Below are 57671 nucleotides of genomic sequence, written 5' to 3'. Positions count from 1 at the left end.
AAAGGGATATAAAGCATATGCTTTATATCGACAAGTTGTGTGCAAGCAAAAGAAACAACCTACACAAGAGATAATATGAATTTTTAATATTTAAAACGGATAGATTATGAAATTAACCAAATTGATTCTTGCATCTGGATTGATTGCAAGTTTAGTATTTACAAGCTGTACAAATATTCTTAACAAACCTTTAAACAAAGAAGATTTTGAGAAAGTAAAAGAATTAGTCAATAATGATGAGACATTAAAGGAAATGGAAAAGAAGTATGTAATAGACAACTTGTCTACGTACCTCGGATTCGCAGAACTAGGCAAAGCTTTAGCTGGTGATGGAGCGGAAGTAAAAACGTATGGGGAGTACATTGAAGAATTAAAAGTAGATTTTGATTCAACAGAAACACAGATTTTAATAAATATTGAAAATAACAAGAAGTTAAAAGAGTTTATTACTTTGACAGACGCAAAAGCAGTACCAATTGACAAGTACAAAGGTTATTTGACTATGAATCTGAAGTTTAAAAATGAATTTGAGAAGCCAATACTTTATACTGTTATTAATTACAAATATGTGAATAAATATGATTCTAAGTTCTTTGATGAAAAAGTAAAACTAACTGATGAAGTTGCAAAGGACTTTAAAGAAGAGGTTGAAGTAACAACAACGGAGAAATATAATGATGTCGCTAGTTTTTTATATTCAAAAGTGCCAGTTGGAGCACCTGCAAAATTGAGGAAAGAACTAGGGAAAGAAGTTGCTGACAAAAAAGTACATCGTGATTTCTTAATGGAAGGACTAAAAATTGAGACATTAGGGATTGTTTTCGAAGACAAATCAGAATTGACTTTGCAAAACGAAGATTGGGAATACTTGACTAAATAATGCCAGCACACAATGTGTTTAGTGCATAAGGGTTTCAGAGGTTTTTGAGCGTTATCTCCCGCATCATGTTTAGGTGGGGACTTGATAGGTTTGAAGCCCGAAATCCCTTACGAAATTATACACGCAACGTTATAGGGCATTTAAAAAAAGACTGCGATGATAGATTTCGACTGGAAAGATGAAATATTACAATGGACTGATAAAAAACGGAATATTAAACCGTTTCAATCAGACTTGATTGATTTTTTTGAACAATCTTTTAAAAATACTTCTCATCCGGATAAATCTCTTTTCGGGACTAACACCTCAAGCGTTTCACTACTGACAGGGGGAATTTTCTTTGCAGCGTACACAACCGAAGGATTGATTTGGCTGCTTTTAGATAAAAAAATCACAGACATTCCAAATGCAGCAAGCAGAATTGTAAAATCAACCAAAAAATTTTCTGAACCACTTTACTGGTTGGAAACTGAAGACCTTACCAATTTAAAGCTTCTAACATCTAAGCCCGAAATTTGGGAAAGCTTTAAAAATGCGACTGACAGAATATTTGGAAGTAAAATGGTGACAGCGCATAGAGACCATATTGCTAAGAATAAGTTGTTGTTATCAGAATTTTGGGAAATTGACAAACCGAATTCTCCAACATACACTCCAGCAGATATAGTTTGGTTTAAGAATGTTACAAATAAAGTTAATGGAGAAGCTTATTTGGATTTAACGGCTAATCCTTTTGTAATTCATTTTCCGACTAAACACAAAACTAATGTATTAACACCAGCAATAGACGAGTTAATACTTATCTATCAAAAGGTACATGGAATACCTTCTTTTACTCATATTGTTACACCAATTGATAATACTTTAATTGAAGAGAATTCAAGACAAGACTATCGTTATGGTAGGCTTGTTAAAATAATTGCTAAAACTGGTAAAGACAATGCAATACCTGTTTCGGATACTTTATGGAAACGAATTAATTTTTCTGGCATAACTCAAGGTAATGCTTGTAAACTTGAAAACATAAAAGGAATTGGCAATATTGATGAACTACAATTTGACATTTGGAAGCGATTTAAAACATTCTTTACTCCTGAAGAACAAAAGTCGGAAAAAATTACATCAGCATTAATTAATGAACTTGAAGATACATCTTCGGACCTTTCTGTTTCTGAAGGAGAAGTAAGACTTATTTCACACTTGGTAAAAGAGAGAAATCGTAAAATTATTGCAGAGAAAAAACGACAAGCAATAAAAGTTGGCGATTTGAAATGTGTAATTTGTGGATTTTCATTTAAACAGCGATTTGGCAAAGAATTTATTGAATGTCATCATAAAACACCAATAAGCCAGACAGGAGTTAGAGAAACAACATTGGATGACCTTGCTTTAGTTTGTGCAAACTGCCATAGAATGTTGCACATAAAATTTGATGGAGATTTTTTGACAATTGAGCAGATGAAAGATAAATTTAATGAATAAAAAACGCCCTACAATAAATAAATAAAGGGCATGGGCTGGCAGTGTAAATTCGGAAGTTTTACTCTTTTAATAAGTTCGCCGAAGCTAAGGCTCCGGCTTGGTAGGGTTTCGGAGGTTCGGTTTTTCAAATCAGCTCACGAACCCTTGTTCAAACCGTTAGGCACAATCTTAAAAAAGACCGGACAACAGTGAAAATCTGCTACAAGAAGAATTGAAAAGAAGCCCACGCACAAATAGCACATTTGTTTTTTCGCCGACACACAACCCATTGTTAAAAAAACAAAAGAGCTATTTCTTGCCAACGCGCACGGACTGAGTATCTTTGTGAGTAGACAAATAAATTGAAAGAGAAATGTATGAAAATGAAGGATTCTAAAATATTATTAAAGTAAAAAAGAAATCACAAGACCAACTGACCAATAGATTATTTCTCCTGCATTCTTAATTATTGAGGTTATATGAATAAATTACAATTTGATGAATTCCTGAGGGCTATTAATATCAGTAAAAATGACACCTATTCTTTACTGTTAGGTGCAGGCTGTTCAATTACATCTGATATTCCATCAGCAGAAGACTGTATTTGGGAATGGAAGAAATCCATTTATAAATCAAACAACTCAACAGCATCAGATTGGATAGAAAATCATAGAAATCCTAAAGTAAAAGATACAATACAGCATTGGATAGATAACCAAGGAGGTTACCCTGAAAGGGAAAATGCTGAAGAATACTCTTTTTACGCCAAAAAATGTTACCCAATTGAAGAACATAGAAGACAATATTTTCAAAAAATAAGTTCAAATAAAAAGCCTTCTATTGGCTATAAATCAATCCCAATACTCGCAAAGCAAGGAATCCTTGATTCGGTTTGGACAACAAATTTAGATGAACTAGTTGTAACAGCTTGTTCAGGCAGTGGGGTTCAATCTATTGAAATTACTCTGGATTCTGTTCAACGACTTACAAGCAGAAGTCAAAACAGAAACGAACTTCCCGTAATTAAACTCCACGGAGATTTTAAATATGGAGAATTAAAAAATACGGTTGAGGAACTTCAAAATCAAGATGAAACTTTCCGCAAAGTTCTAATTGATTATTTACGAGACAAACATTTAATTGTTGTTGGGTATAGTGGTAGAGATGCTTCTCTGATGGATGCTTTGAAAGAAGCTTATTCCAAACCTGGCGGAGGTATGTTGTATTGGTGTGGTTATGGAAGTACTGCAAGTAAAGAAGTTCAAGAGCTTATTGAACTTGCCGAAAAAAGCAATCGCAATGCCTTTCATATTTCAACAGAGGGTTTTGATACTGTTCTGCGAAAAACTGCACAATTGGTAGTCGAGGATAATAGAGAGTTGAAGCAAGAATTGATTAATCTTCACCAATTAGAAGAAAAACAAGATGTTTTTACTCCATTTGATTTGAAGCCCGACAGAACAAATAAGATAGTAAAAAGCAACTTGTATAAAATTAGTTTTCCTGACGAAGTGTTTGTATTTGAAGCTACACTTGACGAAAAACCTTGGGAGTTTGTTAAAAGTAGAACTTTAACGAGGAGTGATATAGTTGCCGTTCCATATCGAAAACAAATATGGTGTTTTGGAAACCTAACCGTAATAAAAGATGTTTTTTCTGATGTGATAGAAAGTGAAGTTCAACGAAAACCACTGGCAAACATCAAGATATATAATTCAGCTACAAGTAGCTTGCTTCTAACCGCTGTGTGCAAGGTTTTAGCTTCAACCTACAATATTAAAACCAACTATAAAAACAGATTATGGTCTGAATCGGACTTTCAAACCATTGCAGGGCAAAAGGTATTTAATGCGATTAAGTTGTCTTTTGATAGAATTTCAGGTGTATTTTACCTTACGCTTAATCCTGATTTTGAATTGGAAAAAGAAGATGTAGATAGGACATTAGCTCAAAATGTGGGAATTGCATTCTTTCACAAAATTTGGAATAAACAGTTCAATATTTATGTGGAAAAATGGCGGAAGGCGCTTTTTCAAAAAATTAATGAATTCGAATTCCCTATAGACTCAGGTTCTGGATTTAGGTTTAAAATAACAAAAGCTCCGCTTTTTACCGAGGTTTGTAATTTAAATTATCGGTACCCACAAAGTCATACAGTACCAAAACATTTCTTTAACCTAAAAGGCATTCAATTTAAGGAGGTTCCATTATTGTTTTCAACTTCCAATGGTTCAAGAAATGTAACCGATGAACACCCAATGCGAGGCTTGGTAAATAATAAACCTTTTGAAACGAACATCAATTCTTTACTTAGTGATAGAGTTGATATAGCTTTGGTTTCACCAAAAGCAGAAGCAACTAACCTTTATACATTCATTCAAAAGCAAAATCAAAAGATTGCAAAATTCAAACAAAATGATGATTACATTATTGATTTTGAAGGATTCTATACTACTTATGGAGTTAGTTTAAACTTTCCTACTCCTGATAGTGAAGGATGGGAATATGTTGCTGAACCACAAAATACTGGAATTGTAGAAAATGCAAACTACATTAAGCAAGAGATTTGTAACTGCATTGTCAAAATAAATTCGACAGGAAGACAAAAAATTGTTGTGATTTATATAACACAACGTTGGGAAGAATTCACTTCATACAATGAACAAGGCGAAATATTTGATTTACACGATTACATAAAAGCTTTTTGTGCTGAAAAAGGGATAATGTCTCAATTAATACGAGAAAAAACGGTAAAAGACCAACAACAAAGTTGCCAAATTAACTGGTGGTTATCGCTTTCTTTCTACGTAAAATCATTAAGAACTCCTTGGATATTAGCGAATACAGATAAAAATACAGCTTTTGCTGGATTAGGGTATAGTATTGATTCTAATGATAATAGCAATGGTCATATAGTATTAGGTTGCAGCCACATTTACAGCTCTACGGGAGAAGGCCTAAAATACAAATTGTCTAAAATAAGCAACAACAAAATACAATGGAGGCATAAAAAACCCCATTTGTGTTATGACGATGCTTATGAGTTTGGTCGCAATATTCTCAACCTGTTTTATGAATCGATGAATGAACTCCCCAAAAGAGTTGTTATTCACAAGAGAACATTCTTCACCGGAGAAGAAAAGCAAGGAATCTTGGATAGTCTTTCGGATAATGGCATTATTGAATCAATTGATTTAATTGAAATTAACTTTGAGGATAATATAAAGTACACTGCCAGTAAGATAAAAAACAACAAGCCTGAAATTGATGGGTTCTCTGTTTCTCGAGGCACTTGCATTCAACTTAACTCAAAAGAAGCTCTACTTTGGGCACACGGGGTAATACCATCAGTAAGAAACCCTAATTACAATTTTTATCCAGGAGGTAGATACATTCCAAAACCGCTTAGAGTAATTAAACATTACGGTAATGGAAGTTTGGAGCAAATTGCAAATGAGATTTTAGGGCTTACAAAAATGAATTGGAATTCCCTGAATATGTACTCTCAATTACCAGCAACGATTTCATCGTCAAATGATATTGCGAGAATTGGCAAATTGATTGATTCAAACACTTACTCTGAGTATGATTATCGTTATTTTATTTAGAATCGTAAAAACAAGATATTATGGCCAACATAAAACTCAATAAAGACTACATCAACTGGCTAAACGAAGTAAAGTCAAAGGTTCGTACTGCACAGGTTAAAACGGCACTGGCTGCGAACCGTGAACTTATTTTGTTTTATTATGAATTGGGACGTGATATTTACGAAAAGCAGAAAAAAGCCAAATGGGGAAGCAAGTTATTAGAACAACTTTCTAACGATTTAAAAGCTGAATTTCCTGACATCCAAGGCTTATCAAAAACAAACCTTAAATATTGCAGCAATTTTTATCAGTTTTATTCAATTAGTCAACAGCCTGTTGACCAATTACAAAATACAGAATTACAGACGGATGAAGTTGCTAAAAAATTAAGTCAACAGCTTGTTGACAAAATTCCGTGGGGACACAATATCCAAATTTTTACTAGAGCTAAAAATATAGAGGAGGCAAAATTCTATATTCAACAAACTATTGAGAACGGCTGGAGTAGAGATGTTCTGGCTCTGCAACTGAAATCGAGTTTATATAGTAGACAAGGAAATGCAATTACCAATTTCAAACAAACACTTCCTGCTCCACAGTCCGATTTGGCTCAACAAACCATAAAAGACCCTTATTCTTTCGATTTTCTTACAATGACAAAGTCCTATAACGAAAGAGATGTGGAACAAAAACTGGTTGAACATATTTCTAAATTCTTATTGGAACTTGGTAAAGGTTTTGCTTTTATAGGCAGGCAGTATCATCTTGAAATTGATGAATCGGATTATTACATTGATTTGCTTTTTTACCACACCAAACTAAAATGCTACGTGGTAATTGAACTAAAAAATACCAAATTCATACCCGAATATGCGGGCAAGCTGAACTTCTATCTTTCAGCGGTAGATAGTTTGGTAAAAGCAGATGACGACAAACCCACTATTGGCATATTGCTTTGCAGAGATAAAAAGAAAATAGAAACTGAATTTGCTTTGCGTGATATTTCAAAACCAATGGGCGTAAGCGAATTCACTTTAACTGAAGCATTACCAGACAACTTGAAAGGTGATTTGCCAACAGTGGAAGAATTAGAGTCAGAACTCGAAAAAAGAGAATTAGACGAGTAAGTGATTACGAAATAACAACCCACGCGAAAGCCATACACATTTGCAATTCACACGAGCCAGCCCTCAGACCAAAAATTGCAAAAGAGTATGTCTTGCCGACGCTGAGTTCAAACGAAAACTGTAGCAAATTTGAAAAGATAAATTACAAATGAAGAAAAAAGCCAGTGCCTAACATTATAGGAATTAAAGCCCAGTTGAGCACAAAAAAACGGTAGAAGGATACAAGTCCCCGCTACCGTTTTTTTTATGCTTATTTTCAAATGCCAGCGCTCAATTGGGTTTTAATCCTTGTTGGGCTAAGCCCTTTATACCAGCCTGCCAACCTAAGGGCGTTTAATGTTTTGCATTCGGTTCATGAAGTACAGTTTGCACCGGGTTGTGGCATTTTTTAATCTTGTTGTACTGGTTTGTTTTTGGATATTCCGGAGTAAGCTGACCCCCTTACCAAACCTTGGTTAAATTTATGTTTTTAGCATGACATTCCGGCGGATGTTGACCCCTTAAAATGTTTTTTCAGGAAGAATGTTGCTCCGGCAAAAACATATTATTATTTTCAATAATCTTTGAAATCAACTATATTTAAAAAAAACTATAGCTTTTTAAACAAACTGACGTTAGCGGTAATTGTAAAACGGCACATCAATAAGAAATGGAAGAGCAAAAACCTATAGGAAAACCAGAAAAATTTTGGGATATAGTTTCCAGGCGTTTTGTTAATTCCACGCGGACAATGAATAGTGCTGCACTGCAAACTATTAAAAAAGATGTCAACAAGTTTTTCAAATCCACAGACATTGTGTTGGACTTTGGTTGTGGACCAGGTGACATAACCCTTGTAATAGCTCAAAACGCACAAAAGGTTTACGCTACCGATATTTCAACAGGAATGATTGACGCTGCTAAAAAAAAAGCAAGCGAACAAAACATCAGTAACATAAAGTTTACTAGAACTAACCTATTTGACGGAAAATTTCAATCAAATTCATTTGACAAAATAACAGCTTTCAATGTGCTACAATACATTGAAGACAAAAAACAACTGTATAGTAAAATCCACGAACTGCTAAAACCTCAAGGATTGTTTATTTCAGCAACTGCTTGTTTGCGTGAAAGAAAATCGGCACTTCGGTTTTTAATGGCAGGGCTGACAAAGTTGAAGATTGTGCCTAAAATATTTCTCTATAAAACATCGGAACTTGAAAACGAAATGAAAGGTGCGGGCTTTAAAATTATCGAGGCGACTAACATTGCAAAAGTTCCTGAACGGTTTATCATTGCACAAAAGGACTAAATTTGGCTTTTGTAATTTATTTAATAAAGAGTGTGATTTTAGAAAATATTACAGTTTGGAAATGAAGATAATAAACTCAAAAATAGAAAAAACTACCGCTAGTATAAAGCAATTGGCGTTCGTGAGTAATTGTGTGTTAGTTTGGGTAATCGAACACCGCCAAATCTTTGATTTGGCTTTAGATATGAAAAGATAAACACAAATATAAGCTTTGGCTCTGAGGTGTTTTGAAAGATTTTCTCGTTAAATCTCCGCACGCTTCATCCAGTGAACGTTAGCCACAAGCTGAAAAAACGAACTTAACAATGAAATTAGACAGAAAAAAACATTGGGAAACAGTTTATGAAACTAAAAATCCTGACCAGGTAAGTTGGACACAAGAAACACCAAAAACCTCACTTGAATTTATACATTCATTCGGACTAAAGAAAACTGCGAAAATAATAGATATTGGTGGTGGAGATAGTAAACTTGTCGATTCTCTGCTTGATGAAGGCTTTGAAAATATTAGTGTTCTAGACATTTCTTCCAAATCACTTGAAAAAGCAAAAAAACGGCTAGGAGAAAAAGCAAACAAAGTAAATTGGATTGTAAGTGATATCACAGAATTTGAACCCAATATGACTTTTGATGTTTGGCACGATAGAGCAACATTTCATTTTCTTACTACGTCTGAACAAATAAAAAAATATATTAAAACCGCAAGAAAATCTGTGAACGGATTCTTGACAATTGGAACCTTTTCAAAAAATGGACCTAAAAAATGTAGCGGACTTGAGATAAAACAATACAATGAAGAAGATTTAACAGCGGAATTGAAAGATGGTTTTGACAAAATTAAATGCGTAAGAGAAGACCATTTAACACCTTTTGACACAATGCAGAACTTCCTGTTTTGTAGTTTTAAAAGACAAAACATTATAGGAATTAAAGCCCAGTTGAGCAAAAAAAAGCGGTAGCGGGATACAATCCCCGCTACCGTTTTTTTTATGCTTATTTTCAAATGCCAGCGCTCAATTGGGTTTTAATCCTTGTTGGGCTAAGCCCTTTATACCAGCCTGCCAACCTAAGGGCGTTTAATGTTTTGCATTCGGTTCATGAAGTGCAGTTTGCAAGGGGTTGTGGCATTTTTTAATCTTGTTGTACTGGTTTGTTTTTGGATATTCCGGAGTAAGCTGACCCCCTTACCAAACCTTGGTTAAATTTATGTTTTTAGCATGGCATTCCGGCGGATGTTGACCCCTTAAAATGTTTTTTGAGGAAAACATATTGCACCAGGCAAAAACATATTATTATTTTCAATAATCTTTCAAATCAACTATATTTAACAAAAACTATAGCAGCTTAAATAGTTTTTCGTCAAACTGCCGTTAGCAACCATTTGGGATTAATCAATTCTTTACCGAAAAAATAAGAATCCAATGCACAATAATAACAAGAGCGAAACTCCAATTCTCCAAAGAATAATTGATATTGGGCCTAATAAGGAGTTTTCTGTTACTGAAATCAGGTATTTGCGGGTAACAAACATTGCCTCTATTCTGGGTGCTTTATTTATGGCAATTTGGATGATAATGGCCATTTTACTTACAAACGCACCAATTATTTACGGAAGCAATGGGTTGATGGGATTGATGTTTCTCCTTGTGTTAATTTTTAATGGAAAAGGTTGGCGCGTACTTGCTTCAACGTGGCTTAGTATATCATCATATATTGGCGTTCTATTATTTCTTTACTTACTAGGATACTCTTCAGGCGTTGCAGTCATTTTTTTCTTAATCATCATAATACCTTATATGACTTTCCCGCGTAAGGCAAGGAAAATAGCCCATGGTTTCGGTTTACTTGCTGGCTTGACTTTGATTGTTACAGTTTTGCTTCAATCAAAATTAAATGCGCAATATGATGTGATGGACCCATATGTATTACAAGTTGTTAATATAAGTGTAACAGGTTTCATTTGTCTCACTCTTATATGGAGTTTGTCAGTCTTGATTGATAGATCAGAGGAATCCTTATTGGTTGAGCAGAAAAAATCAGATGATCTTCTTCACAATATTCTACCAGCAAACATAATTAGAGACTTAAAAGAAAGCGGTAAGACCATTCCTAAAAGACATAAGAATGTCACTATCCTATTTACTGACTTCGTGGGCTTTACAGAGCTTGTATCATCCATATCGGCAATCACTTTGGTCAATGAACTGAATGACATTTTTGGTCGATTCGATCAAATAATGGAAGAAACGGAAGTTGAAAAGATTGAAACAATTGGTGATGCATATATGGCAGCATGTGGCCTTGAAAAAGAAATGACAAAACACGCTGCAAACTGTATTAGAGCAGCACAAATGATGCTATCCTACCTTGAGAAGAGAAATAAAAGCCATGAAATAATTTGGAAAATGAGGGTTGGGATACATTCAGGAACTGCAGTAGCAGGTGTTGTAGGCAAAAAGAAATTTGCATACGACCTTTTTGGAGACACGATAAATACAGCCAGCAGAATAGAATCCGCTGGTGAGGCAGGTAAAATCAATATATCTTCATCCACCTATGAACTGATTAAAAACGACTTTACATGTCTTTCTCGTGGAAAGATCTTTGCCAAGGGAAAAGGGGAATTGGAAATGTATTTTGTGAAATAAACCGTAGCTAACCATTAAGCATCGAATTTGGCTTTAGGCCAGATAGGTGCATAGTGTTGAATTGACTTCCATTTTTCATGAGCACGCTACTTATAGGGTGGAATTGATATGTGGGGTTTGTCCTTATTCCGGGAAATAAATTATATGAATAAAGTATTCCCCGGATAATAACTATACGTTGATTATATTGCCGCTGGATTAGTCTCTTTTAATCGAACTGAGGTAAATAACTAATTTATCTGCCAAATAGATAGATTAAATATTAGTTAATACCTATTTCTACACCTAAATTCAAATTAAAACGTTGGTATGTTCCTGAATTATCTTCGTCATAATTACGAAAATATCTGTTGTATCCTGGTGATAAGGTAATTCCAATAAAGTCACTTACTTTATATTTGAAAATAAGAGAAGATTGCCACCCTGCAGAACACTTTGGGTAGTGCGTACCTATTTCTTTAAAAGCTGTGCTCGTTGTTTCTCCATCGTTTTTTGTGGTATTAAAACTGTGGTAAGTATTATACTCAGTCACTATACCCGTAGAAATAAATGTTTGAAACTTTGAATTTAACCCTATCAGCAAGTAATCAGCCATAAGGTTTATATCCAAATAATTAAGATGTGTATCTGTATACTTCATCGAACTAGAACTTGATGTAGCTGCCGACAACCAATTTTGACGATAGGCCTGACGGTGAAAACCAAATTGAATTCTTGGCCTTAAACGATCAGTAACCATATAGGCTGCTTCTAGATTTATGTTATATCGAGGACCTTTATCTTCAAACGAATAGTCTGCTGTAGGTGTTTGCTGGTAGGCATTCTGATAATAATCAATCCCTGAACTAATCCCAAAAAATACTTTTCCATTATCAACATTCTTTTTTACATTCTCAGTTTCCTGTGCCGTACAAAATACAGGTAGCATAAATAAGGCACATGCCAAAGTAATTAACTTCATTTATTTATTATTTAGTTATGTGAATTGTTTTGAACTATTCGTAGAAAACAATGCGAATGTATACCTGAACATAAAACATACAAAGAAATTCCAACCAACAAGCATTTATTTTCGACATAAGAAGTGATATAATCGATAAGATGGTGGCTTTTTTGTGCAACTTTCTGCAGGTTGCAGTTGAATAGAATTTCTAAAAAAAGTGCAGTTGAGATCTTATTTGTCAATTATATTGTTAATTTAGCTGAACAAAATATAAAGACCAGAGTCGATGTAAAGACATGTGATGTTTTATTTCTGACTAGTTATGCAACATTAAAAAATCCCAAACCCAAAATGAATAAACTGTGGATTATACTATTCTTTTTAAGCACTTTCCCTTCATTTGGGCAAACTAAATAGTAAGTTTTCTAACGAGCTTTGCTTTGTTACAACAATTTAGACTTGAGTACTTTTACTAAGTTCCGGACCGGTGGCCGTATCCGTGGTTGTGTATGTGTTGTCTTTTGTAACCCTTTCAATTGCCAAAACCACGTATAATTCACTATAATGATTAAATTTATGCGTCTGAATATAAAAACATGTTAACTGAGGAGCCGGATACGGGAAATCTGTACGTCCGGATCTGTGGGGGATAGGTGGAGTAATCCGCTATTCTATCCCGATTAGCGGTTATTAAAGCGTACGGATACCTAGTATTACTATTAAAACTAGCAAAATGAAAACACTGAATTTTGACAAAGGATTTATTTTTTTAACGTTAATATTTTTGAGTGTCTCTTTGTATGCCCAGGAGAATGATTCAATATTATTAAAAGGTATTATTGTTGATACTGAAGGACAACCATTACCAGGAGCACAAATTTTAGAAAGTGGAACAACAAATGGTACGTCAACAAATATTGATGGTTATTTTGAATTGAAAGTACCTAAAGGAGCTAAAGTTAATGTCTCATTCGTAGGGATGACAAATATTGAGATTGAAAATGTCAATTTTAGCAATATAAAAGTAAATCTGTCACAGGGCTTAATAGAGTTTTGCTGTATTAATCATATAATGTCTCATTGCGCAATGACTATAAAGGAAATGCAGAAACTATCGAAGAAACACAAGTGTTCATTTAAATAGCAATTTACTATGATTAAAGTTGGATTGTGTGCCATAATTTTTTTAGCGGCTCTTTATATAGGTTCTGGAGGATATATAATTCTGCAAAATGAGCAATTGTATGAAAAAGCAAATACTCTTGAAAAAAAGGAAGTTACTTACCATGGAATAAAATTCTATAATAAAGAGACAATGAATGCTGCGAGAGAACAAGAATTAATAATAAGTGTATACCCATACGCTATGAAAATTCCCTCTTTTCTATGTTTCTTATTAACCGCAATCTCGTTTGGTATAATTGGTGCTTTGGGAAAAGTTATTAATGATACTATTCATAAAAAGACAAAATTTAAAGACACCCCTAATCTGTTATTAGTCCCAATACAAGGTGGAATTATAGGTATCATTATACTAGGAATATCTTATACAATACCAATTATTCTAACAAATGACAATGTAAGTCTAAAACCAATTACAATTGTTTTTCTGAGTTTATTTGGTGGAATTTTCTACCTAAATTTTTATGACTGGTTTGCACATATGATTAATAAAGTTCTATTTTCAAAAGATGATAATAATAAATAGGAATAGGAGCGGTCTGCAAGACCCAGCGATTATTCCAGGTTGAACTACAACCCGGCTTTAATACCTGCCAGGTATTTTAATAGGGTTTTTTGCGTTTTTTATGTCTCGGGAATGCGGTATACCACGTTTGTTTTTGCTTATAAACCATCTTTCGGTCGTTAATTTTAACGATAACGCGTGCTTTTAGTCTGAAAAGGTTACCTTATTGGGCACTACGATGCTAAACCTCATGAAAATGAAGTTTTTTAATGGGGTTCTTTTTGTTACAATAATTTAGACCTGAGTACTTTCACTAAATTTTGGACAGGTGAGCGATACCCGGCAGGTAGTATACAAAAGATATTTGAAAAAGCGAAGCGAAAATCTGGTATACAAAGAAGAGTGACAACACATAGCTTACGGCATTCGTTTGCTTCGCATTTAATAGAAAACGGGGTGGATATAAAGATTATTCAGGAACTAATGGGACATCACTGTATAAAAACGACAGAAATATATTTTCATGTTGTTATGAAAAAGCTTGAAAATATAAAAAGCCCTATCGATAATTTAGATATATAAAATGATTCTGTTTATATTTGGTTATGTAAAAAAGACTATTATGATTACAATATTCGCAAGCAGGTCGGTAAAATTTAGGTCATATGGTTTTAGTAGCTTTAAAGGATTAAGTAAACGTATTTAAACGATTAAGAAAACGTTTTTTACACGATTAAGAAAACGTATTTAAACGATTAAAATAACTGATCATATATGCGGTATAGAAACCATAATCGAAATAATAAAGTCATTACGGTCTCTATATCCAAGTTGGCTACCATTACCCACGGCGCATAAAAAACGCATAACCTAGAAATATGAACACATCAAAAATTATACTTGCTCCATATCGACAATTATTAGAATATGTATCAAACATTGAGCAATATGTTGGATTTCAGAATGCAAGGTGGTTTATGTGGAACAGTGACTCATTAAGTTGGGTATATGGACTCTCAGAATTTGAGATTAAGAATTTTGCACAACAATTTGAAAATTTACTTCAAGAAATAAAAGTAACAATTCGAAATACTGAAAACGAAAAACTTAAACAGAAATTAAATACTGAAATTGACCAAATTCCTAGTTTTGACTATTCTGAATATGTCTTAAATACAGACAATGCATCATGGATATTTATGAAAGCATTACGACCATTTAAGACATTAAGAATGACCTTTAAATTTAAAAGCATTCTAGAAGACATTAGGTTAACATCAGAAAGAATGATTAATTATACGGAAAATCAATCGTGGTTGGAGCTGGAAAAATAAGTAACGGTAGCCAACAAAAGCTATACGTAATGCGGAGTCAGTAATGTTTTGGGAGTTTGCAGGTTGTTTTTGGGCGCCAAATTTTCGTCCCGAAAATTTGTTAAGTTTAAGGTAAAATTTCAAAACGTAAATTTGGCTATGTGCAAGTTTGGAAAGGAAGTTTTTTTAAGCTCCGCACTACGCATAGCAAAAACGTTAGCATTTATTATATAAACCATATATATAGAGAGAATCATTCATATGAAAAACAATTTAAAATCAACCTTAAAGACTGTAATTTACATTGCCATAGTTATGGTATTTGTTCAATGTAATAGTGTAGAAAAGACGGATAAACAAACGAGTCATACCTCAATTATTCCGCCCTTACCTCGCTTGCAGATGGATATAGCAGCGGGTAGCCCTGATTTACAATGGTGGCGTGATGCAAAAACAACCCGTGAACAACGTTTGGAAGATTGGCGCGATGCACGATTTGGTTGTTTTATTCATTGGAACGCCTCTTCATTGCTTGGAAGTAGCTGGAAAGGGAAAAATTATGTTGGTTATGCAGAGCACATACAGCGAATGGCTAAAATACCTTGTGATGAATACCGGCGTGATGTTGTTGGTAATTTTAATCCCACCGGGTTTAATGCCGATGAGTGGGCAGCTACTATTCGAAAAGCTGGAATGCGATATGTAATTATCACGGCTAAACATCACGATGGCTTTGCTATGTTCGATTCGGATGTCAGCGATTTTACCATTCTAAAAGCTACTCCTTTTGGTCGCGACCCCATGGCAGAACTAAAGGCTGCCTGCGATAAAAATGGACTGAAATTTGGATTTTATTACTCGCATGCATTCGACTGGGGAGAACCAAACGGGCCGGGTAATGATTGGGATTATGAAAATCCGGGTGGTGACAAACATTTATTTGCATCAAGAAACACGAAATGGTTTGATGTGCATCCGGAGATTGCCCCTCGGATTCGTAAATATGTTGATGAAAAATCGATACCGCAAGTTCGGGAACTTATAGGTAAGTACGATCCTGATTTCATGTGGTTCGACACCCCACATAAGCTACCCCCCGAAGAAAATCTTCGTATAATGAAAGCTGCACGTGCCGCCAAACCAAACATAGTTATCAATAGTCGTGGTGTGCAGCCTTATACTGGTATGCCTGGTCATTTTGGCGACTATGAAAGCACCAGTGATCGCGCAGTTGATTTTCCGACAAATGATGGTGATTGGGAAACCATTCCTACAACCAATGAATCGTATGGTTATAGTGCAACGGATCGCAGCCATAAAACACCTGAATATCTTGTTCGCGTTTTGGTAAAAGCGGTAGCAAGAGGTGGAAATATGTTGCTCAATATTGGACCTAAAGGAGACGGTATAATTGATGACGCCGATATTAAAATACTGGATGGCATTGGCAAATGGATGGATGTTAACGAAGCTAGTATTCGTGGCACAGTACGTACAACACTTCCGGTACAAGCATGGGGCGAATCTACACGAAAGAAAAATACATTTTACTTACATGTCTTCGATTGGCCTACTGACGGAGTTCTACAATTAGGAGGCTTTTTAGGTAAGGTGAATAAAGCATATCTTCTATCTGATAAAAATCAGACTGCTATAACCCATAAACGTACTGATGATATGACTGTACAATTTGAGGTTTCAGCGAAAGCTCCGGATGAAGCAAGCAGCGTCATTGTGGTCGAGGTGGATGATGCTGAGCATGTCGATTCACATCGCCTGATCTCAACAACCCAGAACAATATGCTTCGTGCTTTCGATGGAATGGCTGTTGACGGTGAATTTAAATATGGAAATGGGAAAGTAACGAATAGCGGTGTTTCTGGCTGGACCCAAGATGGTCAATCTATGACATGGCCGGTATATCTTTCTAAAGCCGGTAAATTTAAGGTCATTGCCGAATATAAACCTTACAAGCATTCAAATAAATTTATTGTTGAGGCTGGCACTGCAACACTATCGGATACAACAGTATCGGACTCAAGAAGATCCAGGGATATAGATTATATTAAGCATGAACTTGGTAACATCAACCTTTCATCAGGGAATCAGATAATTAAGATATACGCTGACAGCATCCCTAATGGGGATCTTATGGAATTACGTGCATTGCATTTAATACCATTGTTTCAGGGAAAGGATTAAAAAAGGGGGTGCTTTTACTAAGAGTAAATTGTTGTAAATATTGATTTTTCAAGACATAAACAAGTGCTAACACTTAGCCTCCAATAAAGCGTTGCTTGCATACGCTTTAGATTGGAGGGTTTGTTGAACTAAACAATCTCTCGAAAACAGATGATAAAATTATTAATTTTTATATAGTGGTTTCAATCGCTTTTTTTGAGCGGAAATAGCTGTAAGGTGTTGTTCCGCATTTTTTTATACGGTGCAAATAAATCGTGCTTTTTTTAAGGCAAAAAAAATGAATCGTTGCAGGTTACGAAGAAATATCTACCAACTAAGTTTAATTTAATTGTAGAGTATCCGACTATGTTCTATTGCTATCATCAAAACGGGTGTTAGATTGATTAAAAAAGCAATTTTTAAACAAAACTAATAACTGACTGTTCCATAGGAGGTAATGTTGCCTTTAGACAGCATAAAACAAAATTCTATGAACAGAATATTTTTCATTATTAGCCTTTTAATTCTTTGGGGCTGCCAGCAGAAAAATAAGAATATCGCCACAATCACCTTTCAAATTGACATGTCTGAAGTTATTGACGATATTACTGATCCTGAAACCATTGGAATAGTTGGTTCTGGACCGCTGGAATGGAGAAGGATAGCCATGCAGGATATTGGAGAAGGCGTTTACTCCGTTACCTTTGAATGGCCAGCGGAAAATCCTGACACCATGATCTATACTTTCATGCATAGTTACGATATATTTGATGATTCTAATATTGGCGTTGCGGCTTATAGAACCCTAATTGTGACCCCGGGAATAAAGAATTTACCTATTGTGAAATGGGGTGAAGTTAAAGCAAACACTGGACTAGCGACACCCTCTCCTATGCTTAAAGTAGAACAGTCTGACACAGAAGCTGAAAAAAAAGCCTTAAGTGTGCCCTTCTATGGGGTGACCACTGATGGAGATCTAATCCCTGATTTGTATTCGATAAATGCAACTGGAATAAGCACAGCTGGAATAAAAAAAGCCGTCGAGGATTTTCTGAATTCATTAAGTATCGAGCAAAGAGAAATGTGCACCTTTCCAATTGATAACAAGGAATGGCGAAGATGGTCAAACATTGATTCTTATAAACGAAAGGGCATTGGTTTACCTGATCTCACAGAAAAACAAAAAGAACTTGCATTCAGGATCCTTGAAGAAAGCCTGAGTACAAAAGGGTTTCAGAAAACCCAGGATATTATGAAAATGGAAGGTTACTTAGCACAGTTAGCCAATGAGTTTGAGATGTTGGGATCTGACCGGTACTGGTTTACATTTATGGGTATTCCTTCAGATACTCAACCCTGGGGCTGGCAAATTGATGGTCACCATTTGGTGATCAACTATTTTATTCTGGGAGATCAGATCGTAATGACACCTACATTTATGGGTTCGGAACCAAATTATATAGCTGAAGGAGAAAACGCAGGCACCAGGACCTTTGAAAATGAAGAAAAACTTGGTTTAACATTTTATCATTCACTCGATCATGAGCAGCGAAAAACAGCAACTTTGTTAGACAGAAAAGATTATAACTACAATCAGGCCGCTTCGTTCGATGACAATGCAATTGTTCCATATTCCGGCCTAAATGTTACAGCCCTGAATGAAACTCAAATGAATATGCTGGAAGAGCTCATCAGCGAATATGTAGGAAACATGAAAGAAGGTCATGATAAAGTGAGAATGGATGAAATTTTGGAACATATGGATCATACCTATTTTGCCTGGATTGGAGGTAGAGATAAAAATGATGCATTTTATTATCGCATACAAAGTCCTGTTGTGCTGATTGAATTCGATCATCAAATACCCGTCTTTCTGGCAGGGAGCAAACCCAGTAAAAAGCATGTTCACACCATTGTAAGAACACCCAATGGCAACGATTACGGGAAAGATCTACTCAGACAACACCTCAAAGAAGACCATCATCATTAAAATGAACACACCTCATAACAAATAAATAATGGGCATAGGCTGTCAGTACAAATTCGGGGGGTTAGTGCTTTTAATAAGTTCGCCGAAGCTAAGGCTTCGGCTAGTGAAAGGAATAAATGTATAACCAAAACCTTAGCTTCGGCAAAGTGGGATTTTGGAGGTTTGGTTTTTCCAATCATCCAACGCCCCTTTATTATGAATGTTGGTGTGCCACGAAGCTGTGGTAATCCAGTAGGTGCAAATCCTACCTAAATAATTTTCTTAAAGATCATTGCTCCGTTCGGCATAATTCAAGCAAACTTGATTCTGCTCTCTCTTATCGCAATAATGTACTGTTCATTTAGAAGAGCTGCCGACAGTTATGTCCGTGAGGATTGTCGCTGAAGCCCGGTATGTTCAAATGACCAAGCCGTAATGCGCAAGTGTGAACCCAAGATAGCTTCGAGAAGTGTATCTGTAGACGGGGAGAGTTTCGACGGTCTCGAACCCTGTAATGTTGTATGGATTAACAGCAATGTGAAATACAACGGTCTACCGGAGTCATAGGGATGGCGTGGTCATAGATGGGTTATTACGGAATAACGTAATAAAATAAAACGGCACGGGGCTGTTGCATATGAGGGAAAACTTCACGGCCTGTCCACGAACATCGGGATACGGTTTGATGCAGGGGGCGCTGATAGTTTGTATATTATTGTTACGTTTAGTGGTATTAAGAGGGTAAGCTTTCAGGCTCTACTCTGCACAATTATTATGAAAGCAAAAATGAAGCAACTTGTAATTATAATTTTAACAATCACTTTTCTCTATGGGTGTAATTCCAATTCTAGAAAAAAGAAAGAGGTGAGGGCGACAAGAACCATCTCCAGAGATTTAACGGAAATACAAAGGGATGGCACACTAAGAGTATTTATAAGCTACAGCAGCACGAGTTATTTTCTTTATAGAGGCCAGCCAATGGGCTTTGAATATGAACTGCTTGAAAGATTGGCAAAAGACCTTGACCTTGAATTAGATTTAGTGCTTGTAAACAATATGGATAGCATTTTTCAGCATATCAATACAGGGAAAGCTGATATGATTGCTCATGGCATGACCATTACAACAGACAGAAAACAAAAAGTAGCTTTTACAAAATATTTATATCTTACCTCGCAAGTTTTGGTACAAAAAAAACCAGACAATTGGCGAAAAATGAGATGGGCAAATCTGCAAAGATATTTGATTCACGATGCCATTGACCTAATTGATGATACCGTATCTGTTCGAGAAAACTCTTCCTATATTAAAAGATTGAATAATCTGTCTAAAGAATTAGGAGGCACAATTTATATAGATACACTTCCCGGCACTTTAAGTACGGAGGAAATAATAAAAAAAGTAGCCGATGGTGAAATAAAATATACGGTGGCTGATAAAAACCTGGCACAGGTAAGTTCTGCATATTATCCTGTCTTGGATATAAGTGTTCCTCTAAGTTTGTCTCAGCGTATTGCCTGGGTAGTCAGTAAAAACTCGACTGAATTGTTAACAGCATTAAACCAATGGATTGATAAAGAAAAAAAAGAGGTTGATTACTACGTAATTTATGACAGGTATTTTAACGATAAACGGGATTTCAAACGGCGCATCAAGAGTGATTTTATGAGTCTAAACGGAAATCAAATATGCAAATACGATGAATTGATAAAAAAGCACGCTGAAAAATTAAGATGGGATTGGCGCCTGCTAGCATCATTGATATTTCAGGAGTCACGTTTTAATAGCAATGCAACGTCATGGGCAGGGGCACAAGGACTAATGCAAATAATGCCACGAACAGCCAAGAGCTTAGGTGTAACTAATCCACGCAATCCTCAGCAGAGCATAGAAGCGGGCACAACATATTTGAAACAAATTTACGATAAATTTGACGAAGTAAGCGATTCGGTGCAACGTATCAAATTTACATTGGCTTCCTATAATTGTGGCTATTATCATATTATGGATGCACGGTTTTTGGCCAAACAGGAAAATCTAAACCCCAATGTATGGGATGATAATGTAGAAAAAATGGTCATGGCACTTTCTTATCCTACAAATTATAATAAACCCGGTATTAATTATGGATATGTAAGGGGAATCGAGCCTGTAACTTACGTTGGGCAAATTTTTCAACGATATGAGCATTACGTAAATTTTATAAAAAAATAGAAATTACTAAATACTAACAATTAAGGCTTTCGTTAACGGTAGTGCCCGTATCTCGATTGAAGGAGGTGTTGGGCTTAAACCGGCCACAAGGATATAATGCCACTTTCTATGGTGTAATCGATAGGGTTTACAGTATTCTTTGGTCGACTATATTGTTGGTGTAGAAGATGCAGATATCATATGGTACGGTAAGTACCGCATGGAAGTATTTTACCGGCAACGGTTCGGTATTTCTGGCATTTAACCACGGAAAAGTGAGTAGTATCCTTTTTTATATAATTAATCGTGGATTAATTTCTTTTCGCTAAAAATATCACATAGGTTTCAATAATTCTAAAATAAATATTATCTTGCAAACTGGTCGACCAAATAATGGTAAACCAACGGTGGATATGTGCCCTGTCGCCCAAAAGTGAAATAATAACACGTACAAAGGCGATAGCCACAGCCTCATTTTTATTCCTGCTAGGTGTATTTTAGAAGAGAAACAGATAGATCCTTGTCTAATTATGATACTCAAATTTACTAAAGTTGTGTTCTAATTCGCTATATTTAAGCTATGTATATTTCCAGAAGAAACTTTATAAAAAATGTGGGAGCTATGGCCATTATAGCGCCATGGATACCATCGCCTATCAACGCATTAAACCTAAAGCGAGCGGATGGACCTTTAAAAGTAAACATATTTTCCAAGCACTTACAGTTTTTAAACGTAAGCGATGCTGGCCAAATTGCAGCAGAACTGGGATTTGATGGATTAGACCTAACCGTCCGGCCCAAAGGCCATATTTTGCCGGAGAATGTAAAATCAGACCTGCCAGCTGCTATTCGGGATATACAACATTCCGGATCCACTTGTGAAATGATTACCACGGCGATTACTGATGTAAATAACGCTAATGATTTGGAAATAATAAAAGTAGCGGCTAATCATGGGGTACGGTTTTATCGCAGTAATTGGTTTAAATATCACAAAGAAAAGCCAATGCAGGACTCGATCCGTATCTACCGGCAAAAGATCAGGGAGCTTGGTGAGGCCAATAAGAAATATGATATTATCGGTTGCTATCAAAACCATGCAGGAACGTCTATCGGTTCCTCTTATTGGGAAATAAAACAATTGCGGGAAACCGTGGATCCAATTTATTTTGGAACCCAATATGATATCCGACACGCCATGGCAGAGGGTGGCTTATCATGGTCAAATGGTGTTAAGCTGTTAAAGGACCATATAAAAACTATCGTACTTAAAGATTTCAAATGGGAGAAAGTTAAGGGCCATTGGGAAATGGTGAATGTGCCAATCGGTGAGGGTATGGTAGATTTCAACACTTATTTTACACTTTTGAAAAGCTATGGTTTGAAACCGCCGGTATCGTTGCACCTTGAGTACCCGCTGGGCGGCGCAGAAAAAGGGCGATACGAAATTAACGTAGATCAAAAGATTGTTTTTGATGCCATGAAGAAAGATCTGGCTGCAGTTCGGCAATTATGGAAAGAAGCTTAAGCACATTGCTTTTCAAGGCATTAAATTGTTTTTACATCGAAGCTATATTTTAAATTCCGTCTAATACCCATCTTTATAAACCAACTATTACGAATAATATGAAGCACATACTACTATTACTTGCTGCATTCGCCATCCTTATCAGTTGCCAACAAACAGAGTCCAATAAAAAGGTATTGGTTTCAAATGCTGATGAGTTGAACGAGGCTATCTCAAATGCCCTGCCAGGAACCGAAATCATAATGGCTAATGGCAAATGGAATGATGTTCAGATTAGGTTCGTCGGAAACGGAACTAAAAGTCAGCCCGTTACGCTCCGGGCCGAAACTCCGGGTGAGATGATCATCCAGGGCAAATCTGATTTGAAGTTGGGCGGGGAATATCTGGTGGTGGAAGGACTTTATTTTACCCGTGGATCTTCCCCATCCGGTTCTGTCATCCAGTTCTTTATCAATAATGATACGCTTGCCAATAACAGCCGGGTCACCAATTGCGTGATCAAGGATTTTAACAAAGCCCAGCGGAACATGACGGATTATTGGGTGTTGTTCAAGGGGCGATACAACCAGCTCGATCACTGCTATTTGGCAGGAAAATCGAATAAAGGCCCGACTATTAGAATCAATTTATCGGGTACTCAAAGCGTTAAAAATTACCACAAAATCAACAATAATTATTTTGGTCCAAGGCCTCCGAAAGGTGGGCCTAGTGCCGAAACGATCCAGCTTGGTAGTAGTGGAAATTCCATGACGCCAAGCCATACCATAGTCGAGAACAACTTTTTCGATCGATGCAACGGCGAAGTAGAGGTCATTTCCAGCAAATCCAACTTCAATAAATTTAGAAACAATGTTTTCTATAAAAGCCAGGGATCACTGGTAACGCGGCATGGAAATTACTGTAAGGTGGATGGCAATTGTTTTATAGGTGATGACGATTCTCCTCAGGTGGGGGGCGTTCGCCTGATCGGGACCGGGCACTGGGTAACCAATAACTATTTCTACAATCTCCGAGGCGGGATATTCAGAGCCCCGCTTGCGCTTATGAACGGAATTCGACGACCGGCTGTAAACAGGTATTTTCAAGTAACCGACGTGGTGGTTGCCTACAATACCTGGGTCAACTGCAAATCGCCATGGCAGTTTGGTGTAGGATCAAATGTGGATCAAAAGGATGTACTTCCTCCTTCCGAAATCAGATCCGAAACACCTATTCGGACACTTATTGCCAATAACGTTATTTACAATGATGAAGGGGATCAGATGCCCATCCTTCGTTACGATTCCATAGATGGGATAGATTTTCGAAGCAACGTGATCAACAACCAGGGAGTCGCCTTCAAAGGAGTTGAAGGACTTGAAGAAAAGGAATTCACACTAAACAAAGTGGAAGAAAATATCTGGGTTCCTGCGTCGGGCCTTAGTGATGTAGAAGTACATTATGGATTTGAGTTTGATCAAATCACAAGGGATATGTTAGGGAATTCCCGGACAGAAAACAATTCAATTGGGGCCATCAACGGAGCCGTCATACGGAAAACCAATATAATGAAACCATCGCGGTACGGCCCTAAATGGTACGACCGAACACCCCTTGTGCCAGATTCAAAAATCCATTCGGTAAGTACTTCGAAGGAGTTGGCCGAGGCAGTAGTGAATGCGAGTGAAGGCGATATTATTGAATTATCATCGGAGCGATATGAAATAAGTTCTTCAATGAAAATCAACAAAAAGCTCACGCTACAATCGGCTGACTCTGTGCGCAAATCGACGATTTCATATATCGGAGAGGCTGAAACTCCCGCCTTCGAAATGAACCCGAAAGGCCAGCTGATTTTAAAATCCGTCATTCTCAGGGGATCAGGTCGTAATTACGCATTTGCCAGCCTGAAAGAAAATATGTCCAGCCATTACAATCTGACAGTTAAAGATACGGAAGTAGAAAACTTTGATTATGTGCTCAAAGCATACAAGTACTCATTTTCTGAGTATATCAAGTTTAATTTTGCAGTCATAAAAAACTGTAACAACGGACTGGAGCTTTCCAGTGAAGATGACGATAAAGGCGATTATAATGCTGAAAACATTTATATCGTCAATAGCCATTTTGAGGGTGTCGACCAAAATGTTGTGGACTATTATCGAGGAGGGTATGATGAATCTACTGTTGGAGGAAACCTGGTGATTACGGGTAGTACATTTACAAAAAGTGGAGGAAGAGAGAAGAATGGTATATTAATCAACACTTTTGGTATCGTTAATGTGGATCTTTCCGGAAACACATTTAGGAATAACAAAGTGAAACTAGTGGCGAGGCTTTGGGGCGCCAAGAATAATTCACATGCGGACAATGTTATCGAGAACTCGGGAAACCTGATTGTGGAACAAAACCTTCCGCTCAAGTTGATGTACTAGGAATTATGAAAGGCGTATTTCCAGGTCACAAGTAGGCATTACCTGACTAATGAACATTATTCATTGTTTAAAGTACCGGTGAATATCCTGTATTCTGCGATGGCACTTTATAGCTTGGTATTTTAATTGCGTAATAACCTGCCAGCCGGCAGCCCCATGTCAATAAGTTAAGCTTTTTGTTATTTGCAATTATTATAAACCTGGCAATAATAGGTAGTTCAACCCGCAATATGCATTAGAAATTCTATTACACATTGAAATTACTTTAAAATACGACACTTCGTTGCATCACTTCAACTCACCAGAACGATGCTCCGAAAGTAATCGGGACAAGTTATGCCTCGTTTCAGTAATGCCTTGTTTTATTGTATTTGCAATGCGCATGACGAACCTCCAATACATAATCCGGGTTCAAATACTTGAGAGAGGAAGAAGCAAAGGGATCAATTGTGCATCAGCACAGCGTTAGCAATTATTTGTAATTTATTAATTTAGTTATGGTTTCATCAATATCAATTCGCGTCAGGGCTATACGGATTGTAGCCGCCTTATTCATAATTGGTTTATTGGCCACTGTTTCCTGTGACCAAGTCAGAAGTCCCTGGATTAAAATAGATGATTTTGAGTCGCCAGACCCAATGGCAAACTGGACGTTGATGGATACCCAAAACGAGACCAATCCCAAAGTTGAAAACCCGCAAGTCACTGAAGTTCGCCGCAATGATGGAGAAACAAATAATTATCTCATTAAGAAACCAGCTGCCGAGGGGATAGTTGGAAATAGAAAAGCAATTAGCTATAGAAAACTACCTGTCTCAATAAATGTTGGCGAGACTTACACCTTCTATGTAAGGTTGAATGTTGAATATTTCCCAAACAATCATGTGTTTGGCTTAAGCAACATGGAACCTGAGGGGATCGTAAAACACGCCTACAATGCAATGGAACCCAGCCTGCGGGTAACTGATAGGTATGACCCGAACATAGCGTATAAAAACGATGGCACGCTGCTGGTTCGTAAGGATTCGTGGTACGATAAAATTTACAACCACCATGCTGACAGGTCAGCCAAGCCGATGGAAACCGATATTTGGTATGAGGTTTGGTGTGTTGTTAATAACGGTAAAAAATCGGATGGCGGTCAGAGCTATGACGTGTACATCCGAGGTGGCGAAGAGTTTCCGGAGCAGCAAAAAGTATATGTTGGTGCTGACTTTCGAATGAAACGAGAGCTGCCTATCATCTACTTCCAGGCTACCTGCAACACAGGTCCCGTAGATAAGCCGTATGGAAATGGCGGTTTGAGATACGATGATTTGTACATGGCCAAAGGAGTCGTCCTGACCAAACCGTATTAATTAACTAATCCTTTGAAATGAGCCTTGCAGGGATCAGCAACAGAAGGAGTTTGTCCGAATAGGGCTAAAACAAGCGGTTGGCATTTGTACCACTCGAAGAAAACATGTCTTCGGCATACCATCTGGTCGTTGGAAATGATGTGATTGAAATTCGGCGACACATTGGGTTTATATTAATATCTTAGCAAAGTATTATACAAGAAAAAATAATAGTCCAAATCATGAATATATTAAAGTTTTCACGAAAGAAAGTTATAGGGATTTATTTCGCCTTGGGTATCATTGTCATGTCATATTGTTCATGCGCGAGATCATCTGAAATTGTGGTTCGGGATTTACAGATGCAAATACCGTCGGGCATGCATACATTTACCGAAGAACTGCTGATAGGTGAAATTGCGGATACAAAGATTGAACACGTGGCCTATGTGGGGCCAACAGAGCAAACCATCACACTGACAGACAAGAATGTAACCATGTTCTTGTTTATAAAAGGTAATGGAACCCTCCATGCGGATTCGATGACATATGGCCTGGTGCCGGAATCCATTGCGATTCCTTTTGACGAGATCAGCAATTTACAGTTTGAGGTTCCTGCAGGGGAAGAACTGCATTTTGTGCGGTTTACCAAAAAATTATCTGATCAAGATATCGAAGATATGAACAATTTCCCGGAGGAAAACAAATATAATCTCTTTTTTACCCGATTTGCTGATTGCGAGTCCTATACCGAGAAGATAAAGAGTCCGAATACGATCAGTCGAACAGTACTGCCTGCCGATATTGTTCCCCGCGTTGCGTTAGGAACCGTAGAGGCGCCGGGACCCGATGAAGTAGGGGCCCACAAACATGCCATGCTCGACCAGTTGTTTTTGGGTTTAACCGATAATGATATTGTTGTACATGCCGATGGAGCCTCCGCTCAGCTTAAAGAGTATGCTTTGTTACATATTCCAATTGGATCGAGCCATTGGGTAAGTGTCGAAGAAAACAAAAAGATGTATTATATGTGGATGGATTTTTTCCTGACAAAAGAGGGACAGGAATGGCTTAAGACACATAAGCCGGTGAGTACGGATAAAAATGATTATTAGCAAGAAGAAAATAAAAAATGGGTATAGTTGTCCTTTTTTTTGCCATTTCCAGTAACCATTCATAATTGATATTTCAGGTAAATGCCTTAGATTGGGAAAATTACATTGATGCGCAGTGGCATTACTCCAACAATGAGTGGATTGGGACAATTACTGCCAAAGCTGGTTTTGTGATGACCAGACATACCTATAAGGTTTTTTGTTGGAGGTGGAGTGTAGTGACGGAAAGCTAAAAGATCGATTCTTATGATCGTTATCTTATCTTTTACCTATGATTTTGCGCCCCAACAAAAGTGCTGCAGTATTCGATTTATTTATAAAAAGCATCGTTTAAAAACAGGTTTTTCGTTTGATATTCTATCTTTAATTGGCTATATTAGAATTGGCTGTCGACTTATGATACTTTTTAAAATTTCGATGGATTCTTCCCAAATGAATGCGCATCGATTGGCAAGTTTTGAATGGGTTGTGTTTCAATATCGAAACAGAGGGTTCGGAAATGGCAAAGTATGTATCGGTGCCTAAAGTAAGGGAACTTATCTTAATTGATGGATGAAAACAACCGACTCAACCAAAAATAAAACGTAATAGTATGGCTAAGAAAGTGATAACATTTGGTGAAGTAATGATGCGTTTGTCACCACCGGGTTATTTAAAATTTTCGCAAGCTACTTCTTTCGAACTTGTTTATGGAGGTGGTGAGGCGAATGTGGCAATTTCGTGTGCCTATTTAGGCATGAAAGCAGCCCATGTAACCCGTTTCCCGGATAATGCGCTTGGAAGAGCGGCCACTCAATTTTTACGGAAGCATTGGTTAAGTACCGAACACGTGTTTTATGGCGAGAACATGATGGGCATATATTTTCTGGAAAAAGGTGCCGTGCATAGACCCAGTGAAGTAATTTATGGAAGGGAGGGGTCTGCATTTTCGTTGATACAGCCGTCGATGGTGGATTGGGAACATGTCCTTAAAGACGCCGATTGGTTCCATTGGACAGGTATTACCCCGGCCATTTCGGAAGGGGCTGCGATGTGCTGCCTGGATGCCATTAAAACAGCAAACAGATTGGGAATAACGGTTTCAGGTGATATTAATTCGCGCAGCAATATGTGGAAGTATGGGAAAACCATGCAAGAGGTTATGCCGGAGTTGGTGCAAAATTGTGATATTGTGATTACCAGCAGTCGTGGTATACGCAGTATGTTTGGGCTCGGTCAACCGGAGGATAAATTTCGGGTTTCAGCCAAGAACTTAATGGATACTTTTCCGAGAATAAATAAAGTCGTGGGTAAAACCAGAAAATCCTTAAGTGCTTCCCACCAACAAATACAGGGTAAAATGTGGAACGGACAGGAGTATATCAAAACCGAAATGTTGGACATAACACATGTGATAGATCGCGTTGGTACCGGTGATGCCTTTGCCTCTGGTTTGATCTACGGGTTGTTGCACTATGATGATGATATGCAAGCTTTGAATTTTGCTTCAGCTGCCTGCGCACTAAAACATACGGTTCCCGGAGATGTAAATATGGTGTCTCTGGAAAACGTGTTGAGTTTAATGGAAGGGGACACTTCGGGATCAATAAGAAGGTAGCGTTTGAGGATGGAAATGGGAAATAACACTGGGTATCATATAGAAAACCAATAACTAAATTTAATCATAAACACATCACTTGGCCTGGCTGCAAACAGATTAAGCAGCGAGTCATGAATTTTTGGTTTTCTGATGTTTTCATTTCTTGTTTGCTCGTGCGACCATACCAAATAAAATACCGAACCCAGCTTGTATTCCCAGCGAAATATAAGATTGGATCGAAACTGCGCAAAGGAAAAATCCGGGTTGTCCATGGTAAACGTCTCCGCGTTCGTCTCGTTAAAAGTATACACCTCCTTACCGGTATCATAGGCGTATTCGTTGGTCTTATAATGATGAAATCTTTCTGAACGGTTTTTCGATCCGGCATTGTTCACTCTTTTAAAATCTGTATAAGCACCTATCGAATAATACGGACTGCCGTAATACTGGATAGATAGTTCGGGGCTTAAATAATACTCTATACGTAAAGTTGTTAATAATATATCTCTATCCATAGTCGCGGCCATGTAAAGTACATTATCTCCCAGCTCAATATCTTCAATGTACTGATAGTTCTCAAAATTCTTTTCGTAATCGAAATCCAGACCTATGTAGAGTTGATTGACGGGGTGATAATTTATACCTCCGCCAAAATGATAGTATTTGGTTGGAAAACCGAATGAATGCCAGTAGCCGGAATTTACAAAATATGAAAAATCTTTAGCGCTGTTCGATTCAACCTCAACCTCAGCACCAGCATAGCTGTCCTTCAAAAGGGCCGGGCCGCCCCTGAGTACCCTGGTATCGAACGATGGCAACACCAGTTCACCCTTGAACTCGGTATTATACAAATTTTGAAACTGGACATTAGCTTCCAGTCCAACCCTGTTATCCATAATTTCACCTCCAAAACTACTATTTATTCTGTTATCAATCTCAAACTCATATTTCCTGAGAAAACCAGTAGATTCGATGCTTTCATAATTTATCCAGGCTTGTTGTTCCACCTTATCGGACACACGGACGAAACCAATGTCGTTTATATTAAATTGTGGCGACCAAAAACTCGACTTAAAGCCATATTTTAACTGACCTCCTTGTTTGCCAATTCTTATTGTAGCCCCTGTTCCGCTTAGGTTTGTGCGCAGGGTATCGTACGTTAGGTGTTCCGCATCCGGTCGTTGAAACCGGTGCAAATGAGATTCCTGCAAATCTTTGATAGATGCTTGACTCCCCGAGATATGACTTCCGGTTAGTTTTACGGTAAAAAAGTAATTCTTGTCCTGCCAATATTTTGTAAAATCAATACCTCCCGATGTAGCGTTATCCGTGAAGTTGTTTTTCAACACTTGCTCATCATTATTTCGGACCACGGAGTTAAAGCTTATCCCATAAATGGTATTCGCGTTATTAAGCTCTTTTTTTATACGTCCGGCAAAATAATTTGTCAGGGGTTCTAATGTTACTGTTCTTGCCCCCTCGTCGGAATAAATTTTCCCAAACTCTTTTCCAGTAACACTGTTCATCAGGCCAACTAACAAACCGTTTGAGGTTCTTCCGCTTAGTTTGGCTGACCCTAATATGGTAGTGTTCTCAGGTAAATCGGAATATTCCCCTTCTTGGGTATCCGGTTTATACCCTGGCAGGCTTCCCACACGTCTTGTATAAAAAAAGCGGTCCTGGTCAATATTGAAATCAAAGATATCCCTTCCTTCCAGGAAAAACGGTCGTTTCTCGTCAAATCGGGTCTCGTAAGCTGTAAGGTTTAACTCGGATGGATCAGCTTCAACCTGACCGAAATCCGGGTTTATGGTTGCGTCAAGAGTAAAGTTCGAAGAAATACCGATTTTGGCATCCAAGCCCCCATTTAACCCTGTGTGCCATTTACCGATATAAGGATTCTGCTGGTCACCTTTGTAATCCAATTTAACCGACGCATAAGGGAGAAGCTCCACCTGGCGCGATGACCTGATACGCTCAATGCCATTAAGTTCACCAAATAAATATACCATAGCGGAGGCATCCTGGGGGATCAACTGCCAATGGCTCTCTTCCTGTTCGCGATCAATCCAGCGCCACACATGCATGCCCCAAATTTTCCGGTTGCCTTTGTTATATCGCAACTGGCTAAATGGGATTTGTATTTCGGCTGTCCACCCCGAGTCCGCTAAAGAGGTAGCCGCATCCCAAATTGCGTTCCAGTTCAGGTCTTGGCTTTTATCGCCGTAATGTTTCAAATCTATTTTCTGGCCGGCCGCCGTCACATTAAATTCAAAAGCCGTACGCTGGTCGTAGTAACTGTCAAAGGCTATACCTACCGCATCCCCCGAAAACTTGTCCCTTCTATCCAGTATACGTCTTATCTTGTCCGGTTCGGTATCCATGCATTTTATGGCCACATAAATATAATCGCGGTCATAAAGTACCTTTATGTAGGTTTCCTGGGATGGATTGCCCCCTGAATTGGGGAATTGCTGCTTAAAATCACCATCCCAAACACCCTGGTTCCAGCATTCGTCGTCAAGCTTGCCATCAATTCTGGGTGCATGGTCAATCCGATGGGTTGTGTATTGTCGTTTTTTATTTTCTTCTCTATTAGCCGGGTAAAGAAGTAAACATATCAATAACTGAAAAGAAATGAAAAGTAACTTCAAGTTGAATTGCATAAGTCATTGACTAAATATTTGAAAATAGAATTGGACATTTGCTCATTCAGTCACTTTATCATCTTTGGCAGTTATTGATTGCGAATCGCATTTTTTCTGGTTAAACTGCCCTTCTAAAGAAACCCATACCAGACAATAATACCGGTATTTATCACTACATAACAACCTTCAGAACTCATCCCCAAAAATAATAAGCTAAAAGTTATAAAAATATTTTCGAATCTACACTATAGTATCAAGATCATCATGTTATGCCAGTTAATATAACTACGGGATATCTTTAAATTAACTTTCGTGCTTACAACCTCCAGTTTACACCAACGCTAAAGTAACTTACCCCAAAGCCAAGTTCGGCGAAGGCGCCAATATTCTTGTTGAAACCATATCGGATGCCCGCAAACAGATCGGTAGCCAACGTGGTATCATTATCTTTCACGTTGTTTTGTGTGTTGGGATTTGTGTATTTGGCCCTTTCGAACTTTAGTCCCAGAAAAGCACCGCCATAAACATCAATATTTCTCCATTCCTGACTTCCGGTCAAATCCACCATGTCAAAATGATAGACAGCTCTTGGACCAATTAAAGTTTGGCTATAGTCAACCGAAAAGGATGTGTTTAGAATACTGTTGTTGTATTCGCCACCGGCCATAGACAGTAATCCGCCAACGCCAATATAACCCATGCCAATTTTGTCGCTTAACCCATATTCATAGTGGATTGTAATAGCGGGGGACTGGGAAGTGTACATGTTGTCATTCATAGAAGGGACGCCAACAGCAATGCCAATGTCTTGTTGTTCAAAAGTTAATGGTTGGGCATTAATGGATATTGTAATTAAAAAGAAAGTAACTACTGAAATAATAATTGTCTTCATGATTTAATAATTAAAGTGTGTGTTGTTTAAATTCCAAGTTTTGCATAAAAATAAACGACCTAAATTAAAATTTATACATTTTTTAATGTGATTTTTATTCCTCTGTAACTTTATAAACTTTAATAGTATCAATTGGAGTGTGTAAAAGACACCATACAGGGTTTCTATTGCCAGAGGCATATAAGCCAGCATTGCTCACGTAAAAGAAAGTTTCTATTCCTGGCTGCTCATAGTATGCCAGAACAAGTTTTTTGGGAATAGAATCGGGAAGGGGGTATCTAGTCACCTGCGATGGGTAAATCAGATAATCGCCAGGTTTTAGTTTCGAATAATTAGCATCAAATTGTTTCAGTTTATTTTTATTGGCATACCATTGCCAACCCCAATGACCGGTATAGTATATGTTTTTATGCATAGGTAGTTGAAGTTTATTTTGTACAACTCGATAAAAATTAGCGAAATGCCAATCGGAAATACCAAGAGCAAGACCTAAAGCTACAGATGTTATAATTGAGATGTATTTGATGGCCTTTCCCGCATGTGTGAATAATGGATCCCCGAGAATAAGAAGGAAAGGTAATAGCAATAATATATGTCGCGTTGCCATAAAAGGAGCAAAAAGTACTAAAAACGTGCAGATGCTAATTGCATAGATAAATATGTCAGGATGAGGCGAGAGAACAGAGTTCTTATTTCTTGTTTTAATAAGCATTAATAAACGGCTATAGATAGGAGACAATGCTATCAGGCCATTTATACCAAAAAGAACCACTAAAACTATTTTTTGAAGTTGATATTTTATAGGAGAGTACAAAGACCATAGGATCCATACCAATCCGATTGCAATTACCGCATATAATTTATTGTCTGTATTTTTGAATGGCTTATAAGCTGAAATAAAAGCCAAGGAAAAAGGAGATATTGCACCGATGCATATCAAAAAAGAAGTTACTATTTTAGGATGAAAAGAATTGGCAGGTCGGTCTAGAATATGAACAGAACCATAATCGAAGTAATTAAAAAACGACCAGGTTAAAATAACAGATATAGGAATAAGAAATGCCAGAAGGTACTTATAGTCTTTTCGCAAGATTATTATTAAACCTAATGCGCCAAGAAAAGGTAATGTACTATATTTAATCATTATCCCTAAAGATAGAAGTATAGCACTGAACCAATAGTAATGTTTTTTATCTGGGTTTAGGGCTACTAAAGAATAGTAACAACTAAATAATATCAAGGACAAAATAGGAATGTCAGTCATTACATTCTGGTTCACGATTAAGGGAGTTGAAAGTCCAAATAATACGAGTAGGTAGTGTTTGTTTTTTACATTTAATGAGTTTATAATTTTGTTAAATGCTATTAAGCTAATTAAGACGAAAATAGACATTAGGATATGTAAACTTATTTCGGAGAAACCGAATATGTTGGTATAGATGGCTAACAAATAAAAAAATAAAGGGGGTTGATTAAAAGAATATAATGGACTTGAAGTTCCATACCAATTGATTAAGCCATGCATTGCTTTCTCGTGGTTTTGTTGAATAAGTTGAGCAGCTTCTAAATGAAAGGTATCATCGATATGGAAAGCTTTATTTATATTAAAAGCAGTTAGAACTATAAATATAAATATCAGTAGTAAAACACTGGTGTTTTTTTTATACGAAAACATAAAACTAAAGTAATAAAATCAATTTAGAACGGCAGAATCAACAAATGAACCCATTTTGAAAATAAAACCAAGGTATAAACTTACAATTTGCATATTCAATGGCAACATTACAACGAGTTTGTATGATATTTTAGTCTTAATAAGTAATAGAATTCTTTTTTTTAAAGGGTATAAAATTACCTTTTAAACGACGCAAAATACAATTTATTTATTTTAAGCGTAACTGTTTTCAAATTTCTTGCCAAGTGCAGCCAACAATTTATTAACTTTGCCGCGTCAAACACAAAAATCATTAATCATGTCGGTAGCGATGAATCGCCAAAGAAAGGTGACCACTCACGTGTTGAGTGAAATGAAGCACAATAAAGAAAAAATTGCCATGTTGACAGCCTATGACTTTTCATTGGCTAAAATTGTTGATCAGGCAGGAGTTGATGTTATTCTGGTGGGTGATTCAGCTTCGAATGTGATGGCTGGATGGGAGACTACATTGCCAATAACGTTAGATCAGATGATATATCATGGCGCTTCAGTAGTTCGTGGTGTAAACAGAGCATTGGTGGTAGTAGATATGCCTTTTGGTACCTATCAGGGTAATTCAAAGGAGGCCTTGTCGTCGGCTATTCGAATTATGAAGGAAACGGCAGCTGACACCGTTAAGTTGGAAGGTGGAGCCGAAGTGGTTGAATGTATCTCAAGAATATTGTCCGCTGGTATTCCTGTGATGGGCCATCTTGGATTGACACCACAATCTATTCATAAATTTGGCACTTATACCGTAAGAGCCAAACAGGAAGAAGAAGCTAAAAAACTGATTGAAGATGCACATTTGCTGCAAGAGGCCGGTTGTTATGCTATTGTGTTGGAGAAAATACCTGCGGATTTGGCCAGGAGGGTGGCAGATGAGCTGACGATTCCAATAATTGGTATTGGAGCGGGTAGTGGAGTAGATGGCCAAGTACTGGTATTACATGATATGCTGGGCATCAACCAGGAGTTTTCACCACGATTTTTGCGCAGATACCATAACTTGTTTGCCGAGATCAGCGGAGCTGTAGGTAACTATATAGAGGACGTTAAATCCGTAGACTTCCCCAACGAACGGGAACAATATTAATTACAGTCATCAGCAAATGGTTATCAGTGAACAATGAAACTGCTAACTGCTAACTGCTAACTGCTAACTGAAAAAAATGGAAATACTTTTTGAAGACAATCATATTATTGCCGTTAATAAATCGAACGCTGAAATAGTTCAGGGTGATAAAACCGGCGACGAGGCCTTATCGGATAAGGTGAAGGCCTATGTTAAAAATAAATACAATAAACCAGGTGATGTATATTTGGGTGTGGTGCACCGTATCGACCGTCCGGTAAGTGGTGTAGTGCTTTTTGCCCGTACCAGCAAAGCGGCAACCCGTTTAAGTAAGATGTTTCTTGAAAAACAGATTAAGAAAACCTATTGGGCCATTGTTAAAAACCTGCCGGAACAAGATTCGGGAAAGTTGACCCATCATTTGATCAAGAATCAGGAGAAAAACCGTTCCAGTGCCTATGATACGCCTCGTAAGAATTCTAAAGAAGCGGTGTTAAATTATAAACTGATTTCCAGTTCGGCCAATTATCATATGTTGGAAATTGATTTGGAAACAGGGAGGCATCATCAAATCCGTTGTCAACTGGCAAAGATCGGTTGTCCCATAAAAGGCGATTTAAAATATGGTGCGCCTCGCTCCAACAAGGGTGGAGGCATTAATCTTCATGCCCGAAGAATAGAATTCGAACACCCCGTAAAAAAAGAGCTTGTGGTTATTGAAGCTCCCGTCCCCAAAGAAGATCCGCTTTGGCGGGAATTTGAGAATGTTGTTTAACAGTTATCAGTCTCCGGTTCAAAGTCATTCGCTATTGGGTATCATTTACCAGCTACGACAGTCAACAGCAGACTAAAAACTACCTACTGTTATTCCAAATCTTTCCCGTTAAAATATAAAGGCATCATATCTTTGGCAGAATCCACTACCCATATTTCAGAACTGCTATCTAAAATGGTCTTAATGCTGTTGTGGAAACGGGTTTCGGTTTCTAACATCACTTGGCGGCATGAACCGCAGGGGGAGAGAGGGGTGGATACCAGATTCCCTTTTTTTATGGCAGTCACGGCCATGGATTTTACGGCCACATCGGGGTATTGGGCATTCGCCCAAAAAATAGCCGTTCGTTCGGCACAAATACCTGATGGATAGGCTGCGTTTTCTTGGTTGTTGCCGGTGACAACTTCTCCATTTTCGAGCAATAGAGCTGCACCTACTTTAAAGTTTGAATAAGGAGAATATGAATTTTCAGCTGCCTCTCTGGCTTTGTTTAAAAGTTCAATTTCTTCGTCGGGGAGTTCTTGAATATTGTTGTATTGCTTAATTTTTGTAACGATTTTTAAAAGCTTCATATTTTTCTATTTGTTTCAAAAGTAGTATTAATGCAACATAATCACAATTTTACGTTTTAATTATTGGAATGATTGTTGAAATCGGTAATAACAGATTTGGGATAATTCAACTGAATAAAGAAAGTCTTGAAACTGAATCATCAATTTTTTTATATTTGTCGTTAACTCACAATTAAAGATTACAATGAAAAATATGCTTCGTTTGTCACTATTCATAGTGTTCTTTGCAAGTTCGGTAGTTCTATTAGCACAAAGCAAAAGTCGTGTACAATATATCCAAGAATATCACGAACTGGCCATAAAAGAAATGAACCGTGTGGGAATTCCCGCCAGTATAACCTTGGCACAAGGGATGCTGGAGTCGGGAAACGGTAATTCCACTTTGGCCCGTAAATCCAATAATCACTTTGGCATCAAATGCCATAACGATTGGAGCGGCAGAAAAGTTTACCACGATGACGACCGCAAAGGGGAGTGTTTTAGAAAGTACAAAAACGTTTATCAGTCCTATATCGACCATTCTGATTTTTTAACGGGGAAAAAACGTTATGCTTCGTTGTTCGACTTAAAAACTACCGATTACAAAGGCTGGGCAAAAGGACTTAAAAAGGCAGGATACGCCACCGACCCCAAATATGCGCACCGATTAATCGATATTATTGAGGAAAACGACCTGCACCAATTTGATAAGGGGGGGACATTTGTGCGGAACTGGGGTGGTAGCGACAAATCCATTTTAAAGACTTCATCGGACGATGATTTTACCATAGATGCCTTCGGTGCTCATCAGGTTAAACTTAATAATGGTGTTAAATATGTGACCGTACAGGATGGGGACACTTTTGAAAAAATAAGTCGTGAATTTGGGTTGAAAAGCTGGGAGTTATACACCTATAACGACCTGCCGGAAGATGCACATATTTCGGAGTTCAAATATATTTATGTGCAACCTAAACGAAACAAAGCTCATCGAAAACATAGTTTTCATAAAGTTAAAGAGGGCGAAACGTTGCAATACATCTCCAATAAATATGGTGTGAAGTTAAACCGACTTAATCGTTATAACGAACTGTCGGAGGGGGATAAAATAGAAACAGGACAGTATATTCAGCTTAGAAAACGAAAAAAATAGCGCTGCAAAAAATCACCAACCGGGGGATTTCGTTTTTCAAACATTATTCCCAGCGCACACCTGTATTTTTCCCAAAGGAAACCTTACGCATGGTTCCCATTAGAAAATGTAAGGTTGAGGGAAGGCCATAAAACAAAAAATGTAAATTGTAGCTAATAAGCCTAAACATAAAAGCAAAAGATATTTGAGTATTCTGAATATCTTTTGCTTTTATGTTTAGCGTGTATTCTATATGTCAACTTTATACATTGAAACCATAATATGTATACCTCTTAATCTGAATTTAGCTGTTAAAGCCATTCATAAAATAGCATTAAAAGGTTCTACTGCCATAAAATACCCTATCCTCATATCTTTAATGCTGTATAATCAGCTTTTTAGAAAGGTCGCTACGAGGATTTTGAAGTTTTAAGATATACATACCATTGGGTAAATCCGCTATATTTATTCTGTAATCTCCCCGATAGGCCGGATAAATAAATTGTTTTACCTGCATACCGGTACTATTATAGATAAATCCTTGCAAATCCGTATTGGTAATCACTTTCAATGTTAAATCAGTGGAAGCAGGGAGAGGGTATATCCCCATGTCCTCAATGGAAATTAGTTCAGCTACAGTAGGTTCGTCAACCGTAAAACTGCAAGGAAATGGATCCTGTGCAAAAGGAGTCGAATTGTCGGTGTCCCAATTTTCAACGTTATTAATCACTACCAGTAACTCCTCTTTGGTTCCCATTGTTTTTGCACAAGTGTACATGGCGTTGTCATTTTCCACAAAAGAAAAACCATGATAAACATGAACAGCATCTACACCTATGGTCAGGTTAGGAGGTAAATCGGAAGTAGAATTAGAGTAAGAATGTTCGTCAAATGAATCCTGGGGTTTATCTATCCAGTTCTGATTATAATTTATCCCTGCAATAAATCTGGGATTGGATTTCTCACCCTGATAAGCCAGTATCTGGTCTCCCGCTACCGACAAGGTCATTTTATCACCGGTAATTACACCATTGGAGGCTTCAGGTAACTGAACCCCATTGTAGGTTTTAACCCGGATTACTTCCCCTGCCAATACTTCCGATGAGGCAGTCCAGGTAAAATGACTTTCGGGATATTCACTGTTAAATTCTCCGGTGGCTGTCCAGCCGTTGTCTGTAAAGTTTATTTTGGTATCTGTAACTACATTATTGAGCAGAACAAAAGAAAAATCATCCGTGCTACCATCGCTGTTTATCGCGATAAACGCGATATCTCCTTCTTCCAGGATTGTTTGAGTATGGCTAACCATTGTGATTAGAAAGGTCACCATTATAAAAAATATTTTTTTCATAGCTTACCATTTTAGTTTCGGGAAGGGTAAATACCAGTTAATGCGATGATATAATTCACCGTAATATAGGGCTGCACATTATTCACAGCCTGGTTTGCGCCCGTATTCCCAATTGATACGTTTGGAGCGCCCCCATTGGCATTTTGATTGGTAGAGTACATATTCTCTCCCGAAACCGCCGGATATGTACCTGTCGGGTCATCCGAATTGGCTTCATCATCATATACGTGATTAACAATGGATACACTATGAGAATGGGACGGGAGCTGCGTTATGTTAAGGGTGTTGTTTTCTGTGCCGCTCTTTTCTCCCAATACTCTCCGGCTTAATCCCGGACCCTGACCAGGGTGCATTGGCACTCTGCTGCGCAGGTCGGGCAAAGCAAAGGTAGTTCTTCCATCTCCTCCGTAGGTGGTTCCTAAGATAGAGAACAGTGCGCTATTATTGGCTATTGATAACAACTGACCATCACAAAAGGCCCAGCCTCTTGGTTCGTAATTTCCGGCAAACATCCTTACCTCTCCAATAAAAGGTTCCTGTGCCATAATACCAGTCGAAGTAATTAATAAGCATACAATAAGTATATGTTTTTTCATGTTCTTAAGCTTTTAATTGAAAAATGTTTTTAAGTACAATGGAGAATCTCCTAGTTTCGTGGGGGAAATAAGCCATATAAACATATGATGTAATTAATACAGGTATAGGGTTGCATATTGTTGATGGCTTGATTGCCACCGGTATTTCCGATCTGAACAACAGGGCCGGCCGCTTCTGCATTATGATGTGTAGAATACATGTTCTCACCCGACATAGCCGGATATTTCCCGGTAGGATCATCGGAATCGGCTTCCATGTTGTAAACCGGGTTAGTTACGGCAAGGGCATGCGTATGGTTTGGCATTTGGTTCACCGTCAGTGTCTCGGTTTCTGTTCCTCCTTTTTGTCCTAGTGTCCTGGGAGATAGTCCGGGGCCATTCCCTTCATGCACTGCCAGGCGACCTCTTAAATCGGGTAAGGCAAAAGTGGTTCTTCCATCGCCTCCATACGTGGTTCCTAAAATGGAGAACAAAGACTGGTTTTGATTAATAAGTAAAAGTTGTCCATCGCACAAGGCCCAGTTCCTGGGTGCAAAATTACCGGCGAACATTTTTATTTCACCCAAATAACCTTCCTGCGCGTAAGCGCATGTAGCGAAAACAAAAAGTGTAACTAGTGTAAAAAGCTTTCTCATAACAAATTGGTTTTTGTAATTAATCGATATCTTCTAATAAGATAACATCCTATAAACCATTTTGTCAATTTTTATTAGCCTCTAATCAAGATTCTTTTTATGAATGCATTAAAAATGATGACGAGCAATTTAAAATAAATCATAGTATAATAGCCTAAGAAATTACGAATTAAGGAGTTGTTCGGGCATAAGCACAATAATATCTTGAGTTGTCAGAAAGCAATCTGGCAATGATCCAATTCTTTAAATCCGTTTAAAAACTCTTTAGCTGTCATGCGCTTTTTGCCGGCTAATTGAAGTATATGTATTTTTAAGGTTCCTCCATTGCCCGAAATCTCGATGGTGGATTTTCCATCGGTAATGATGGTGCCAATTGGTTTCAGGTTGTCTTCCTTAATTTCAGTTTCAAATATCTTAAGGCCGAGTTTTTTGCCATTTGTGTTTATAATTTCCGTCCAGGCGGCAGGGTAGGGGCTGAGTCCTCTTATTTTGTTGTGTACTTGCTCCAAAGGTTGTGACCAATCAATTTTACAGTCCTCTTTAAATATTTTGGGTGCCGGATTTAACACTGTGTTCTTGCCAATCAGGTCATCCTGTGTTTTAGTTTCAACGGTGCCTTTACGAATTTTGTCAACCGTTTCCAATACCAGCTCAGCCCCCAGTACCATCATCTTATCGTGAACCGATCCTGCTGTGTCTTCGTCAGTTATGGGCATCTTTTTTTGGTCGATGATATTGCCGGTATCAATTTCGTGCTGAAGGAAGAAGGTAGTTACACCTGTTTCCTTGTCGCCATTCATTACCGCCCAGTTGATAGGGGCGGCACCACGGTACTGTGGTAATAACGACCCGTGAAGATTGAATGTGCCCAAACGTGGCATATTCCATACTACTTCCGGCAGCATCCTAAAGGCCACAATTACTTGTAAATCGGCTTTTAAAGCCCGCAGCTCCTCCAGGAAGGATTCCGCTCTCAGTTTTTCTGGCTGTAATACGGGTATGTTATGCTGCATCGCATAGTCCTTGACCGGTGAAGTTTTGATCTTCTGCCCTCTTCCTGCCGGTTTATCAGGTACCGTGATGACACCTACCACATTATATTGGTTCTCCACAAGAATCCTCAGGCTTTCAACCGCAAATTCGGGGGTGCCCATAAAAACGATACGTAAATCTTCTTTATTTATTGACATGTTCTGATTTGGTTTTTAGCTATTGATGATTGGCTGTTAGTAGTTTGCTGTATTAGTTGTTCCTTGTTGAATACCAGAGGCATTCATCTTTTATGCATTCATCGTTCCGACTTTATACCTATCTACATTTACTCCAACGAAGTATTTCCTTTTTGATGTTTGGGGTGATAAGGACAGTACTTGCATCCGTTACCGCAGCAATAACCCCGTTCTGACAGATATTTTTTTGTCATTATCCTAAAACCGCGTGGGTCCATCATAAAATCCACACCTTCCTTTAAAGGCTTTTGCGGATAGTAGTCATCGATATAATCCATTCTCTGTTTTTTGCAAAGATAGAAAAATAGATAAAAGCCACGATCCATTGGCTCATTGCCAACGATTATTTCTCCGAAAAATGTTTCATGAACTGAATTCTAAGGTATCCAGCTGGGTTTATTGCTTTTGACTGACTAAGCATTCCTTTTATTTGTTCAATTGTGCTAAAATCCTTTTTCATCATCCAGGTTTTTAAGTCGTTTAGCATTAACTGGATATGCGCAAAACCGTTTTTGTAGAGTGTAGAAGCAACCTGAACGGTTGAAGCTCCGGCCAGGAGCATTTTTATTAAGGTATTGCCATCGTGAATGCCCGTTGATGCGGATAAATCGCACTCTACACGATCGCTCATAATGGCAATCCATCTCAGCGGCATAATATAATCCGTTGGAGAGCTGAATTTATTGGCCGGGACAATGTCAAAGGAGTCAATATCAATATCGGGAGAATAAAACCTGTTGAAAAGGACGATACCATCCACACCTGCGTTGGAAAATCGAGTGAGCATCGCTGCCAGATTAGAGAAGTAATTACTTATTTTAATGGAGATAGGTATAGAGACTTCCTTTTTAACCGCATTAATGATCTCGAAATATACTTTTTCGTTTTCAGCACTTGTCGATTCAGGATCCGAAGGTAAGATGGATATGTTAAGTTCCAGTCCATCGGCACCGGCATCTTCAAGAGACTTAGCGAAGTAAGGCCAATTGTGAGCAGTGAGGCAATTGATACTGGCAATAACCGGTATTTGTGTGTTTTGCTTGCAATCCGTAATAAGCTTTAAATATTGGGTTAACGTATCTTCCACATCATACGACTCATAAAACTCCATGGTTTCGGGATACAAATAATTTTCTGAGTGCATCTTGTTTAACTCATGCTCCATTTCAGTAACAATCTCCTCTTCAAACAATGATTTCAACACTACGGCTCCGGCACCATGCTTTTCTAGTTCGATAATGTCATGTAACGAATTGGTTAATCCCGAAGCAGCGGCTATTATAGGGCTTTTGAGTTTAAGTCCCATATAAGAGGTAGATAAATCTAGCATAATAGTATATTTGAATAGTTTAATAAGATATCCTAATTTAAACATTATTTTATAGATGAAGCAAGATTAAAGTCATCTATTTGAATTCGTAAATCGTTTTATAGTTTATGGACAATAAAAACACATATAAGGCAGTTGGATTAATGAGTGGAACTTCGCTTGATGGTTTGGATTTGGTTTTAAGTGAATTTGTGCGTTCCCGGAATGTATGGGATTTTAAGATTCTAAAGGGGAAAACGGTTGAATATTCCGGAAAGATGATAGAGGATTTGTCCCGTGCGCAGCGTTTAAGCGCATACGACTTTGTTGAACTGCACCGACGGTATGGCCAATATATGGGGCAAGAAGTGGCCAAATTTGTTTCCGATGAGATAGGGATCGATTTTGTGGCATCGCATGGGCATACGGTTTTTCACGAACCCGGGAAAAATGTTACATTCCAGATTGGTTGTGGAGCTCAGATTGCGGCAGGGAGCGGTTTAAATGTTGTTTCCGATTTTAGAACCCTGGATATCGCGTTTGGGGGACAAGGTGCTCCTTTGGTTCCCATGGGCGATAGACTTTTGTTTGGACATTACGGGGCTTGTGTTAATCTTGGTGGTTTCGCTAACATATCGTACGAAGATAAGGACAACCGTATTGCGTTTGATATTTGTCCGGTTAATATTGTGCTCAACGATTTGGTAAATAATGGGTTCGGACATGCATATGACAAAGGAGGAGAGCTTGGAGCCCAAGGGAAAATGAATGAAAGTATGTTGGATGAATTAAACAAGCTCAACTATTATCAGGTTTCCGAGCCAAAGTCATTAGCCAGGGAATGGGTGGAGGAGGTTTTTAACCCTGTTTTAAATAAGTATGAACACATTAATGCAAAGGATAAATTGGCGACATGCTACTTTCATTTTGCGCAACAGATAGCCCATGTCCTAAACAAAAATAAGATTGGAAGCGCCCTTTTTACCGGAGGTGGCACGTTCAATACGTATCTGATGAAACTAATTTCCGGTTTTGCGGAAACCGAGCTAGTAATTCCAGACAAACAAGTCGTTGATTTTAAGGAAGCTCTGATTTTTGCATTCCTGGGTGTTTTGAGAATGGAAGAACAAGTAAACTGTTTGTCGTCAGTTACCGGAGCTCGCCAAGATAATATTGGAGGAAGTGTGTTTATCCTTTAAACCCGGATTATATTAGAGGTACGTATTTTGTTTTGTAAAACTTTCTGATTTATATCTCATAAAAAAAGACAAGGTTCTCGATTGGAGAAGCTTGTCTTTTTTTAATTCGTTTAAATCGCCTTAGCGGTTGTAACTATATTTTTTTTTCGTACTTGAAAAATTCCAGGTTATGTCCCATTTTTTCCTTTTTGGTTTTCATATAAAACTCGTTATAAGGATTGGGTTTTACTTCAATGGGTATGTTTTCAACTACTTCAAGCCCGTAACCTTGCAGTCCAATACGCTTAATCGGGTTGTTGCTCATCAATCTCATTTTGCACACGCCCAGTTCCCTTAATATTTGTGCGCCAACACCATAGTCTCTTTCGTCGGCTTCAAATCCCAGTTCAACATTTGCATCAACGGTATCCATGCCTTCTTCCTGAAGTTTGTAGGCTTTTATCTTGTTCATTAAGCCTATTCCTCGTCCTTCCTGGTTCATATATACGATAACACCTTTCCCTTCGCTCTCAATGGCTTCCATAGCTTTGTGCAACTGCTCACCGCATTCACATCGTTTCGAATGGAAAATATCTCCTGTAGCACACGAGGAGTGTACTCGAACTAAAATTGGTTCGTCAGCTTCCCATTCTCCTTTTATCAAGGCCATATGTTCCAGTCCATTGGATTTTTGTTTAAAGGGTATAAATTGGAAGTCGCCGTATTCAGTGGGCATATTTACCTGAACACCTTTTATGACCAAACTTTCTTTTTTAAGTCTATAGGCAATCAGATCCTTAATGGTAATCAGTTTCAGATTAAATTTTTTGGCTATCTCCACAAGTTCGGGAAGTCGGGCCATGGTGCCGTCCTCGTTCATTATCTCCACCAAAACGGCAACAGGCGAAAGGCCTGCCAACCTGGCAAGATCCACTGCCGCTTCGGTATGTCCAGCTCTTCGCAGAACTCCTCTTTCTTTGGCTTTTAAAGGGAATATGTGTCCGGGTCTACCCAGGTCTTCAGGCTGAGTTTTTTTGTCGCACAGGGCTAAAATGGTTTTGGCTCTATCCGATGCGGAGATGCCCGTTGTACACCCATGTCCGTTAAGATCAACCGAAACAGTGAAAGGAGTAGCATGAAGTGCGGTATTTTTGCCTACCATCAATTCCAAATCCAGTTCTTGGCAACGTTTTTCCGTAATTGGGGTACAAATCAAACCCCGGCCATGTGTTGCCATAAAGTTTACCTTTTCAGGTGTCATCAACTCGCCGGCGGCAATAAAATCTCCCTCATTCTCTCTGTCTTCATCGTCGATAACAATGATAAGCTCTCCTTTTTTGATGGCATCAATGGCCTCTTCAATCGTGTTTAATTGATATGTTTTATCGCTCATGGCAACAATAATATTTTATAGTATAGTGTTTTTTAGGCTCGCAAAGGTAATTAAATATTTTACGCTCAACAATGAAATAACTCACTCCCTTTTACCCAAATAATTATCCGGGATTGTTGAAGGGCGCGTCTTAGTTGATTCCGGCCTTCTTCTTTTTGAAACGTGAAAACAACTTTTGGAAAAAGATAGTGTAAGCATCTGCGTTTAAAATAGCTGAATCCGAGGCTGCTTTGTAGGTTAGGAAAACACCAATAGGAAACAAAACAACCGATGATAACCACATTCCCATATGTGGCGGCCATACTTCTTCTTTGCTTACTTTTAAACCGAAAGTGTCGATGATGTAATAAATAATAAAAAACACCACGGAGATCACTACCGGCATTCCGAGTCCGCCTTTGCGAATGATAGCACCCAACGGGGCACCGATAAAAAAGAAAATAAAGCAGGCAAACGACAGGGTAAACTTTCGGTGCCACTCTATTTTGTGACGAACCAGGTGGTAGTCTACTTTATCAATATTGATCAATTGCTCGTCTATTTGTCCTTTGGTGTCGCGGGCCCGCCTTAGCGCATTTTCAAGTGTCATCACCTTCTTCTGTGCGTCAAAGCTCTCAAATACACTGTCTATATTCGCAATCGCAAACTCGTCTATTTTTCTTTCCCTAAATGTTTCCATCAACGTTGAATCCATTTTAGCTTTTTCTTCAATGGCTTGCCTTGCTTTCCGGTTCATCGATTTGTTTTGGCTAAAGTAATTACTTTGTACGCGAGGTTTTAACTTTTCAATAATACTATCCCTTTCTTGTTGCAGCGTATCGGAGTCGTTGGCCAATTGTTTAAGGTTTTTCATCCTGTTGTGGTTTTTAAAAAGACCTTCGTCGTAACGGTTAAAGTCCATCCCTTGCATCGGAATAAGGGCTACTTGCTTTTTAAAATAGTCCACTCTGAACTGTTGCCGGTCCTTTTTTCGGATGCTTCTTTTTTGGCGGTCTGCCTTTTCATCATACGTTACGCCGTCCCAAAGTGTCAGTTTTAACGATTTCTTATCGCTTGAAAACTCCAACATTCCAGAATCTGCAATAGTCACATTGCTGTTTTTGGCAAGCTTGTTTCTATGGTCGTAAATCATAATGTCGTATAGCATCTCATCGGTCTTCGACTTCTTTTCTATTTTAATGCTGAAATCCGTAAGTCCGTTGTAAAATACTTTTTCTTTAATGTCAAACTCCGGGCTAGCTTGCCGGACCGACCATAAAAGGCTATATAGCTTTAGGTTGGCTACGGGTAACACGTTGTTAGAGAATTTGAAAGCACCTAAGCATACAATAACGGTCAAGATGACTAATGGTGCCATTATACGTGGCAACGAAATGCCTGCCGATTTAAGTGCCGTTAGCTCATAGTTTTCGCCTAAATTCCCAAACGACATTAACGAAGCTAAAAGTATGGCAAGCGGCAGGGCCATTGGTACCACCTGAAGAGAAGCATAGAATATGAGTTCTGCAAGCACGTTAAGTTCTAATCCTTTGCCTACCAAATCATCAACATATCGCCACAAAAATTGCATCACCAATATAAAAAGCGAAATAAAAAAGGTCATGACGAGTGGGCTCAAATAGCTTTTTAAGATGAATATATGCAGTCGCTTCATGTTTCTGTATTACTTTTTTTGCTGTCGGTATGCATGAATAATGCCAAAAAAAATGCATCCTTGGAACCGGCAAATTCCAAGAATGCAAAGTTAATTTAATATTTTAATGTACGCCAAAAAATTAAACAGAGCCTAAGCCATGTTTAAGCTGGTCTATCTGTTGGTTCCATAACTCAACAGAATCTTCCTTTTCGTCATTCTCGATGAAATCGGTTACCACAAGAGCCGTTTCCCCGGTCAATTCATCCACATTGATGCTGAATTCAAAATAGGTGTCTTCCTCTTCGTCATCCAACCAGTGAAACCTAATGTACTTGTTATCCTTCTTAGAAATTAATTTGGCTTCTTGTTCAGATTGATCCCAGATAAAAGTATATTTTTCTCCTTTTACATTTACGTCATCCGCAAACCATTCCGAAAGGCCACTTGGTGTCGACAATCGGTTGAACAAGATGGAAGGTGAAGTTCTAATAATAAATTCAAGCTCAATTTTTTCTTTTAGTTCTGCCATTGCAAAAAATTATTGTATAGGTTTAATGTACCGCGTACAATATAATATATTTAACGCTATTTATGAAACTAGTGTGAAGCTTGATTATTTCCCAAATTAATTTTCACCCTATTTTCCTTGCTCCTGCTTTACGCTTTTTTTGTTGTAGCTTAGGCTTCCAACATAGCGGGACAGGCTATGTCCGGGTAACTTGCCTTGGATAAAGATTATTTATTATCAAAATTCTAGTTCATAGAATTATAGCACTCTTGATACTTACTTTTAATTAAATATAAATGCTGCAAGTCTGTCGTTTCTGTTTTTTTGTAATTGATTTAAATGATATGTAAATGTTCCTGTTTGATCGTACAAGGAAGTTATAATTCAATTACGGCATAAAAAACGTAACTGTCAATAGTAATTGATAATTAATTGGCCGATTCCATTACTTTTGTGGTCAAAAGTACAAAACTGATGCGTTTTAATAATAGAAAAACCCTAAGGTGGGTATTTGCATGTTCAACATGTTCCCTAATTCTGGTTGCAACAACATTTATATTGCCAATAGAGGATATTGCCGTTTTTCAGAATAGTTGGGTCTTTTTTTGGATATTTATAACCAATACAGGCGGAATTATTGGGATTTCACTTTTGCTGCTTATGTTCTCTATTGTACTTGTTTGGAATAAAGAGTTAAATAACAAATTATTAAAAGTTGTTCGATGGTTTCTGCTTTTATCGTTTGTTGTAGGAGGGACTGCATTGGTGAATGAGTTTTTATTAAAAGAACAGTTGAAAATATATCGACCAAGCATTTTATTGCTTGAAAGAGAAATAGGACTAAATGCTGAATTTTTCTATGCACAAGAAAATAAAAGTAGAAGAAGGGAATATTTAAACAGGTACTTATCGGAAAATAATATAACGGAGATTGAAATTGACGGGAAAAAAGTAAATAACAATACCCTAAAAGTATGGATTAAAGAGGCTGGTTATTCTTTTCCTTCAGGTCATTCGGTATCCGCTTTTCTGTTAGCAACTTTGTTAGGATATTTGCTTATAATTCGTTTGACCACCAAATATAAGTGGTGGATTATATTATTGTTTTTTTGGGCTGTAACTATAGCGAGTTCGAGGGTCATTCTCGGTGTTCATAGTCCCGTTGATGTTTTTTTGGGAGCTTTGTGGGGAAGCGTAATAGGATATGCTATAATATTGTCGAATATTTTTAAAAGGTGGTTTTCAGTGGATGAGACCCCTATGAAATAGGGTATAAAAAAAGGACAGATTGAAAAATCTGTCCTTTACCCTTAATTCAGCTAACTAAATCCAAGTTTTATGAAAAATCCCTGTTGCAAATATGTGGAATAATGTGCGATATAATTCGATGTTTTCTGTTAACATTGGTTAAACAATGTTATTTAGTCATCGGGTATTCCTAATTGTTTTGAAAAAAAGGTTTGAATGGCTTTTCCATAATTTAACGTTTAATTCAAATTTAGGTGAAGAGTCATTAATCAGATGAACCAAGTGTAATCTGGTGGGTTATTGATGAGGAAAAGTTTTATTAACTTGCCAGGGATTAATAATATTATATAAAAACAAACAAATAACTTATCAAAAGTAATGAAAAATATAGCATTTAGAGTTCTCGCATTGATATGCTTATTGCCTTTGGCTAACGTATATGCGCAAGAGAATTATAAGGAGAAGGATTCAAAATATACGTATCAGAATGAGGGCTTTTATGAGGTTAAGATTTATTCGGAGGACCAATTGAAGTTTAAAAAACACCCCAGAAATATCATCCTGTTAATAGGAGATGGGATGGGGGTATCGCAGGTTTTTTCCGGTATTACCGCCAACAAGGGTAAGCTTCATTTGCAAAATATGAAAGCCATAGGTTTTGCAAAAACACAAAGCTCATCCCATTATATTACCGATTCTGCCGCAGGTGGTACGGCTTTGTCATGCGGAAAAAAAACATATAATGGTGCCATTGGTGTTGACCCAGATAAAAAACCACTGGAAACTATTTTGGAAATTGCGGAAAAGAATGATAAAGCAACAGGGTTGGTTTCCACTTCAGCGATCACACATGCTACACCGGCATCTTTTATTGCCCATCAGCCGCAACGGAATATGTACGAAGAGATTGCTGCAGATTTCCTTAAAACCGATATTGATGTGTTTATTGGAGGTGGCGAAACATTTTTTAAAGAGCGTAAAGATGGCAGGGATTTAACTAATGAATTGAAAGGCAATGGGTACAAGGTATTTAATAATTTGAAGGATGCCAAATCAACAAAGTCCGGCAAATTAGCGGTACTTACCGCACCGGAACACAACGAAAAGTTCTCGCAAAGAGGGGCAATGCTGCAGGAGGCAACGGATAAATCATTGGAGATTTTGTCGCAGGATAAAGATGGTTTCTTTTTGATGGTGGAAGGCTCTCAGATTGATTGGGGTGGACATCAGAACAACACTTCGTATGTGGTGGGCGAAATGCTGGATTTTGACAAGATGATTGGAGATGTGCTTGAATTTGCCGTGAAGGACAGGGAGACACTGGTGATTGTAACCGCTGATCACGAAACCGGGGGCATTGCTTTGTTGGACAGCGATATTGCAAAAGGTTTTGTTAAGGCAGGTTTTGCTACTGGAGGTCATACTGGGGTAATGGTTCCGGTTTTTGCGTTTGGTCCGGGGGCACGGGAATTTATGGGTATCTACGAAAACACGGCCATCTTCGATAAGATGTTGAAATTGTTCCGATTCAAAAATTAAAAAAAAACTAAGGATGGCATCTTTATAAGTGCACTATATATAAAGATGCTATCCTTAGATTTCACCATCTTAAATGGTATTATTACCCCGAAATTGTTATTGTAAAAGGACGTTTTTCGGGTTTACAATATCTTCTTTTCCTTTTTGTTTTTCTCGTCAAGCTTATTTTGCAATAAGTAATAGGCCAATAAGCTAATTCCGCCCAGGATAAATACCGGAGACAGATAAGCTACCGCTTCTTCCATATTGGTGTTGTGGGCCAGATAGTCTCCAACCAATAATCCCAGTCCAACACCTATAAATAATATTCCAAATTTTAAAGCTTGACTTATCAAAGGTTTTTTATCTCCCTCATTAAATATCGATGCTTCTTTTCCTGCCGCAATAAGCGAGGTTCTCTCTATTCTTCTGTTCTTGTAATAAGAAGTCATTATTATCATTGTAAAAATACAAATGAATAACACGATGGGTACTAATATTCCTTCCATGATATATGTAATATTGAGTTGCTTTTTTGTTTCTATTATTTTAGACTACCACTTTAAATTATCGGTTACAACTTTTTGAAAAAAGGTTATTAAAATTGAATACTTTTGTGCAATGGCAATAGAACAAGCAAAAGAAATACTTAAAAGTGTTTTTGGTTACGGTAGTTTTCGGCCCATGCAGCAAAAGGTAATTGAGGCGGCTCTAAATAAAAAGGACTGTTTGGTTTTGATGCCCACCGGCGGAGGTAAGTCAATATGTTTTCAAATACCGGCACTTACATTACCCGGTGTAACCATAGTTGTGTCTCCACTTATCGCGTTAATGAAAGACCAGGTTGAAGCCTTAAAAGTGAATGGGGTTGGTGCAGAATTCTTAAATAGTTCATTGTCGGAGGAGGAGCAATCAGGAATCATTAATAAGCTGCAGGAAGGAAAAATTAAACTGCTCTATGTTTCTCCGGAAAAAATGAATTCGGAGCGTTTTTATTATACGATGCTGCAAATAGATATCAATCTGATAGCGATTGATGAAGCGCATTGTATTTCGTCGTGGGGACACGATTTTAGACCGGATTATAAAAAGCTGGGATATTTAAAAAAGCAATTTAAGGATGTGCCGATAATGGCCCTGACAGCCACAGCTGATCCGTTGATACAGAGTGACATAGCAATACAGCTAAAGCTTAATAACCCGAAGGTATTCAAAGATTCGTTTAGTCGACCTAATATTTTTATTGAAGCGCGACCTGCTTATAAACGTAAGGAAGTGATTTTAGATTTTGTTCAAGGTCGAGAAGATGAATCAGGCATAGTGTATTGTTTGAGTAAGAAAAATACTGAGGATTTGTCCCGGTTTTTGCGGAAAAATGGCATAGCTTCAGGTTTTTACCATGCCGGGATGGAGGCTTCGGTCAGAAACAGAGTACAAAATGATTTTATTAATGACAGGATCAAGGTAGTTTGTGCAACCATAGCCTTTGGAATGGGTATTGATAAATCGAATGTGCGTTGGGTGATTCATCATAATCTGCCCAAGAATATTGAAGGTTATTACCAGGAAATTGGTCGAAGCGGGCGTGATGGTATGCCAGCTCATGCTTTGCTGTTTTATGGCATACAGGATTATAAAATTCTTTCAGGCTTCAATGATGAATCGGAACGTAAAGTAGTATTAAATGCCCGATTGGATAGGATGTTGCATTTTGCGGAATCCAACCATTGCAGAAGAAAGCTATTACTCAATTATTTTGGAGAATGGACCACAGAAAACTGCGGGGAATGTGATAATTGTAAGGGTAATCCCATCTTGTTTAATGGTACTATATTGGCCCAAAAGGCTTTGTCGGCAGTGGCCCGTCTACAGGGGAAAATTCCCAAAGAATTGTTGGCTCAGGTTATGACGGGAAACAGAACACCAGATATTGTTGCCGGAAAATTCGATGCTATTAAAACCTTTGGTGCCGGAGCTGATACTTCAGAGGATGATTGGAATCGGGTTGTTAATCAGTTGATAAGTCTAGGATATATAAAAGTAGAATACCAATTGGGTAGTATTCTTACACTGACTCCCTTGAGTAAGCAGGTACTTTTTGAGGGAGCAAGCATCATGTTGCATAAGTTGGATGAGAAAATTAAAAGGGCAAAACCTGCGGAGACAGTTAAGCGAGTTGCTCCATCAAAATCATTTAATCAGGAAAAAGGATTATTTGAACGGTTGCGACAGTTAAGACGAAAGATGGCTGTGGAGCAGGGTGTTCCTCCGTATATTTTATTTTCAGATGCTACTTTGGCTGAGATGGTGGAAAACAGGCCAACCAATGAGTGGGAAATGAAAGAAATTTCGGGAGTTGGAAATACCAAATGGGACAGGTATGGGCAGGTATTCGTAGATGAAATTAAAGGTTATTTAAAGGATACAGGCAATAAACCAAAACCAGCATATCTCAAATCATTTGAATTATATCAGCAAGGCCTTTCCCCTGAAATGATTGCTGCTCAAACAGGGAATAATGTTATCACTGTATATTCTCATTTAGCCATCTTATACGAAAAAGGAGAACCGGTTGATATTGCGCAATACGTAATGCCTTACGAATTGGTAGAAGTTGAGAAAACCTTAAAGCATCTTCCCAATGCTAGCTTACAAGAGGTTTATGAAGCAACCCAAAAACAAATTCCTCATCATGTCATTCGACTGGCAATGACTTTGTTAAAGGTAAATAAGCAATAATTTTATAACCAAATATTCCAATTATGATTCAACAATACAAAGTCTATATTGATCCCAGTTCAAAAATTCTTTATTCTTCATATTACATTAAAGGTCTATACGATTGTTTTGGAAAAAAGCATGTTACATTCTCGAGTAAACCATTTATAGGATTGAAAAAAAGGAAAGATAACGAGTTGTTTGATCATTTCATGGCTTTTGTAATTGCATGGGGTGGAACAGAATATAAGTTTATTGTAGACTTTTGGGATAAAACTTTAATAGATGAGTACGCTTACCATTGGTGCGACGCTTATGCCAAAATAAATGTATCAAAAGAATCCGTTTTTAAAAAGGATAAATTAGTGCCAATTCCACCTGGGTTTGGGATTAAAATCTGGAACAAGAAGGATAGTTTAATTCATTGTTTGAAAAACTATTTTATCAGTAAAAGAGACCCGCATATTAAGTTTAGCCGGCATTGGGAAGACTATATGGATCAATATGAAAGGCCTGCCATAAAAGCCTACGAAAACAATGATAGTGACATCTTAAATAAGAAACCATATATATTTATGATTGGGAGATTGTGGCCACATGTGAACTGCATAAAAACCACAAACCCTTTGCGAAGGGAGTTTATTAGGGTTTGTAAAAAATTAGATGTTGAATTTGAAGGAGGATTGTTTGCAAATAGTAACCATCCGGAATATGAGGCATATAAGGATGTTTCGTTTACATCAAAAGTGGATGTGCAAACATACGTTCGTAATACCAAAAAATCAATTTTAGTTTTTAATACGCCTGCTGTTCATGATTGTCACGGCTGGAAATTAGCGGAATATTTTGCAATGGGGAAAGCCATTGTTTCCACAAAATTGTCCAATTATATTCCACTTGACAATGATGCTGCCTTGCCTATTCATGAAGTCAGTACTGTTGATAATATAGAATCGGATGTAAAACTGTTAATTGAAGATGCAGCGTATAGAAATGATTTAAAGAATAGAGCAAGAAAATATTATAACAATGTAGCTAAGCCCAGCAAAGTAATCGAGGTTTTGGTTAAAAAGGTAATTCCAGGCTTTCAACATTATGCACGATCTTAACCTTTATTCCGTCACTTTAATGGTGGGCTTTTCCAGGGTGACATCAAAAGCAAAGTCTTTGTCGTCCATCTCTCCAGCCGTAGAGAATTTAACTTTTTGATTCAGGTATCCTTCTGCAGCCACTAAAAATACATAGTCAGTGTCTGGTTTTAGCTTGACCTTAAAGGTGCCATCCGAAGGTGTATTGATTTTCATCGTAGTACCATCACTACCAATCAGTCTTAAATAGGCCCCTGCAACAATTTCCTGATTGACATTGGTTATGGTTCCGTTAAGCGTAAAATGCAGTTTGGGTAAAACAAAGCTATACAGGTTATCAATTCCTTTTGAACTACCTCGTGATGAAGAAAAAATACCTTCTTCTAGTTTACCCTTAAAAACAATTCCGAAATCGTCGGAGTTACTATTTACCGGACTTCCCATATTGCTTACGATCCATTCTTTTTCTTCATCAGGAACAGCTTTGAAAATGTCCTGGCCGCCAAAACCTATGTGTGTGTCGGAGCTAAAATATAAAATTCCATCTTCCCTAACATAAGGGAACATCTCGTCTCCTTTGGTGTTAATGGCCGAACCCAGATTCTCAGGTTCTCCCCATGCACCGTCCTTTGTCTTGTGTGTTCTCCAAATATCCTTGCCTCCATAGCCACCTTCCCTGTCGCTCGCAAAATATAATGTTTCACCTGCCGGATCTATCGCCGGATGGGCAACCACCATACTGTCTTCGCCGATTACAATGACCTCTGGTTCTGCCCATTTTCCGCCACTGCGGGTACAATAGACTATCTCGGCACCTATGGGTTGCTCATTGTCAAACCGGCAGCGAGTATAGTATAATGTTTTCCCATCCGGACTAACATTGGGGGCACCGTCGTCATAGGCGGGGTTGTTGATCGGTTCTTCAAAGGCTTCCGGATCGGTCCATTCACCTTTGCTGTTAATTTTTGAGTAGTAAATAGATGATGTTCCCTGGCCTGTAATCCTGTTTTTTTTTCTTTTTTTAGCTTCTGTACGCATGGAGGAAAATATTACATAATCATAGGATTTACCCGCATATGCCGGTGAAAAATCACTGAATTTACTATTTAGGTCTTTAATTTTTTCAACGATATAGCGGTTGTCTTTGGGTTCTTTTTGCATCATCATGCACGAAGCCAGTCCTTTTTGCGCCCGAATATCTGCAGGTACCTTTTCAAGGTATGCCTCATATTCGGGAATAGCTTTTTCCAGTTTTCCTGCCTTGCGATAACACTCGGCCATATAAAGCTGGGCTTCCCTAACCGGATATTGATACCTGACAGCTTTGGAATAGGCAGAGGCCGCTTTGGTGGGTTTGTTTGTTATGCGGTAGCATTCGCCCATAAAGTAGGAGTATTCTCCCTTATTGTATTTGTTTTTTTCACCGGAATAGGCGCGTTTGTACAATTCTGCAGCTTTGGTATATTCTCCAATCTCAAAAGCTTTTTGAGCCTGAGTGATTTTTTTACCTCCGGAACAGCCTATGACTAGAACGGACATGATTATTGTAATATATACTATCTGGTATGTTGATTTTCTCATGTAGCTAAATGGTAATAAGCTGTAAAAATAGCTTAAAATAGTTTGCAATAAAAACGTAAAATACAATGGTTTATTTTGTGTATGCCACTTGTATTAAAATGAATGGATAGGCAAAGACGTAAACGAACTGATAATTAAAACTATATTTAAAATATTTTATCATTTGGTATGCTGTGTATCTAATTCAAGAAAACTATATTTGCACAGGATCGAAGTGCTAGTTCATGTCGTATATTTATATAGTTTGTTTTACGCTTATACTTTTCTTTTCATTTTCTCTGATCTCAAAGGCTAAAAAGACCTTATCGGAAAAGATATTTGTGGGTTGGATTTTTCTTTTAGCAATAACGGAATTGTCATTTTTTATCAATGCGCTTGGAATGGCAGGGGATTATTCCTTGTTGTTTTCGTTGGTATGTGATTCTCATGTGTTGCATGGAGGTTTCTATTATTTTTATGTGCAAAGCTTTACCGATAAGCAATTTAGGATGAAGGGAATTCATGTTTTTCATTTGCTTCCTTTTGCATTGATGTTTGGTTTAAAGTACTATTTTAATGAGGTACTCGGTGTGATGGATTGTTACGGTGTTGGATGTATACATGCTGGCAATAGATATATCGATCTGCTTACCTTCCTTAAGTTTGGAATATTGGGCGCCTATCTTTTTGCAGGGTGGCATCTGGTTCATGACCGGGTTCATCATAACCGTGGCGAAGATCGGCTGGAAAAAATACGATCAAACTGGATTGATAATATTACCGTCGGTATATTTATCATATATTCGTTTTCTGCTTCCTATAAGGTATTGGACAGATTGGAATTTAATTTCCTGGGCAGCGCCATCAATGCCATCAATATTATGGTTACCTTTTTTATTCTGATTTTTTTATATATGGGCAATAGCTATGCCTATATTTTTGTTTCCCCGTATCAAGGGAAGGGCATTGACCTGGATGCTGTTTCAAAAAATAAAGATGAACAGGCGAATGAAATGGCTGAGGAAGAGCCTGTAAAAGTTGATGTGGTGGATCTTGATCGGAAGTTTAACCTGATAGAGGCATATCTTAAAAGGGAGAAGCCTTACTTGAAAGGGCAAATGACCATCCGTCAACTCTCCGATAACATTGGTATTCCACAAAACGAAATATCTTATATCATTCAGCAAAAAATAGATAAGTATTATTGTGACTATATGAATGCTTTTCGTGTGGAAGCACTGAAAGAAAAATTAGATAGTCCTAAGTTGAACGAATTTACAGTCCTTTCGCTAGGTTTAGAATGTGGCTTTGCTTCAAAAACCAGTCTGAATAGAATATTTAAACAGCATACCAGTGTTACCCCTTCCGAATATCGTTCCAATAAGAATGCTTAGGCATGTGCATTGCAACTAGTGGATAATCCCGTTTGAACCGGACTGCCTGCTCCATATACCTGTTATATTCGTTTTCTTAAAGTTTAATAACTAGCCCTTGATTTCAGTCGAGGAATAAACGAGTTAAAAATTATGGCTTTAGCTTAAACCCGGATTATGTACTGGGGGTTCGTCATGAGCATTGCAAGTACGATAAAACAAGGCATTAAAACGAGGCATCACTTGTCCCGATTACTTTCCATAGCCGTTAACTTTAGCCATTAAAAATTAAATTAATTATTTCTG

Annotated in this window: 45 protein-coding genes; 29 read left to right on the top strand and 16 right to left on the bottom strand. The window is 37.8% G+C overall.

The features are described from left to right. Positions 1–106 precede the first annotated feature (106 nt). From ACRD64_RS20780 to ACRD64_RS20750, 7 genes are all read left to right on the top strand, one after another. A complete protein-coding gene (locus tag ACRD64_RS20780) occupies positions 107–880 on the top strand; it encodes a hypothetical protein (protein ID WP_430935663.1) in 774 nt (257 codons plus the stop codon). Between the two features lie 156 nt (positions 881–1036). Further along, positions 1037–2362 (top strand): HNH endonuclease, encoded by a 1326-nt coding sequence (locus tag ACRD64_RS20775; RefSeq protein WP_430935661.1) that lies wholly within the window; start codon positions 1037–1039, stop codon positions 2360–2362. A 458-nt stretch (positions 2363–2820) separates the two neighbouring features. Further along, positions 2821–5949: an SIR2 family protein gene (locus ACRD64_RS20770; protein ID WP_430935659.1), complete on the top strand. Its 3129-nt coding sequence runs from the start codon at positions 2821–2823 to the stop codon at positions 5947–5949. Positions 5950–5969: 20 nt separating this feature from the next. After that, positions 5970–7058: a PDDEXK nuclease domain-containing protein gene (locus tag ACRD64_RS20765; protein WP_430935657.1), complete on the top strand. Its 1089-nt coding sequence runs from the start codon at positions 5970–5972 to the stop codon at positions 7056–7058. Positions 7059–7707: 649 nt separating this feature from the next. Then, a complete protein-coding gene (locus tag ACRD64_RS20760; RefSeq protein ID WP_430935655.1) occupies positions 7708–8349 on the top strand; it encodes a class I SAM-dependent methyltransferase in 642 nt (213 codons plus the stop codon). Positions 8350–8654: 305 nt separating this feature from the next. Beyond that, on the top strand, positions 8655–9308 hold the full coding sequence (locus tag ACRD64_RS20755; RefSeq protein WP_430935653.1) for a class I SAM-dependent methyltransferase: 654 nt from the start codon (positions 8655–8657) through the stop codon (positions 9306–9308). Positions 9309–9770: 462 nt separating this feature from the next. Continuing rightward, positions 9771–10997: an adenylate/guanylate cyclase domain-containing protein gene (locus tag ACRD64_RS20750; protein WP_430935651.1), complete on the top strand. Its 1227-nt coding sequence runs from the start codon at positions 9771–9773 to the stop codon at positions 10995–10997. Between the two features lie 262 nt (positions 10998–11259). On the opposite strand, the gene ACRD64_RS20745 is transcribed toward ACRD64_RS20750, so the two are convergent. Beyond that, the gene (locus tag ACRD64_RS20745; protein WP_430935649.1) at positions 11260–11958 is read right to left on the bottom strand and encodes a hypothetical protein; all 699 of its coding nucleotides are present in this window, start codon (positions 11956–11958) and stop codon (positions 11260–11262) included. A 715-nt stretch (positions 11959–12673) separates the two neighbouring features. Between ACRD64_RS20745 and ACRD64_RS20740 the strand changes: the two genes are divergently transcribed. The 13 genes from ACRD64_RS20740 (at position 12674) to ACRD64_RS20680 (ending at position 29274) form a co-directional block, all read left to right on the top strand. Next, positions 12674–13084 (top strand): carboxypeptidase-like regulatory domain-containing protein, encoded by a 411-nt coding sequence (locus ACRD64_RS20740; RefSeq protein WP_430935648.1) that lies wholly within the window; start codon positions 12674–12676, stop codon positions 13082–13084. Between the two features lie 9 nt (positions 13085–13093). Further along, positions 13094–13648, top strand: a complete 555-nt coding sequence (locus ACRD64_RS20735; protein WP_430935646.1) for a hypothetical protein — start codon at positions 13094–13096, stop codon at positions 13646–13648. 279 nt (positions 13649–13927) lie between these two features. Continuing rightward, positions 13928–14209, top strand: coding sequence for a tyrosine-type recombinase/integrase (locus ACRD64_RS20730; RefSeq protein ID WP_430935671.1), 282 nt, complete (start codon positions 13928–13930; stop codon positions 14207–14209). Positions 14210–14505: 296 nt separating this feature from the next. Next, on the top strand, positions 14506–14961 hold the full coding sequence (locus tag ACRD64_RS20725) for a hypothetical protein (protein WP_430935644.1): 456 nt from the start codon (positions 14506–14508) through the stop codon (positions 14959–14961). A 240-nt stretch (positions 14962–15201) separates the two neighbouring features. Beyond that, positions 15202–17142, top strand: coding sequence for an alpha-L-fucosidase (locus ACRD64_RS20720; RefSeq protein WP_430935642.1), 1941 nt, complete (start codon positions 15202–15204; stop codon positions 17140–17142). 469 nt (positions 17143–17611) lie between these two features. Next, entirely contained in the window at positions 17612–19111 is a 1500-nt protein-coding gene (locus tag ACRD64_RS20715) for a DUF3500 domain-containing protein (protein WP_430935640.1), read from the top strand. Positions 19112–19954: 843 nt separating this feature from the next. Beyond that, entirely contained in the window at positions 19955–21304 is a 1350-nt protein-coding gene (locus ACRD64_RS20710) for a transglycosylase SLT domain-containing protein (protein WP_430935638.1), read from the top strand. A 601-nt stretch (positions 21305–21905) separates the two neighbouring features. After that, the gene (locus ACRD64_RS20705; protein ID WP_430935636.1) at positions 21906–22811 is read left to right on the top strand and encodes a sugar phosphate isomerase/epimerase family protein; all 906 of its coding nucleotides are present in this window, start codon (positions 21906–21908) and stop codon (positions 22809–22811) included. A gap of 98 nt (positions 22812–22909) precedes the next feature. Next, entirely contained in the window at positions 22910–25225 is a 2316-nt protein-coding gene (locus tag ACRD64_RS20700; RefSeq protein WP_430935634.1) for a chondroitinase-B domain-containing protein, read from the top strand. Between the two features lie 497 nt (positions 25226–25722). After that, positions 25723–26583, top strand: coding sequence for a hypothetical protein (locus ACRD64_RS20695; protein WP_430935632.1), 861 nt, complete (start codon positions 25723–25725; stop codon positions 26581–26583). A 359-nt stretch (positions 26584–26942) separates the two neighbouring features. Next, entirely contained in the window at positions 26943–27677 is a 735-nt protein-coding gene (locus tag ACRD64_RS20690; RefSeq protein WP_430935630.1) for a hypothetical protein, read from the top strand. Between the two features lie 246 nt (positions 27678–27923). Continuing rightward, the gene (locus tag ACRD64_RS20685; protein ID WP_430935628.1) at positions 27924–28202 is read left to right on the top strand and encodes a hypothetical protein; all 279 of its coding nucleotides are present in this window, start codon (positions 27924–27926) and stop codon (positions 28200–28202) included. A 67-nt stretch (positions 28203–28269) separates the two neighbouring features. Continuing rightward, positions 28270–29274, top strand: coding sequence for a sugar kinase (locus ACRD64_RS20680; RefSeq protein ID WP_430935626.1), 1005 nt, complete (start codon positions 28270–28272; stop codon positions 29272–29274). Positions 29275–29309: 35 nt separating this feature from the next. On the opposite strand, the gene ACRD64_RS20675 is transcribed toward ACRD64_RS20680, so the two are convergent. The 3 genes from ACRD64_RS20675 to ACRD64_RS20665 all read right to left on the bottom strand — a co-directional run bounded on the left by ACRD64_RS20675 (position 29310) and on the right by ACRD64_RS20665 (position 34471). Further along, complete coding sequence (locus tag ACRD64_RS20675) at positions 29310–31922, bottom strand: DUF5916 domain-containing protein (RefSeq protein WP_430935624.1); 2613 nt, start codon at positions 31920–31922, stop codon at positions 29310–29312. 298 nt (positions 31923–32220) lie between these two features. After that, positions 32221–32796, bottom strand: coding sequence for an outer membrane beta-barrel protein (locus tag ACRD64_RS20670; RefSeq protein ID WP_430935622.1), 576 nt, complete (start codon positions 32794–32796; stop codon positions 32221–32223). 94 nt (positions 32797–32890) lie between these two features. Continuing rightward, positions 32891–34471 carry an ArnT family glycosyltransferase gene (locus ACRD64_RS20665; protein ID WP_430935620.1) on the bottom strand — a complete coding sequence of 527 codons (1581 nt, stop codon included), beginning with the start codon at positions 34469–34471 and terminating at the stop codon, positions 32891–32893. A gap of 298 nt (positions 34472–34769) precedes the next feature. Between ACRD64_RS20665 and panB the strand changes: the two genes are divergently transcribed. Then, the gene (gene panB / locus ACRD64_RS20660) at positions 34770–35588 is read left to right on the top strand and encodes a 3-methyl-2-oxobutanoate hydroxymethyltransferase (protein WP_430935618.1); all 819 of its coding nucleotides are present in this window, start codon (positions 34770–34772) and stop codon (positions 35586–35588) included. A gap of 76 nt (positions 35589–35664) precedes the next feature. Beyond that, entirely contained in the window at positions 35665–36342 is a 678-nt protein-coding gene (locus tag ACRD64_RS20655; protein WP_430935616.1) for an RluA family pseudouridine synthase, read from the top strand. Positions 36343–36431: 89 nt separating this feature from the next. On the opposite strand, the gene ACRD64_RS20650 is transcribed toward ACRD64_RS20655, so the two are convergent. After that, complete coding sequence (locus ACRD64_RS20650) at positions 36432–36914, bottom strand: cytidine deaminase (RefSeq protein ID WP_430935614.1); 483 nt, start codon at positions 36912–36914, stop codon at positions 36432–36434. 184 nt (positions 36915–37098) lie between these two features. Here ACRD64_RS20650 and ACRD64_RS20645 point away from each other — a divergent pair, with 184 nt between their 5' ends. Next, entirely contained in the window at positions 37099–38046 is a 948-nt protein-coding gene (locus ACRD64_RS20645) for a glucosaminidase domain-containing protein (RefSeq protein ID WP_430935612.1), read from the top strand. A gap of 355 nt (positions 38047–38401) precedes the next feature. Here ACRD64_RS20645 and ACRD64_RS20640 read toward each other — a convergent pair whose 3' ends face one another. From ACRD64_RS20640 to ACRD64_RS20615, 6 genes are all read right to left on the bottom strand, one after another. Continuing rightward, positions 38402–39376 carry a T9SS type A sorting domain-containing protein gene (locus ACRD64_RS20640; RefSeq protein ID WP_430935610.1) on the bottom strand — a complete coding sequence of 325 codons (975 nt, stop codon included), beginning with the start codon at positions 39374–39376 and terminating at the stop codon, positions 38402–38404. An 11-nt stretch (positions 39377–39387) separates the two neighbouring features. Further along, positions 39388–39972, bottom strand: coding sequence for a phage tail protein (locus ACRD64_RS20635; protein ID WP_430935608.1), 585 nt, complete (start codon positions 39970–39972; stop codon positions 39388–39390). Between the two features lie 50 nt (positions 39973–40022). Then, on the bottom strand, positions 40023–40607 hold the full coding sequence (locus tag ACRD64_RS20630; RefSeq protein ID WP_430935606.1) for a phage tail protein: 585 nt from the start codon (positions 40605–40607) through the stop codon (positions 40023–40025). Positions 40608–40819: 212 nt separating this feature from the next. Further along, complete coding sequence (gene fmt, locus ACRD64_RS20625; protein WP_430935604.1) at positions 40820–41797, bottom strand: methionyl-tRNA formyltransferase; 978 nt, start codon at positions 41795–41797, stop codon at positions 40820–40822. 128 nt (positions 41798–41925) lie between these two features. Beyond that, entirely contained in the window at positions 41926–42114 is a 189-nt protein-coding gene (locus tag ACRD64_RS20620) for a DUF5522 domain-containing protein (RefSeq protein WP_430935602.1), read from the bottom strand. Positions 42115–42179: 65 nt separating this feature from the next. Then, positions 42180–43166, bottom strand: coding sequence for a dihydroorotate dehydrogenase-like protein (locus ACRD64_RS20615; protein ID WP_430935600.1), 987 nt, complete (start codon positions 43164–43166; stop codon positions 42180–42182). Between the two features lie 107 nt (positions 43167–43273). Between ACRD64_RS20615 and ACRD64_RS20610 the strand changes: the two genes are divergently transcribed. After that, the gene (locus tag ACRD64_RS20610) at positions 43274–44344 is read left to right on the top strand and encodes an anhydro-N-acetylmuramic acid kinase (protein ID WP_430935598.1); all 1071 of its coding nucleotides are present in this window, start codon (positions 43274–43276) and stop codon (positions 44342–44344) included. Positions 44345–44477: 133 nt separating this feature from the next. Here the strand turns inward: ACRD64_RS20610 and ACRD64_RS20605 are convergent, their stop codons facing one another. From ACRD64_RS20605 to ACRD64_RS20595, 3 genes are all read right to left on the bottom strand, one after another. Next, positions 44478–45716, bottom strand: a complete 1239-nt coding sequence (locus ACRD64_RS20605; RefSeq protein WP_430935596.1) for a bifunctional 3,4-dihydroxy-2-butanone-4-phosphate synthase/GTP cyclohydrolase II — start codon at positions 45714–45716, stop codon at positions 44478–44480. Between the two features lie 130 nt (positions 45717–45846). Further along, entirely contained in the window at positions 45847–47370 is a 1524-nt protein-coding gene (locus ACRD64_RS20600; protein WP_430935594.1) for an LptF/LptG family permease, read from the bottom strand. Between the two features lie 121 nt (positions 47371–47491). Then, the gene (locus tag ACRD64_RS20595) at positions 47492–47881 is read right to left on the bottom strand and encodes an START-like domain-containing protein (protein ID WP_430935592.1); all 390 of its coding nucleotides are present in this window, start codon (positions 47879–47881) and stop codon (positions 47492–47494) included. A gap of 453 nt (positions 47882–48334) precedes the next feature. On the opposite strand from ACRD64_RS20595, the gene ACRD64_RS20590 reads away from it, so the two are divergent. Then, positions 48335–49129 (top strand): phosphatase PAP2 family protein, encoded by a 795-nt coding sequence (locus ACRD64_RS20590; RefSeq protein ID WP_430935590.1) that lies wholly within the window; start codon positions 48335–48337, stop codon positions 49127–49129. A gap of 357 nt (positions 49130–49486) precedes the next feature. Next, positions 49487–50647: an alkaline phosphatase gene (locus ACRD64_RS20585; protein ID WP_430935588.1), complete on the top strand. Its 1161-nt coding sequence runs from the start codon at positions 49487–49489 to the stop codon at positions 50645–50647. 122 nt (positions 50648–50769) lie between these two features. Here the strand turns inward: ACRD64_RS20585 and ACRD64_RS20580 are convergent, their stop codons facing one another. Next, the gene (locus ACRD64_RS20580; protein ID WP_430935586.1) at positions 50770–51135 is read right to left on the bottom strand and encodes a DUF6249 domain-containing protein; all 366 of its coding nucleotides are present in this window, start codon (positions 51133–51135) and stop codon (positions 50770–50772) included. 112 nt (positions 51136–51247) lie between these two features. Between ACRD64_RS20580 and recQ the strand changes: the two genes are divergently transcribed. After that, complete coding sequence (recQ, locus tag ACRD64_RS20575) at positions 51248–53365, top strand: DNA helicase RecQ (RefSeq protein WP_430935584.1); 2118 nt, start codon at positions 51248–51250, stop codon at positions 53363–53365. 23 nt (positions 53366–53388) lie between these two features. After that, on the top strand, positions 53389–54453 hold the full coding sequence (locus ACRD64_RS20570) for a hypothetical protein (RefSeq protein WP_430935582.1): 1065 nt from the start codon (positions 53389–53391) through the stop codon (positions 54451–54453). A gap of 3 nt (positions 54454–54456) precedes the next feature. On the opposite strand, the gene ACRD64_RS20565 is transcribed toward ACRD64_RS20570, so the two are convergent. Next, positions 54457–55971: a tetratricopeptide repeat protein gene (locus ACRD64_RS20565; RefSeq protein WP_430935580.1), complete on the bottom strand. Its 1515-nt coding sequence runs from the start codon at positions 55969–55971 to the stop codon at positions 54457–54459. Positions 55972–56237: 266 nt separating this feature from the next. Here ACRD64_RS20565 and ACRD64_RS20560 point away from each other — a divergent pair, with 266 nt between their 5' ends. After that, complete coding sequence (locus ACRD64_RS20560) at positions 56238–57386, top strand: helix-turn-helix domain-containing protein (RefSeq protein WP_430935578.1); 1149 nt, start codon at positions 56238–56240, stop codon at positions 57384–57386. Positions 57387–57671 lie beyond the last annotated feature (285 nt).

The organism is Saccharicrinis sp. 156, from assembly GCF_050589685.1.
Classification (GTDB): Bacteria; Bacteroidota; Bacteroidia; order Bacteroidales; family Marinilabiliaceae; genus Saccharicrinis.
The sequence above is the reverse complement of the archived record's forward strand: the minus strand, read 5'-3'. Positions and strand labels throughout refer to the sequence as shown.

Excerpts from the sequence above, each read along its gene's own strand:
- ACRD64_RS20765 (WP_430935657.1), top strand. The coding sequence starts at position 5,970 with ATGGCCAACATAAAACTCAATAAAGACTACATCAACTGGCTAAACGAA.
- ACRD64_RS20570 (WP_430935582.1), top strand. The coding sequence starts at position 53,389 with ATGATTCAACAATACAAAGTCTATATTGATCCCAGTTCAAAAATTCTT.
- ACRD64_RS20705 (WP_430935636.1), top strand. The coding sequence starts at position 21,906 with ATGGCCATTATAGCGCCATGGATACCATCGCCTATCAACGCATTAAAC.
- ACRD64_RS20610 (WP_430935598.1), top strand. The coding sequence starts at position 43,274 with ATGGACAATAAAAACACATATAAGGCAGTTGGATTAATGAGTGGAACT.
- ACRD64_RS20685 (WP_430935628.1), top strand. The coding sequence starts at position 27,924 with ATGATCGTTATCTTATCTTTTACCTATGATTTTGCGCCCCAACAAAAG.
- ACRD64_RS20675 (WP_430935624.1), bottom strand. The coding sequence starts at position 31,922 with ATGCAATTCAACTTGAAGTTACTTTTCATTTCTTTTCAGTTATTGATA.
- ACRD64_RS20760 (WP_430935655.1), top strand. The coding sequence starts at position 7,708 with ATGGAAGAGCAAAAACCTATAGGAAAACCAGAAAAATTTTGGGATATA.
- ACRD64_RS20735 (WP_430935646.1), top strand. The coding sequence starts at position 13,094 with ATGATTAAAGTTGGATTGTGTGCCATAATTTTTTTAGCGGCTCTTTAT.
- ACRD64_RS20585 (WP_430935588.1), top strand. The coding sequence starts at position 49,487 with ATGAAAAATATAGCATTTAGAGTTCTCGCATTGATATGCTTATTGCCT.
- ACRD64_RS20695 (WP_430935632.1), top strand. The coding sequence starts at position 25,723 with ATGGTTTCATCAATATCAATTCGCGTCAGGGCTATACGGATTGTAGCC.
- ACRD64_RS20720 (WP_430935642.1), top strand. The coding sequence starts at position 15,202 with ATGAAAAACAATTTAAAATCAACCTTAAAGACTGTAATTTACATTGCC.
- ACRD64_RS20725 (WP_430935644.1), top strand. The coding sequence starts at position 14,506 with ATGAACACATCAAAAATTATACTTGCTCCATATCGACAATTATTAGAA.
- ACRD64_RS20595 (WP_430935592.1), bottom strand. The coding sequence starts at position 47,881 with ATGGCAGAACTAAAAGAAAAAATTGAGCTTGAATTTATTATTAGAACT.
- ACRD64_RS20775 (WP_430935661.1), top strand. The coding sequence starts at position 1,037 with ATGATAGATTTCGACTGGAAAGATGAAATATTACAATGGACTGATAAA.
- ACRD64_RS20655 (WP_430935616.1), top strand. The coding sequence starts at position 35,665 with ATGGAAATACTTTTTGAAGACAATCATATTATTGCCGTTAATAAATCG.
- ACRD64_RS20670 (WP_430935622.1), bottom strand. The coding sequence starts at position 32,796 with ATGAAGACAATTATTATTTCAGTAGTTACTTTCTTTTTAATTACAATA.
- ACRD64_RS20605 (WP_430935596.1), bottom strand. The coding sequence starts at position 45,716 with ATGAGCGATAAAACATATCAATTAAACACGATTGAAGAGGCCATTGAT.
- ACRD64_RS20690 (WP_430935630.1), top strand. The coding sequence starts at position 26,943 with ATGCATACATTTACCGAAGAACTGCTGATAGGTGAAATTGCGGATACA.
- ACRD64_RS20645 (WP_430935612.1), top strand. The coding sequence starts at position 37,099 with ATGAAAAATATGCTTCGTTTGTCACTATTCATAGTGTTCTTTGCAAGT.
- ACRD64_RS20650 (WP_430935614.1), bottom strand. The coding sequence starts at position 36,914 with ATGAAGCTTTTAAAAATCGTTACAAAAATTAAGCAATACAACAATATT.
- ACRD64_RS20770 (WP_430935659.1), top strand. The coding sequence starts at position 2,821 with ATGAATAAATTACAATTTGATGAATTCCTGAGGGCTATTAATATCAGT.
- ACRD64_RS20755 (WP_430935653.1), top strand. The coding sequence starts at position 8,655 with ATGAAATTAGACAGAAAAAAACATTGGGAAACAGTTTATGAAACTAAA.
- ACRD64_RS20640 (WP_430935610.1), bottom strand. The coding sequence starts at position 39,376 with ATGAAAAAAATATTTTTTATAATGGTGACCTTTCTAATCACAATGGTT.
- ACRD64_RS20780 (WP_430935663.1), top strand. The coding sequence starts at position 107 with ATGAAATTAACCAAATTGATTCTTGCATCTGGATTGATTGCAAGTTTA.
- ACRD64_RS20665 (WP_430935620.1), bottom strand. The coding sequence starts at position 34,471 with ATGTTTTCGTATAAAAAAAACACCAGTGTTTTACTACTGATATTTATA.
- ACRD64_RS20715 (WP_430935640.1), top strand. The coding sequence starts at position 17,612 with ATGAACAGAATATTTTTCATTATTAGCCTTTTAATTCTTTGGGGCTGC.
- ACRD64_RS20560 (WP_430935578.1), top strand. The coding sequence starts at position 56,238 with ATGTCGTATATTTATATAGTTTGTTTTACGCTTATACTTTTCTTTTCA.
- fmt (WP_430935604.1), bottom strand. The coding sequence starts at position 41,797 with ATGTCAATAAATAAAGAAGATTTACGTATCGTTTTTATGGGCACCCCC.
- ACRD64_RS20745 (WP_430935649.1), bottom strand. The coding sequence starts at position 11,958 with ATGAAGTTAATTACTTTGGCATGTGCCTTATTTATGCTACCTGTATTT.
- panB (WP_430935618.1), top strand. The coding sequence starts at position 34,770 with ATGTCGGTAGCGATGAATCGCCAAAGAAAGGTGACCACTCACGTGTTG.
- ACRD64_RS20590 (WP_430935590.1), top strand. The coding sequence starts at position 48,335 with ATGCGTTTTAATAATAGAAAAACCCTAAGGTGGGTATTTGCATGTTCA.
- ACRD64_RS20620 (WP_430935602.1), bottom strand. The coding sequence starts at position 42,114 with ATGGATTATATCGATGACTACTATCCGCAAAAGCCTTTAAAGGAAGGT.
- ACRD64_RS20750 (WP_430935651.1), top strand. The coding sequence starts at position 9,771 with ATGCACAATAATAACAAGAGCGAAACTCCAATTCTCCAAAGAATAATT.
- ACRD64_RS20740 (WP_430935648.1), top strand. The coding sequence starts at position 12,674 with ATGAAAACACTGAATTTTGACAAAGGATTTATTTTTTTAACGTTAATA.
- ACRD64_RS20680 (WP_430935626.1), top strand. The coding sequence starts at position 28,270 with ATGGCTAAGAAAGTGATAACATTTGGTGAAGTAATGATGCGTTTGTCA.
- ACRD64_RS20635 (WP_430935608.1), bottom strand. The coding sequence starts at position 39,972 with ATGAAAAAACATATACTTATTGTATGCTTATTAATTACTTCGACTGGT.
- recQ (WP_430935584.1), top strand. The coding sequence starts at position 51,248 with ATGGCAATAGAACAAGCAAAAGAAATACTTAAAAGTGTTTTTGGTTAC.
- ACRD64_RS20615 (WP_430935600.1), bottom strand. The coding sequence starts at position 43,166 with ATGCTAGATTTATCTACCTCTTATATGGGACTTAAACTCAAAAGCCCT.
- ACRD64_RS20630 (WP_430935606.1), bottom strand. The coding sequence starts at position 40,607 with ATGAGAAAGCTTTTTACACTAGTTACACTTTTTGTTTTCGCTACATGC.
- ACRD64_RS20565 (WP_430935580.1), bottom strand. The coding sequence starts at position 55,971 with ATGTCCGTTCTAGTCATAGGCTGTTCCGGAGGTAAAAAAATCACTCAG.
- ACRD64_RS20700 (WP_430935634.1), top strand. The coding sequence starts at position 22,910 with ATGAAGCACATACTACTATTACTTGCTGCATTCGCCATCCTTATCAGT.
- ACRD64_RS20580 (WP_430935586.1), bottom strand. The coding sequence starts at position 51,135 with ATGGAAGGAATATTAGTACCCATCGTGTTATTCATTTGTATTTTTACA.
- ACRD64_RS20600 (WP_430935594.1), bottom strand. The coding sequence starts at position 47,370 with ATGAAGCGACTGCATATATTCATCTTAAAAAGCTATTTGAGCCCACTC.